The sequence below is a fragment of the Microbacterium sp. NPDC055455 genome, from assembly GCF_053619935.1.
In genome coordinates, this window is record NZ_JBSHLB010000001.1 from 737,023 (window position 1) to 792,316 (window position 55,294).

The following is a 55,294-nucleotide window of genomic DNA, read 5'->3' on the forward strand; positions in this document are numbered from 1 at the left end:
TGATCGTCGACAGGTTCCAGAAGGCCAGGCCCAGGGCGAGCGCGGCGAGGCCGCCGAGGGTGATGAGCAGGCCGAGGGTGAACGGGCTGTTGAGATTCGCCCAGAACGTCTTCCCGGCGGGGGCCTCGCCGGTGAACACGGGCTGCTGGTCCTCGGCGGACACGGGGGTGACGGGCCGCCGGGTCGCGTGGCCGTCCGTCTGCGCCGCGGCGGGCGCAGGGGAGGCAGCCGGGGCGTCTGTGGCGCCGAGAGAGGGCGAGGACTCGGTCATGGTCACACTCTAGGCCCGCGCCGACGGCGGGAACGAGCGATCGACGGTGACTTCACGCCGATCGCGTGACGTCATCGGCGGCGGGCGCGCCGGGTGCCCTCGGGTATCGTCGAGGGGCGAGGAGGACCCCTGATGACCGAAGATCCCGCGGCGACGCTGGCCCGGCTGCGCAGCAGCATCGACAACATCGACGCCGCCCTGATGTACATGCTCGCGGAGCGCTTCAAGGCGACGAAGCAGGTCGGTCACCTCAAGGCCGACCACGGCATGCCGGCATCCGACCCCGCGCGCGAGGAGCAGCAGGTGGCGCGCCTGCGCAGCCTCGCCGAACAGGCCGACCTCGACCCCGCCTTCGCCGAGAAGTGGTTCAACTTCGTGGTGGCCGAGGTGATCCGCCACCACACCGAGGTCGCCGACAGCCGCTGACCGCATCGCCGCGAACAACGGATGCCGCCACCCGGCGAGACCACGCCGGGTGGCGGCATCCGCTCTCCCTCCTGCTATGGGACGGTGCGACGCAGAGTGAGGTACGACAGCCCGCCCAGCACGACGGTGAGCAGGAGCCCCCACGCCGCCAGTCCCGTGGCACCGAGCTGCACGAGCGTCGAGACGACGTCTCCCCAGACCTCGAAGCGGGTGATCGCCCACACGGCGAGCAGCAGCACGAGGCCGACGCCGACCCAGATGACCGTCAGGATCAGCGGACCGAACCGCTTGTACACGGTCGCCGACCAGAAGCCCAGCATGAAGATGAGCATCGCCATCACGAAGTAGAAGAACGCCGCGCCCAGCGGGCCGTCCTCGACCACCCAGTCCAGGGCGAAGAAGTACCCGTTCAGGCCCCAGCCGTTCGTCGCCTCCTCGATCATGCCGCCCACGGCGAACACCGAGCCCAGCAGCGCGGCGCAGATCGCCGCGGCCAGCATCGTGCCGAGGAAGAACTCCCTCCTGGTGACGCTCATCGCCTGCGAGAACGGGAACGTCAGCGTCAGCGACGCGATCCCCACGAACAGCAGCACCCACAGCGGAGCCTGCGAGCCGCCGCCGTAGAACGGGCCCGGAAGGCCCGAGGAGCTGAGGATCGCGTAGATCGCGATCGACATCGCGAACGCCGCGCCGAGCACGATCAACGGGACCCAGACGAAGGTCTGCTTGTTGATCAGCTGCATGCGCACGACATTGACGGTGCGGTTCATCGCAGTGCTCCTTCCTCGGACGCCGCGGCGCCGGACGTCGCGTGCTGTGTGGTGCGGACGATCAGCTGCTGCAGCGACACCGGAGCCACGTCCAGACCCGTCGCGGCGAGCCGCTCGCGGTCGGCGAGCGTGAGTGCGCCGAGGACGGTGACGGATGCCACATTCCCGAGGCTCTCGCGGTGGATCACCTGGCGCCCGGCGACGAACGCGTCGACAGCGCTCGCGTCGCCCACGATGTTCGCGGCGCGGTTGCGGACGGCATCCGTCTCCTCGTCCATCACGATCCGGCCGCGGTCGATCACCAGCACGCGCTCGATGAGGTTCGAGACCTCGTCGATCAGGTGGCTCGAGAGGATCACCGTGCGCGGGTGCTCGGTGTAGTCCTCGAGGAGGCGGTCGTAGAAGATCTGGCGGGCGACGGCGTCCAGGCCCAGGTACGGCTCGTCGAAGAACGTGATCTCGGCCCGCGAGGCGAGGCCGATGATCACCCCGACCGCCGACAGCTGACCGCGCGAGAGCTTCTTGATCCGCGTCTTCACCGGCAGCTGGAAGTCGTCCACCAGCTGTTCCGCCAGCTCCTGGTCCCAGTTCGGGAAGAAGAGGCGTGCGGTCTCGAAGGCGTGCCGCGGCAGCGCGTCGTCGGGATACTTCTGGCTCTCGCGCACGAAGCACATGCGCGAGAGCACCTTGGCGTTCTCGTACGGCTGCATGCCGAACACGCGCACGTCGCCGGACGTCGCGAAGTTCTGCGCCGTGAGGATCGACATGACCGTCGTCTTGCCCGCGCCGTTGCGCCCGAGCAGGCCGTAGATGGTGTCCTTCTCGATCGTGAAGCTCACGTCGTCCACCGCGACGACGTCGCGATAGCGCTTGGTGAGATTCTTCACCTCGATGACGTGCGTCCCGGTCGTCATCGTGCTGTCCCTTCCGTGATGGTGGCGAGCTGCGCGGCGGCGCGCTCGCGGATCAGTCCTGCGAGGTCGTCCGGGCCGAGCCCGAGCCTGCCGGCCTCGGCCAGCAGCGGGTCGACGAACCGGTCGGCGAACGCCGCGCGGCGCTCCCGCAGGAGGAGCTCCCGCGCGCCCGGTGCCACGAACATGCCGATGCCGCGCCGTTTGTAGAGCACTCCCTTGTCGGCGAGCATCGCGATCCCCTTCGCTGCGGTGGCGGGGTTGATGCGGTAGAACGTGGCGAGCCCGTTCGTCGAGGGAGCCTGCGCCTCTTCGGCCAGGCTGCCGTCGATGATCGAGTCCTCCACGCTCTCGGCGATCTGGAGGAAGATCGCCCGTCCGTCTTCGATCACGCCTGCCTCGACTTCATTGGTTACTTACTTGACCAAGTAACCAGCATACAGGGCGGGATGTCAAGACCCGGATGCCGGTGCCCGTGGCGGTGATATCACGCGCGCGCGGCTAGCGAGCACCCGGCGACGATGTCCAATTTGAAGCGACCGGTGAGCCGTGAAACGGTGGATGAGGCCCTTCGCGGGCCGCTACCCGACCAGTCCGCGGTCTCCGGTGATGCCCCAGTGCGCGTCAGACCGGAGGGCGTACGGTCGGCGGCCGTGGGGCGGATCCGACATCCGCCCGCCCGAGCGGCCGCCACCCGGGCGCGACCGATGCAGCTTCCTGCACCGGAGCTGCCGAGGTGCACAGTGACACTTCCGCCTGCCATCGAGGCGAAGAACCTCTACAAGGTCTTCGGACGCAACCCCCGTGACGCGATGCGGCGGCTGCGCGCCGGGGCCACCCGCGCCGATGTGGCCGATGCCGGCTCCGCCGCGGTCATCGACGCGAGCTTCACCGTCCAGCCGGGCGAGATCTTCGTGATCATGGGCCTGTCCGGCTCGGGCAAGTCCACCATCATCCGCATGCTCAACGGCCTGCTGCCGCCCACCGCGGGCGACGTGCTGGTGCAGGGCCGGAGCGTCACGAAGGCCTCTGCGAAATCGCTGCGCTCCATCCGACAGCGTTCGGTGTCGATGGTGTTCCAGCACTTCGCACTGCTGCCGCACCTCTCCGTGCTGGACAACGCCGCGTATGCCCTCGAGATCCAGGGCGTCCCCCGCGACGAGCGCCGTGCACGGGCGCGCGAGATCCTCGAGAAGGTCGGGCTCCAGGACCGGGCCGAGGCGATGCCGGACGAGCTGTCGGGCGGCATGCGCCAGCGCGTCGGCCTCGCCCGCGCGCTCACCTCGGGCACCGACATCCTGCTGATGGACGAGGCGTTCTCTGCGCTGGACCCGCTCATCCGCCGCGAGATGCAGGAGCAGCTCGTCGAGCTGCAGCGCGAGCTGGGACGCACCATCGTCTTCATCACCCACGACCTCAACGAGGCCATGTTCCTCGGCGACCGCATCGCCGTCATGAGGGACGGCCGCATCGTCCAGAACGGCACGCCCGAGGAGATCCTCACCGATCCGGCCAACGACTACGTCGCGCAGTTCGTGCAGGACGTCGATCGCGCCCGCGTGCTGACGGCAGGCTCCGTCATGGCGCCGCCGGCCGCCACGATCCCCGTCACCGCCGGCGTCCGCGGCGCGCTGCGCGTCATGCGCGACCTGCAGGTGGGCGCCGTCGCGGTCGTCGAGAACCGGCGCTTCCTCGGCACCGTCACCGACCGCGCGGTCATCCGCGCGGTGAAGGACGGCCGCACCGATCTGCGCGCACTGGCGACGCGCACGCACCCCGTGGTGCACGTCGACGATGCGCTGACCGGCGTCGTCGAGCGTTCCGTCGAGAGCCCGGTCCCGGTGGCCGTCGTCGACGACGGCGGCAGGCTCGTCGGCACCATCCCGCGCGTGACGCTGCTGGCGGCGCTCGGCAACGTCCCCGCCGTCACGCGCGAGAACCCCGTGATCGAGGCCCCCGCCACCGTGCCGGTGGCCGAGATCACCCACACCCTCGAGGTCATCGACGCGGCATCCGGTGCGGGCGTCGCCGTCCCCGAGGCGATCACGACGGAGGGAGCCCGCTGATGCAGACTCTGCGACTGCCCCTCGGGGCCTGGATCGAGGCCTTCGTGGACTTCCTCGGCGACACGTTCGGCTGGTTCTTCGACGCCGTCGCGGTCGCTCTCGGCACCGTGTACGACGGCTTGGCGTGGCTTCTCGTCACGCCTCCGTTCTGGGTGATCATCGCGGTGTTCGCCGCGCTGGCGTTCTGGGTCAAGGGCGCGAAGCTCGCGATCGGCACCGCGCTGGGACTCCTCCTCATCGTGCTGGTGGATCAGTGGGACAACGCCATGGACACCCTCGCGCTCGTGCTCGTGGCATCCGCCATCGCGACCGCGATCAGCGTGCCGGTGGGCATCTGGGCCGCCGGAAACGAGCACGTCTCGCGCGCGGTGCGGCCGGTCCTGGACTTCCTCCAGACGATGCCGGCCTTCGTCTACCTCATCCCCGCCATCATCTTCTTCGGCGTCGGAGCGGTGCCGGGCATGATCGCGACGATCCTGTTCGCCCTGGCTCCCGGCGTCCGCCTGACGGAGCTGGGGATCCGCGGCGTCGACCAGGAGGTCGTCGAAGCCGGCCACGCCTTCGGCGCAAGCCCCGCGCGCATCCTGCGTCAGATCCAGCTCCCGCTCGCGCGCCCCAGCATCATGGCCGGCGTCAACCAGATCATCATGCTCAGCCTGTCGATGGTCGTCATCGCGGGCATCGTCGGAGCCGGCGGGCTGGGCGGCGAGATCACCCGGGCCATCGGCCGCATCAACGTCGGGCTGGGGTTCGAGGCGGGCATCTCGATCGTGATCATCGCGATGATCCTCGATCGGCTGACCTCCGCCTTCGCCACGCCGACCGGGCCCCGGACGCGCCGCCGTGGTGTCGCCGCGGCATCGCAGGACGGCGCCGGGTCGGACGACGGCGCGACGCGGAGCGCGACGGCGCCGGAGCCCGGCGTCCCCGTCGGCACCGCCTGACCCACCCGGACGGACGTCGTCCGTCCGCCCATCGACCGGGCGGGACCATCAGCCCGCCGGAGGCGCGCGAGATTCGCGCGCCAGACCAAGACCGACTCGTGACACAGCAACCACGAGTGGAGAGGAAGTCGACATGATGATGAAGAAGAAGCACCTCGCTGCCGGAGCAGGGCTTCTCGGCGCGAGCACGCTCGTGCTGGCCGGCTGCGCCGGAGACAGCGGAGCCGACGCCGCGGACGGGGGCGGCTCGGGTGAGGCCGCCGACCGCGCGATCGAGCTCGCCGTCTTCAACGGCTGGGACGAGGGCATCGCCGCGTCCTACCTGTGGGAGGCCATCCTCACCGAGAAGGGGTATGACGTCGAGCTCACCTACGCCGACGTCGCGCCGGTCTACGCCGGCCTGGCGCAGGGCGATTTCGACCTCGTGCTCGACACCTGGCTGCCCACCACCCACGCGGACTACATGGAGCAGTACGGCGACGACCTCGTCGACCTCGGCGTCTGGAACGACGAGGCCTCGCTCACCATCGCCGTGAACGAGGACGCGCCCATCGACTCGCTCGAGGAGCTCGCCGCGAACGCCGAGGAGTTCGGCAACGAGATCGTCGGCATCGAGCCGGGTTCCGGCCTGATGCGCATCACCGGCGACGAGGTCGTGCCGGGCTACGGCCTGGAGGACATGACGCTCATCGAGTCGTCGACGCCCGCGATGCTCGCGGAGCTCCAGTCGGTCACCGATGCCGGCGAGAACATCGTCGTGACGCTGTGGCGCCCGCACTGGGCGTACAGCGCGTTCCCCATCAAGGACCTCGAGGACCCGCAGGGCCTTCTCGGCGAGGCCGAGGGCATCCACTCGGTCTCCTCGACGCCCTTCGGCGAGGACTTCCCCGAGGTGAGCGAATGGATCTCGGACTTCGAGATGCCCAGCGACCTGCTGTACTCGCTCGAGGACGCGATGTTCAACGAGTACGACGGCGACGACTACGGTCCCATTGTCGAGCAGTGGATCGCCGACAACCAGGAGTGGGTCGACGGCCTGACCTCCTGACCGGCTGACGCCCGGAGGGCGAACGCCACCGCGCCCCGCACTAGGGTGTGGGCATGACGGTGGCGTTCGTCCTGGGCGGCGGCGGGGTCCGGGGTGCCGTGCAGATCGGCATGCTGCGGGCCCTGCTGGAGTCCGGCATCCGTCCCGACCTCATCGTCGGCACCTCCATCGGCGCGATCAACGGCGCGCTCGTGGCCAGCGACCCGCGGCCCGCCGTGATCGAGCGCCTGCTCGACGCGTGGACGTCGCCCGAGGCGAGCGCCGTGTACGGGGACTCGCTGTTCGCCCAGTTCACGCGCCTCGTGAGGACGAGGACGCATCTGAACTCGCCGACGCCGCTGCGGCGGCTGCTCGAGCGGGCGCTCGGGGCGGACACGAGGTTCGAGGACCTGCCGGTGCGCCTGCGCGTCGTCGCCGCGAGCATCGAGCGCGCCGCCGAGCACGTGTTCGACTCCGGGCCGCTCATCGACGCCGTGCTGGCCTCGGCATCCGTGCCCGGCCTGCTTCCGCCCACCCGCATCGGCGAGGAGCACTTCATCGACGGCGGCATCGTCAACTCCATCCCGATCTCCCACGCCGTGGAAGTGGGCGCCCGCACCGTCTTCGTGCTGCAGGTGGGCCGCGTCGAGGCGCCGCTCGAGGCGCCCCAGTCCGCCGTCGACACGGCCCGGGTGGCCTTCGAGGTCGCGCGCCGGCACCGGTATGCGCGCGACATGGCCACCATCCCCGAGGGCGTCACCCTCCACGTGCTGCCCAGCGGCGGGACGGACGGCGACGACACGCTCCTGTCGTACCGGCGCATGGACACCGTGCGGGGACGGATCGACCGCGCCTACGAGGCGAGCCGCGAGTTCCTCCGCGTGGGCGGCCTCATCCCCGGCGGTGCGTGATGCGGCTCCCGCCGACGTGGCTGCGACGCATCCTTCTCGCACCGCTGGTGATCGTGGCGGCGGTTCTCATGCTGGCGCTCACCCCGCTGTGGCTGCTCGTGGGGCTGGCGCTGACCTCACTGGTGCCCGGCCGGTTCCGGCTGCCCCGCATGCTGTGGCTGATCACGGTGTACCTGCTGTGGGACGCCGTGATGGTCGTGGCGCTGTTCGGCTTATGGGTCGGGTCGGGCTTCGGCTATGCGCTGCGACGGCCGGGGTTCGTGACCGCGCACTATCGCCTCGGCGCGTGGGGGCTGCGCGTCCTCTTCCGCATCTTCGGGAGCGTCCTTCGCCTGACCATCTCGACCACCGGCTCCGACGACGCGCTGCCGGATGCCGCCACCGGCGACCCGGCCGCGGGCCTCACCTCGGGGGCGGCCGCCGGCCCCGACGCCTTCGACGCCCTCTTCGCGCCGGGCACGCCGCTCATCGTCGCGAGCCGGCACGGGGGACCGGGCGACTCCTTCATCCTGATCCACACCCTCTTGAACGAGGCCGGCCGGCGCCCCCGGATCGTCCTGAAGTACACGCTGCAGTGGGATCCCGCGATCGACATCCTGCTGCACCGCGTGCCGTCGCGGTTCATCGTGCCCACCGGCTTCGACCGCGCGCCCCGCGGCGGCGGGATGGAGGTGGAGCGGGCGCTCGCCCAGCTGGCCGAGGATCTCGGGCCGGACGACACCTTCGTCATCTTCCCCGAGGGCGGCAACGTGACCCCGGGTCGCCGGCTGGCGCGCATCAAGCGGCTGCGCGATGCCGGGCGCGAGAGTCTGGCCGTGCGCGCCGAGGCGCTCCTCCACGTGATGGCGCCGCAGCCGGGCGGCATCCACGCGGCGCTGGACGCGGCGCCGACCGCGGACGTCGTCTTCATCGCCCACACCGGCCTCGACCGCCTGGCGACGCTCCGCGACATCTGGCGTGAGCTGCCGATGGACAAGGGCGTCACCATGTGCGCCTGGCGCGTCCCCCGCGCGGACGTGCCGGAGGGCATCGACGCGCGCGCCGTCTGGCTGTTCGACTGGTTCGCGCGGATCGACGCATGGATCGACGCGCACCCCGAGCTCGGCCGCTGAGCCTCAGCGGTGCGGCTTCGGGTGCACCACGCGTCCGGGGGCGTCGCCGTGGCCGCGCGAGGGCACCGGCCACGTGGCCGGCGGCGTGGTGCTGGGGCGCTGCGGGGTGGGCGCGGGAAGCGGCTCGGCGACCGGCGAGGCCGGGGCGGCCGGTGACGCCGCTGGCGACGCCGTCGGTGTCGTCGTCGGCGGCGAGGCCGGGGCATCGGATGCGGGAGCGGAGGTCGCGGGCGCAGGCGCCGCGGTCGTCGGGCCGAGCTCGAGCATGACCTTGTTCTCGAGCACCTCGATCGCCTCATCCGAGAGCGAGATGAGCCCGTCGAGCTCTTCACGCACACGGCGGTACGCCAGCTGGCGCTCCGCGGGAGTGGCGGCCTCGTCGATCGCCACGGTCAGCAGCTTCTTCGCCGTGTCGAGCCGCTTGCGCTCCATCTCGGTGAAGCTCGAGTCGCGCAGGCGCCGCGCGTCGCGTTCGGCGACGTCGAAGGCGACCTCGAAGTCGGCCACGGCGTTGCGGTACTCGGCGAGCTGGTCTCTCGTCAGCCGCGCCTTCGACGACGCGGGGCGCAGCCCGTCGGCGATGCGCTTGGCGCGCAGGAACGCGGCCGTCAGCGGTTGACGGCCGTCGCTCATCGCCGGGAAGGCGATGATCTTCGCGACGTCGAGCTCGTACTCCAGCCATCGCGAGGTGACCGAGTCGTGGGTCGCGAAGAGCCGCTCGAGCTGGGTCGCCTGGGTCTCGCGGCCGGCCGGGCCCGCTTCGGCGACGGCGGTGGGACCGGTGACGGAGGGGAGGGATGCCGCCGGCACCGCCTTGCCGCGGGCCGCCGCCTGTGCCGCCTTGAGCTCGGCCTTGGCGTGCATCATCTCGAGCCGCCGCTTATGCCGGCGTCTCGCGCTCTGCTCCCACGCGTTTCCGACGGCGGCAAGAAGGCCGAACGCTGGGAAGGCCAGCCACCAGAAGTCGCGCAGGAACTCGAAGAACGGCTCCACCCTGTCATGCTAACGGCCGCCGCCGACCGCCGCTCTCTCCTCAGGGCACCCTGCCAGCGGGCGGCTCGCCCTGCCGGGGCTGCGGGAGCTTCGCCAGCAGCGACGGCAGCCGGTCGGCCAGCTCGGCGATGGCGGTGGCCGCCGCGCTGATGCTCGCGGCCGTGGCCGCGGCGGGCGACGTCGCGCGCGCCGCGCCGGGCACGCCGGCCTGGCGCTCGGCCTCGTCGAACGCGGCCTCCAGGTCGCGCACCGCGACGCGGTACTCGGCGAACTGCTGCGGCGTCACGCGGTCGCGCAGCATCGGCCGCTTCGAGAGCGCCTCGCGCTGTGCGAGGAGGAAGGCGACGGTGGCCGGATGCCGCGTATCGGTCATCTGCGGATGAGCCAGCGCCTTGTCGACGTCGGTCTCGTACGCGAGCCAGCGCGCGTTGACCGCGTCGTGCACGGCGCACAGCCGCTCGATCGGCAGCGGGTCGTGCGCGGCGGCGGCCCGATACTGCGAGTAGCCCGCCTTCACGCGGGACCGGCTCGCCCGCAGCTCGAGCGACGCGTTTCTCTCCGCCTGCTTCGCGGCCTGCAGCGCGCGCCGGGCGTCGTACGCGCGCACCGGACCGGCGGACTTCGTCGTGAGCGCCTCGGCCTGAGCGGTCCGCACGCGCGCCTTCGCCGCGACGAGCGCCCGGTAGGCCTGCGACTCCTCGTGCCGCGCGGCGTCGAGTTCGAGACGACGCGCGCGACGGCTGCGCGTCGTCAGCCCGGCGTATGTCGCCGCTCCGGCGCCTGCGGCTGCCGGGGCGACCCACCACCAGGACGACATGACGAGGAGGATCGTCTCCACGGTGCCATGCTAGTCGCGATATAGCGCGGTCGTCGCCGGGAGTCTGCTGTGCGCTGTCGGGCGCTCCGTCAGCCGAAGAGCAGGGCGAAGACGGTGGCGCCGCCGCCGACGAGGATGAGGGCGACGATCGTCACCCACGCGATGATCTTGACGCGACGCTGCCGCGTGTCGTTGAAACCGCTGTACTCGTCGTCGTCCGCCGCCATGCGACTCATCCTACTTGTGGGTTCAGGGTGGGACGCGTCGCGTTCGGGGCGCATCCCGTCCGTTCGGGGCGCGTCCGGCGCGCCCCGAACGCACGCGGTGCGCCCCAAACCGGGGAGTTGGGGTGGAGTTCAGCCCGGTCAGGCCGTGTGCTCGGTGACGATCGGGCCGAAGGCGTCGGGGAGGGTCGAGGTCGACAGGCCCCGCAGCTCGGCCAGAGGCACCGTGAACAGGCCCTGCACCTCGAGCGCCGGCTCGTCGCCGTCGGCCGCGGAGTCGGTCACGCCGATGCGCAGCACCGGGTAGCCGCGGCCCTCGCAGAGCCCGCGGAACTTCACGTCGTCCTCGCGCGGCACGCTCACGATGACGCGGCCGGTCGACTCCGAGAAGAGCGCGGTCGCGGCATCCACCCCGTCGCGCTCCTGGATCTCGTTCAGCCACACGCGCGCGCCGACGCCGAAGCGCATGACGGCCTCGGCGAGGGCCTGCGCGAGGCCGCCCGACGACAGGTCGTGCGCCGACGAGACGAGCGACTGCTGCCCGGCCGCGTGGAGCAGGTCGGCGAGCTTCTTCTCCTGCGCGAGGTCGACGGCCGGCGGGCGACCGCCGAGGTGGCCGTGGATGGTCCCGGCCCATTGCGAGCCCGAGAGCTCGGTGGCGGTGACGCCGAGCAGGTAGATGTTCTCGCCGGCGTCCTGCCACCCCGACGGGATGCGGCGGGCGACGTCGTCGATGATCCCGAGCACGCCCACGACGGGGGTCGGGAAGATCGGCTGGTCGCCGGTCTGGTTGTAGAACGAGACGTTGCCGCCCGTGACGGGGACGCCGAGTTCGAGGCATCCGTCCGACAATCCCTCGACCGACTGCGAGAACTGCCACATGACCTCGGGGTTCTCGGGGCTTCCGAAGTTGAGGCAGTCGGTCACCGCGGTGGGCTGCGCGCCCGTGACGGCGACGTTGCGGTACGCCTCGGCGAGGGCGAGCTTCGCGCCCTGGTACGGGTCGAGCTGGCAGTAGCGCCCGTTGCAGTCGGTCGCGATCGCGAAGCCGAGGCCGGAGTGCTCGTCGACGCGGATCATGCCGGCGTCGTCGGGGAACGACAGCGCCGTGTTGCCCATGACGTAGTAGTCGTACTGGTTGGTCACCCACGACGTGTCGGCGAGGTTCGGGCTCGCGACGAGGGTCGTGAACTGCTCGCGCAGCGTGTCGGCGTCGCTCGAGCGCGGCAGTGCGGAGGCGGAGTCGTCGCGGAGCGCATCGATCCAGGTCGGATAGGCCACGGGACGCTCGTACACCGGGCCGTCCACCGCGACGGTCGACGGGTCGACGTCGACGATCTGCTCGCCGTGCCAGAAGATCTGCAGGCGTCCGTCGCCGGTCACCTCGCCGAGCACCGACGTCTCGACGTCCCACTTGGCCGTGACGGCGAGGAACGCGTCGAGCTTCTCCGGCGAGACGATCGCCATCATGCGCTCCTGGCTCTCGCTCATGAGGATCTCCTCGGGCGTGAGCGTGGGGTCGCGCAGCAGCACCTTCTCGAGGTCGACGCGCATGCCCGAGCCGCCGTTGGCGGCGAGCTCCGACGTCGCGCACGAGATGCCGGCCGCGCCGAGGTCCTGGATGGCCTCGACGAGCTCGCCCTGGTACAGCTCGAGGCAGCACTCGATGAGCACCTTCTCGGCGAACGGGTCGCCGACCTGCACCGCGGGGCGCTTGGTGGGACCGCCGTCGGCGAAGGTGTCGGAGGCGAGGATGGATGCCCCGCCGATGCCGTCGCCGCCGGTGCGGGCGCCGAAGAGCACGACCTTGTTGCCGGCGCCGGACGCGTTGGCGAGCTTGAGGTCCTCGTGGCGAAGCACGCCCACCGCGAGGGCGTTGACGAGCGGGTTGCCCTGGTAGACCGCGTCGAACACGGTCTCGCCGCCGATGTTGGGCAGGCCGAGGCAGTTGCCGTAGAACGAGATGCCGCTCACGACGCCGTGCACCACGCGCGCGGTGTCGGGGTTGTCGATGGCGCCGAAGCGCAGCTGGTCCATCACGGCGACCGGGCGCGCGCCCATCGAGATGATGTCGCGCACGATGCCGCCGACGCCGGTCGCGGCGCCCTGGAAGGGCTCGATGTAGCTCGGGTGGTTGTGCGACTCCACCTTGAAGGTGACCGCCCAGCCCTCGCCGATGTCGACGACGCCGGCGTTCTGGCCCATGCCGACCATGAGCCGTTCCTTCATCTCGTCCGAGACCTTCTGGCCGAACTGGCGCAGGTAGATCTTCGAGGACTTGTAGGAGCAGTGCTCCGACCACATCACGGAGTACATCGCCAGCTCGCCCGACGTGGGGCGGCGGCCGAGGATCTCGCGGATCTGCGCGTACTCGTCGTCCTTGAGGCCGAGCGCCGCGTACGGCTGCTCCTTCTCCGGAGTGGTGGCGGCGTTCTCGACGGTGTCGGCGACAGCGGCCTGGGAGGGGGTGGTCACGCGGCTCAACTCCAGGATTCGGGGGATGCCGGACCGGTCCAGTCTAGTTCGGCGCAACACGGGGTGACGGATGCCGGCCGATCGCGGGGGTCGCGCGCGAGAAAGGGGTTGACGGATGCCGCACCCCGCCGTAACCTACAACCAAATGGTTGTAGGAATTGAGCTCAGCGATGACGAGATCGACCGCGTGTTCCACGCGCTGGCCGCGGCCACGAGGCGCGACATCCTGCGTCGCACGATCGATGGCGAGCACTCCGTCTCGGCGCTGGCACGCGAGTACGACATGTCCTTCGCGGCCGTGCAGAAGCACGTCGGCGTGCTCGAGGCCGCGGGGCTCATCGTCAAGCGGGCCGAAGGGCGCGAGCGCCTCGTCCGGGCGGATCCCACGATGATCGCCCGCGCCCGCGCACTGCTGGCCCGCTACGAGGACCTGTGGCGCGCTCGCATCGACCGGCTCGACGCCCTGCTGGCAGAACCGGCGGGCCCCGCCGGCCCCGCCGGCCCCGCCGGCGCCCCGCGCACCACCGAAGAACGCACGAAGAAGAACGACCCCCGCAACGAAGGAGAATGACGATGCCCGTCACCGATGTCACCACCGACGCCGAAGCGCTCACCATGACGCTGACGGCCGACTTCGCGGCTCCCGTCGACCGGCTGTGGAGCGCCTTCACCGATCCGCGCCAGCTCGAGCGGTTCTGGGGCCCGCCCGGGTACCCCGCCACCTTCACCGAGTTCGACCTCACCGCCGGGGGCCGGGCGCGGTACCACATGACCAGCCCCAAGGGCGAGCAGTTCCACGGGGTGTGGGAGTTCCTCGAGATCGACGGGCCCCGCACGTTCTCGGCGCTCGACTCGTTCGCCGATGAGCAGGGCGAGGTGCTGGCCGAGATGCCGACCTCCCGCATGGTGTTCACGTTCGAGCAGACGCCCACCGGCTCCCGGCTGGTGAACACCACCCACTTCGACTCGGCGCAGGCGCTGGAGCAGGTGGTCGCGATGGGCGCGGTCGAGGGCTCGACGATGGCGATCAACCAGCTCGACAAGGTGCTCGCGGGCCTGCGCGAGTACGCTGCCGGCAAGGGCACGCAGACCGAGATCCTCGACGACACCCACGTGCGCATCACGCGTCTCATCGAGGGCCCGATCGACCTGGTGTGGCGCGCGCACCAGGAGCCCGAGCTGCTCCAGAAGTGGATGCTCGGCCCCGACGGGTGGCGCATGTCGGTGTGCGAGGTCGACCCTTCGGTCGGCGGACGCTACCGCTACGAGTGGGAGCCCGTCGAGGGCGCTCCGGGCGAGCGCTTCGGGTTCGACGGCGAGACCCTCCTGTCGGAGCCGCCGCGCCGCGCGGTCACGACCGAGCACATGACGGGGACGGACTATCCGTCGACGCTCAACGACCTGACCCTCGAGGAGGAGGACGGCGTGACCCTCATCACGGTCCTCATCGAGTATCCGGACTCGCAGACCCGCGACATGGTGCTCGCCACCGGCATGACCGACGGCATGGAGGCCAGCTACGCCCGTCTCGAGGGCGTGCTCGCCGGGGTCTGACCACCCCGCGGACGAGCGGGACGGATGCCGCGGCATCCGTCCCGCTCCCTCGTCCGGCCGAGTTCGGCCGGGATGTCGGTCACCGCCGCCTACGATCGTGACGTGGACTTCTCCTTCGCATTCACGCCCGATCTCATCGCCGTGTTCATCACGCTGTTCGTGCTCGAGATCGTCCTCGGCGTCGACAACGTCATCTTCATCTCGATCCTCGCGTCCAAGCTGCCCAAGGAGCAGCAGGCGAAGGCGCGCAACCTCGGCCTGACCCTGGCGATGGTGATGCGCGTGGTCCTGGTGCTGTTCGCCGGGTGGATCATCACGCTGAAGAACGACGTGTTCTTCGTCGGCGAGATGGGCTTCTCGTGGAAGGACCTCATCCTCATCGCCGGTGGCCTCTTCCTCGTCTACAAGGCGGTCACCGAGATCCACCACAAGCTGGAGGGCGCCGAGGAGGAGCACGGCGGCGTCGGACGCAAGACGATCACGTTCGGGTCGGTGCTGCTGCAGATCCTGCTGCTCGACCTCGTCTTCTCGCTGGACTCCGTGATCACCGCGGTCGGTATGACCGAGAACCTCGTCGTGATCATCACCGTCGTCGTGCTGTCGTTCGGCATCATGCTGTTCGCCTCGCGCTTCATCTTCGCGTTCGTCAACAAGCACCCCACGGTGAAGATGCTCGCGCTGTCGTTCCTGCTGCTCATCGGTGTCTTCCTCGTGGCGGAGGGCTTCGAGATCAAGATCGACAAGGCCTTCATCTACGGCCCGATGGCCTTCGCGATCTTCGTCGAGGCGCTCAACCTCGCCTACTCCGCACGCAAGGCCAAGCGCGACAAGCGGGAGCCGCACGCGGTGCAGCTGCGTCCGCAGTACCCCGACGTCGACGAGTCGGTCGCGGTCTCGGCCGCCCTTTCGGGTGGGGCGTCGGGAGGCTCCGTCGGCCTCTCGTCGAAGCCGGTGTCGGGGGATGCCGCGCCCGACGCCCGCGCCGAGCGCCAGGGCCTCGGCTGACCAGGCGCCCCGCCGCTTGACGCGAAGTCTCCGGGGTTTGGGGCGCCGCGCGACCGTTCGGGGCGCGCGCGGCACGCCCCGACCGTCCGCGGCGCGCCCCAAACCCGAATAAGCCGTCGGTCGTCGACGCGAGGGCTCAGGCCGGGTCGGCGAGCAGCCGGTAGCCCATGCCCGACTCGGTGAGCAGGTGCGCGGGGTGGCCGGGGTCGGCCTCGAGCTTCTTGCGCAGCTGCGACATGTACAGGCGCAGATAGCCGGTGTCGGCGACCTGCTCGGTGCCCCAGATGTCCTTGAGGAGCGTCTGCCGCGTCACGAGCGAACCGGGGTTGCGCACGAGGAACTCGAGGATGCGCCACTCCGTGGGGGTGAGGTGCACGCGCTCGCCGGAGCGGGTCACCGACTTGGTGGAGAGGTCGACCACGACGTCCCCGAACGTGACGACGGGGGCACCGGATGCCGCGCCCGCGCGGCGTGAGAGCGCCCGCAGTCGCGCCAGCAGCTCGTCGACCTGGAACGGCTTGGTGACGTAGTCGTCGGCTCCGGCATCGAGTGCGTCGACCTTGTCGCCGGAGCCGGTCCGGCCGGACACCACGATGATCGGGGCGGCGGTCCATCCCCGCAGCGCCTGGATCACCTGCACGCCGTCGAGGCGCGGCATCCCGAGGTCCACCATCACGATGTCGGGGTGCTCCTTCGCAGCCAGCGCGATCGCGGCAGCGCCGTCGGGCGCGGCGATGACCTCGTAGCCGTGCGCGGCGAGGGTGATCCGCAGCGCCCTCACCAGCTGGGGGTCGTCGTCGGCGATGAGGACCTTCACGCAGCGGCTCCTTCCGGGACGTGATCGTCGGCCAGGGGCAGCGAGATGACCATCGTGAGGCCGCCCCCGGGGGTGTCCTCCGGCGCGAGCGTACCGCCCATGCCCTCCGCGAATCCCTTCGACAGCGCCAGTCCGAGGCCGAGGCCGGCGGTGTTGTCAGTGTCGCCGAGGCGCTGGAACGGCGTGAACATGTCGTCGCGGCGCTCCGGAGGGATGCCGGCGCCGTGGTCGAGGACGCGGATCTCGGCGGTCCGGCCGAAGCGTCGCGACGACACGCGCACGAGCGAGCCGGCGGGCGCATGGCGGGCGGCGTTGGCGAGCACGTTCACCAGCACCCGCTGCAGCAGCACGGGATCGGCCTTCAGAGGCGGCAGGTCCGGGTCCAGGGCGAGGTCGAACCGCTCGGGCCCCCCGTTCAGCTCGTCGAGGGCGGCGAGCACGATCTCGGCGCTGTCCACCCGCTGCAGCGACACGGCGAGCACCCCCGCCTGCACCCGGCTCACGTCGAGGAGGTCGGTGACCAGGGCCGACAGCGTCGCGAGGGATTCGTCGGCCGTCGCGATCAGCTCGTCGCGGTCATCGGCCGACAGGTTCGCCCCCGCCGCGCGGAGTCCGCCGACGGCGGCGACCGCGGCGGAGAGGGGACGCCGCAGGTCGTGGCTCACGGCCGAGAGCAGCGCGCTGCGCACCTGGTCGGTCTCGGCCAGCGCATCGGCCTCCCGCGCCGTGCGGGTGAGGTCGGTGTGCTCGAGGGCGGCCGAGAGCTGCGCCCGGACCGCGTCGATGAGGCGTCGCTCCGAGGCGTCCAGGACGTGGCCGTGCAGCTCGAGCATCGCGGGCGGCCCGCCGTTGCGCCGGCCGACCGTGACCGCGTCGAAGCGGCCGTCGCGCACCGGCTCGCCGTCGGTGGCGAGCACGGTGCCGTCGGCGTCGACGAGGCGCACGCCGGCGAGGCCGAGGGACTCCCGGGTGCGACTGATGAGCGCGAGCACCCCGGAGTCGCCGCGCAGCACGCTGCCGGCGACGGTCGCGAGCAGCTCCGCCTCCGCTTCCGCGCGGTGCGCCGCACGCGCCGCGCGAGCGGCCCGGTCGACGACGAAGCTCACGAGCACCGCGATCACGACGTACAGCACGAGCGCCCAGACGTTCCGGGGGTCCGCGATCGAGGCGGTGTAGTACGGCTCGACGAAGAAGTAGTTGAGGGTCAGCGCCGACATCACGGCCGCGAACACCGCCGGCCAGATCCCGCCGACGAGCGAGACCAGCACGACCAGCAGCTGGTATGCCAGCACGTCGCTGGTGATGGTCTCGTCGCTGCGGATGCCCACCAGGAACCACGTCAGCAGCGGCCCGCCCACGAGCGCCAGGCCGAAGCCGAGCAGCCGGCGCCGCCGGCCCAGGACCCCGCCGCTCACGCGGGGCAGCGTGAACCGGTCGCCGCGGGCGTGCGGCTCGCCGACGTCGGGCTCCTCCCGGGACTGCACCCCGTCGCCGCCGCGCTCCATGCCGCCACCCTACGACCCGGCAGCCGTGCCACGACCGGTGTCCTCACGGAATCCGAACGCCACCGCGGAGACAGCGATGCCGCGTGGGTCGCAGGTCCCCAGGTCGCGGCGCGTGGGGCGGTGGCATCCGCCCCACGCCATCGGCAGCCCGGGAGCTACCCCAGCTGGCCGCGCACGGCGCCGGCGGGGAAGCTGGGCAGGCTGTGGACGTTGACGTAGTAGTCGTCGGGATCGCGCATGATGGCGAGGATCAGCTCGCGGTCGGCGGCCACGCAGCCGCTGACGCTGTCGGTGCCGGTGAACGCGCCGGAGAACAGCGAGACGACCACGGGTCCTGCCGCATCCGCCGTGCCCACGTGGATGTGCCCGGCGAAGACGGTGCCGTCGACGTCGGCCCAGTCGATGTCGAGGCAGACCTCTCCCTGCCCCGGGTTGAGCCGCAGCGACGCCGTTCCGCTCGCATCGGGATCACCCGGCCCCGGCACCTCGGCAGCACCCGACAGCGGAACCGTGAACGGCCTCCCGCCGTCCTCCGCCTGCGCGGCGCCCGCGAACACCAGCGTCGCGGCCAGACCCGTCACCAGTCCGATGAAAAGTGGCTTGCGCATGGACTTCCTCCCTCGTCCCGTCCCGCGCCCACCCCTCCGCAGACGCGGCTGTGCGAAGTCTTGCACCACGCGCGCGGCGCCACCAGGGGTCGGGTCAGGCGCGCGAGACGGCGTCCTCGAACGCGACCCACGCGAGCATCGCGCACTTGACGCGCGCCGTGAACTTCGAGACGCCCGACAGGGCGGCGGCGTCGCCGAAGACCTCCTCGTCGAGCGCGATCTCGCCGCGGGAGCGCAGCGCCTCGCGGAAGCCGTCGATGAGAGCGGATGCCTCGGCCCGCGGCATCCGTCCCTCCTCCTCGACCAGCGCGGCGAGCATCGACGCCGACGCCTGCGAGATGGAGCAGCCGGCGCCGTCCCACGTCACCTCGTCGACCGTGGTGCCGTCGTCGGACAGGCGGACCCGCAGCGTGATCTCATCGCCGCAGATGGGGTTGCGCTGGTACGACGAGGCGACCCGCCCGGTCTCGTCGCCCAGGCCCTTGCCGTGCGGTCGCTTGGAGTGGTCGAGGATCAGCTCCTGGTACAGCGACTCGAGCCCGCTCATGAGCCGGCTCCGAAGAACGAGCGCACGCCCGACAGCGCATCGAGGAACACGTCGACGTCGTCGGCGGTGTTGTAGACGGCGGTGGAGGCGCGCACCGAGGCGGTGAGGCCGAAGCGGCGGTGCAGCGGCTGCGCGCAGTGGTGGCCGACCCGCACGGCGACGCCGCGCGCGTCGAGGAACTGGCCCACGTCGTGCGCGTGCACGCCGTCGACGTCGAACGACCACAGTCCGACCCGCTCCGCGTCCGGTGCGTCGCCGAGGAGCCGCACGCCCGGGATCGAGCGGAGTCCCTCGGCCATGCGGGCCTCGAGGGCCTTCTCGTGCGCGTGGGCGGCGTCCATGCCGATGGCCTGCAGGTAGCGGACGGCGGCGGCGAGGCCGATCGCCTGCGACACCGGCTGCGTGCCGGCCTCGAACCGCTGCGGGGGCGGCAGGTAGTCCGCCTCGTCGAGGGTGACGGTGGTGATCATCGACCCGCCGGTGAGGAAGGGCGGCAGCGCCCCGAGCACCTCGGAGCGCCCGTACAGCCCGCCGACGCCGTAGGGTCCGAGCATCTTGTGGCCCGAGAAGACCGCGAGGTCGACGCCGAGCGCGACCAGGTCCAGCGGCAGGTGGGGTGCGGACTGGCATGCGTCGAGGACGGTGAGCGCGCCGACCTCCCGCGCGAGGGCGACGAGCTCGTCGACGGGGTTGACGATGCCGAGCACGTTGGAGACGTGCGTGAAGGCGACGACTCGCGTCCGCCCGCCGATGACGGCGGCCGCGGCATCCGTGTCGAGCGTCCCGTCGTCGCGCACGGGGATGTGGCGGAGCACGGCGCCGGTGCGCGCGGCGAGCTCCTGCCACGGGATCAGGTTGGCGTGGTGCTCGGCCTCGGTCACGACGATCTCATCGCCGGGGCGCAGCGCCAAGCCGGCGCTCTCGGGCGCCCCGCGGCCGAGCGAGGCGTTGCCGATGGCGTAGGCGGCGAGGTTGAGGCCGGCGGTGGCGCCGCTCGTCCAGACGAGCTCCTCCGGCCGCGCGCCGACGAAGCCGGCGACGGTGGCGCGGGCGTCCTCGAAGAGCTCGGTCGCCTCGGCGGCGAGGGTGTGGGCGCCGCGGTGCACGGCCGAGTTGGACCGCGTGAGGAAGCCGACCTCCGCATCGATGACCGCCTGCGGCTTCTGGCTCGTCGCACCCGAGTCGAGATACACCAGGCGCTGGCCGTTGACGCGCTCGCCGAGGATGGGGAAGTCCGCGCGGACGGCTTCGGCATCCAGGAGCGCAGCCGGCGAGGGTGCAGATGCGGGGATGGTCACCCTTCAAGGCTACGCGCTGCCCCGGCCCGCGCGGTCGTCGCCGGGAAGCGCGCGGGAGCGTCGGCCGTAGATCAGCTCGGACGAGTCCAGCAGCCACGGCACGAGCGTGATCGAGACGCCGTGGACCAGCATGAGCTGCTGGGCGATGCGACGGGCGCGGCGGTTGTGCAGCAGCGTCTCCCACCAGTGCCCGACGATGTACTGCGGCAGGTAGACCGTGACCACGGACGACCCGTGCTGCTCGCGGTACTTCTTGACGAACTCGGCGATCGGGCTCGCGTAGGTGCGATACGGCGACTCGATGATCTTCAGCGGGATCGGCATCCGATGCTCCTGCCACTCCTGCTCGAGTGCCGCCGCGTCCTCCTTCGTCACCGAGACGTGCACCGCGAAGGTCTTGTCGTGCTTGGCGGCCAGCGCGTAGTCGACGGCCTTCACGACCGGCTTCTGCAGCTTGTTGACGAGGATGAGCGCGACGTCGCCCGACGAGCCGAAGTGGATCCGGTCGTCCATGGCGATCTCGTGGTCGACATCGCGGTAGTAGCGGTGCACGCCGATCATGAGGAACGACAGCACCGGGATCGCGAGGAAGACCAGCCACGCCCCGTGGGTGAACTTCGTGATCGTCACGATGATGAGCACGGATGCCGTCATCACGGCGCCCGCCGAGTTGATGACGAGCCCCTTGCGATAGCTGAAGAGGTCGTCGCGGACCGTCCTGTCGTCGCGTCGCTCCGGCGGCAGCGCCCGGATCTCGCGCAGTCCCCGGCGCCAGTGCCGAATCATGCCGATCTGGCCGAGGGTGAACGAGGTGAAGACGCCGATGATGTACAGCTGGATCAGGTTCGTGAGGTTCGCCTGGTAGACGATCAGCACGCCGATCGCGATCAGCCCGAGGACGATCATGCCGTTGGAGTAGACCAGGCGGTCGCCGCGCGTGTTGAGGGCCTTGGGCGCGTAGCCGTCGCGCGCGAGCACCGAGCCCAGCAGCGGGAACCCGTTGAAGGCGGTGTTGGCGGCGAGCAGCAGGACGAGCGCGGTCGCCGCCTGGATGACGAAGAACGGGATCGAGTTCATTCCGAACACGGCCGACGACACCTGGGCCATGACGCTCGGCTGCGGGCCCGCCGTGCAGTCGAAGCCGATGAGGTCGCAGGGGTTCTCGGCGTAGTGGACGCCCGACACCAGGGCCAGGGCGGTGAGTCCCGAGAACAGCAGGATCGCGATCCCGCCCATCAGCGCGAGCGTCGTCTGGGCGTTGCGCACCTTCGGCTTGCGGAACGCCTGCACGCCGTTGGAGACGGCCTCCACGCCGGTCAGCGCCGAGCAGCCGCTCGAGAACGCCCGCAGCACGAGGAGGATGACCGCCGCCTGGGTGACGCTCTGCGTCTCGACGGCGTACTGCGCGCTGGCCGCCAGCGGCGCGTCGCCGGTCAGGGTCTGGAAGAGGCCGACGACGACCATGACGCCCACCGAGGCGATGAACACGTACGTCGGGATGGCGAACGCCGTGGAGGCCTCGCGGACGCCCCGGAGGTTCACGACGACGATGAGGATGACGAAGCCGACCGCCAGCTCCACGCGGAACGGGTCGAGCCCCGGCAGCGCCGAGATGATGTTGTCGACGCCCGACGCGACCGAGACGGACACGGTGAGGACGTAGTCGACCAGGAGCGCCGCGGCCACGACGACACCCGGCACCTCGCCCAGGTTCTTCCGCGCGACCTCGTAGTCGCCGCCGCCGGAGGGGTACGCCTTGATGAGCTGCCGGTAGCTGACGACGACGACGATCAGCAGCAGCACGACCGCGGCGGCGATCCAGGGGGCGAACGCGAGGAAGGCGAGGCCGCCGGTGAGGAGGATGAGCAGCAGCTCCTGCGGCGCGTACGCCACCGATGACAGCGCGTCGGAGGCGAAGATCGGCAGCGCCCGCTTCTTGGGGAGCAGGTGCTCCTCGGAGTCGCTGGAGGCCAGGGGACCGCCCAGGATGAGGCGCTTCGCCATCGGCGGCTCGTCGACCGCCGGCTCCCTGAGTTCGTTCGTCACAGCGGGAGAAGCTACTCGCGCGGGTGGGGCGGGCCGCCGATCCTCACGGAATCCATACGCCTGCCCGCGAGGCATCCGACGCGCTCTGCGACACTCGATGCGTGGACGAGCAGATCCGCCTCGGCGTGCTCGCGATCACGCTCGGTGTGGTCGTCGGCGTGCTGCTGTTCGTCCCGTTCGTGGCGCTGAGCTACCGGCGGCGCGGCGGGTTCGGCGTCGGCAGGTTCCTGCTGTGGGCGGCCGCTCTCGTCTACGTCATGGCGATCTGGACGTACACGCTGCTGCCGCTGCCCGACCCCGACGCGATCCGCTGCGGCGGCGTCGACCTCGACCCCACGACGCTCGCCGGCGAGCTGCGCGACGCGATCGCCCGGCGGGGCGGCGGCGCGGCCGCCGACCCGGCCGTGCGGCAGCTGCTGCTCAACGTCGTGCTCTTCGTGCCCCTCGGCGTCATCCTCCGGGTGTTCGGCGGGCGCGGAGTGGGCGCTGCCCTGGTCGCCGGCTTCGCGCTGTCCGCGTTCGTCGAGCTCACGCAGCTCACCGGTGTCTGGGGTCTGTACCCGTGCGCCTACCGCGTGTTCGACGTCGACGACCTGCTGATGAACACGCTCGGCGCAGTGATCGGCTCGCTGCTGGCCCTCGCCGTGCCCCGTCGGTGGCGCGGATCCGCGCGGCTCCCGGACGCCGACGAGCCCCAGCCGGTGACCCGGGGCCGGCGGCTCCTGGGCATGGTCTGCGACGCCGTCGCCGCCTGGGTGCTGAACCTCTCGACGGTGGTCGCCGTGCAGCTGGCGCTCGCGCTCCTCGGCGCGCAGTCGGCCGTGCGCGACGGCGCCGCCGCCGCCGTGGGCAACGCGGCGACGATCGCGGTGTGGCTGGTGGTGACTCTCGCCACCGGCCGCACCGTCGGCGATCACGCCGTGCAGCTGCGCTTCACGGGCGGTGAGCTGCCGGTGGGGCTCGCCCGCTTCCTGCGGTTCCTCGGCGGCATCGGCGGCTACCTCGTGCTCGCGGCGCTCCCGGGGGCGTGGGGGCTCGTCGAAGTGGTGTTCGTCATCGCGTCGGTGCTGCTCGTGTTCACGCGGCTCGGTCCGCGCGGGCTGCCGGGCGTCGTCTCGGGCCAGCGGCTGGTCGACGCCCGCGAGCTGCCGGGGTCTCTGGCCGCCGAGTAACCGCGTCCTCGTCGAGTGACCACGCTGTCGGCGCCGAGGACGTGGTCACTCGACGAGATCGCGGTTACTCGATCAGCGGGCGGGCGACTCCAGGAACTCGCGGGCGGCGACGACGAGCGCCTCCACGCCGCGGCTCAGCGTCGGCTGCAGCACGGGGGCGAAGAACGGCGAGTGGTTCGTCGGGATGTCGCGCTCGATCGTGCCGGCGGCCTGCGCCGCGGCGAACGCGGCCGGGTCGACGCCGCCCCAGAACCAGAACACCAGCGGCACGCCGGCCTCGCGCGCGAACCACGAGACGTCCTCGCTGCCGGTGAACATGCCCGGGTCGATGACCGTGCCCTCGCCGAACGCGGCGTCGAAGGCCAGCACGAGGCGGGCCGTGGCGTGCACGTCGTTGATCGTGGGGGGCAGCGAGTGGTCGACGACGATCGTGGGCGGCTGCTCCGCACCGGATGCCTGCGCCTCGGCGCGCACGACGCGCTCCACCTTCTCGAGCACGCGGGCGCGAGCCTCGTCGTCGGGGTAGCGCAGGCTCAGCTCGAGCTTCGCCTCGGCGGGGATGATGTTGTTCTTCAGGCCCGCGTGGATGGATCCCACCGTCACCACCGCGACGTCGCGCGGGTCGACCTCGCGCGACACGATCGTCTGCAGGCGCATCACCGTGGCCGCCGCCATGACGACGGGGTCGATCGTCGAGTGCGGTCGCGATCCGTGCCCGCCGCGGCCGAGGAGCGTCACGGTGAGCCCGTCGGATGCCGCCATCTGGGTGCCGCTGCGCACGCCGATCGTGCCCGCCGGGAGCGGGGTGACGTGCTGGCCGAGCACGATGTCGGGCTTCGGGAATCGGTCGAGCACGCCGTCGGCGATCATGGCCTGTGAGCCGGCGCCGTACTCCTCGGCCGGCTGGAAGACGGCGACGATCGTCCCCGACCACTCGTCCTTCGTGGCGACCAGGCGCTCCAGGGCGCCGAGGAGCGCGGTGACGTGCATGTCGTGGCCGCACGCGTGCATGACGGGAACGTCGTTGCCGGCGGGGTCGGTTCCGCGCGCGGTGCTGGCGTACTCGAGGCCGGTCTGCTCGGGGACGGGGAGGGCGTCCATGTCGGCGCGCAGCCACACGACGGGTCCGTCGCCGTTGACGATCGACGCGACCACGCCGGTCTTGCCGATCCCCTCTTCGAACTCGATGCCGAGGTCCGCGAGGTGCTGGGTGACGACACCGGCCGTCCGCGTCTCCTGGAACGACAGTTCCGGATGCCGGTGCAGGTCGATGTAGAGGGCCTCGAGGTCGATGGTCATGGCGTCGAGCCTATCCGCGCCGCCCGAGGACCGTCGCCCGCGTCAGCCGGGCAGGCGCGCGGTCGAGCCGCGGACGATGAGCTCGTACGGCAGCTCGCCAGGCCGGTGGGCCGGGGTTCCGGTCTCGGTCCGCTCCAGCGCGGCGAGGATCGCTTCGGCGGCGCGCTCACCCTGGCCGAGGGGGAACTGATCGACCGTGGTGAGGCGGAAGAACTCGCCGAGCTCGTGGCCGTCGATGCCGATGACCGACAGGTCCTCGGGCACGCGGTAGCCGAGGTCGCGCGCGGCCAGCAGCGCCCCGATGGCCATCTCGTCGGATGCCGCGAAGATCGCCGTCGGTCGCCCGCCGGGCTTGCCCAGCAGCTGCTTGGCGGCGCGGAAGCCGCCTTCGATCGTGAAGTCCGCGGGCTCGTACAGGGACGGCTTCACCGGGATGCCGGCATCCGCCAGCGCCTGCTCGAAGCCCTGCCGCCGCTGCGTCGGGATGTGGAAGTCGACGTCGAACTCGGGGCTGGCGCCGATGTGCGCGATCTCGCGGTGCCCGAGCGCCAGCAGGTGCTCGGTCGCCAGGCGCGCGACCGCGACGTCGTCGACGGTGAGCGTGGTCAGGAGCGGGTTCGGTCCGCCGATCGCGATGACCGGCAGGTCGAGCTCGACGAGGCGCTCGGTCTCCTCCTTGCCGAGCTCCAGTGAGATCGCGATCACGCCGTCGACGCGCTGGCGGCGCAGGAAGGTCTCGAAGATGTCGTGCCGCTCGTCGCGGTCCGCCGTGAGGCTGTACAGCGTGATGTCGTAGCCGCGTCGCATGAGGGCCGAGGCGATGCCGCTCAGCACCGTGGAGAAGAACCAGCGGTCCAGGAACGGCACCAGGACGCCGATGTTGCGCGTGCGGCCCGAGGCGAGGCTGGACGCCGACGCCGAGACGACGTAGCCGAGACTCTTCGCGGCCGCCTCGACCTTGGCCTTCGCGCCCGCCGAGACGTGGCCGCGCCCGCTGAGGGCGCGCGAGACCGTCGCCGTCGAGACGCCCGCCGCGCGGGCGACCTCGTCGATGCTGACCACGTCGTCCTCCTTGCTGCCGGTCGCGGGGCTCGTGCCGCGCCGGCTTCCGCTCCGCCCGGGCCGTCAGGCGGGGGCTGACCCCGCCCGACGCCCGGGTGCGCGGATCTCAGTCGCCTGTCACCCAGACGGTGGTGTCGGCGGGGATCCGGTCTCCCACGACGGGGCCGCTCGACGCGATCACGATACCCGGCGGCATCGCGATCGGCGTGGAGCCGGTGTTCGCGACGACGGTGACCCCGCCGTTGCGGAACGCCAGCACGTCGTCGCCGTAGCCGTCGATCCACTCGAGCGAGCCGGCGCCGAGCGAGCGCGCGCGGCGCTCGGCGAGGAGCGTCCGGTAGAGCTCGAGGGTCGAGCCCTCGACGCCGGACTGCCGGTCGCGGGCGAGATGTGCCCACTCGGCGGGCTGGGGCAGCCACGACGCGCCCGTGGCGTTGAAACCGTAGGCCGGGGCATCCGCGGTCCACGGGATCGGAACGCGACAGCCGTCACGGCCGTACCGCTCGCCGTTCGTGCGGAACCACGTCGGGTCCTGGCGCGCGTGCCCGGGGATGTCGATGACCTCGGGGAGGCCGAGCTCCTCGCCCTGGTACAGGTAGGCCGAGCCGGGCAGCGCGAGCATGAGCGTCGTCGCGGCGCGGGCGCGGGCGAGGCCGACCTCGGGGATCGGCTGGCCGGGGGACTCGGGGCCGATGCCGTGACCCTGCGGGTTCTCGGCGGTCAGCGCGAGGCGCGACGCGTGGCGCACGACGTCGTGGTTCGACAGCACCCACGTGCTCGGAGCGCCGACGCCCGGGAAGGCCCGCAGCGAGACGTCGATGACCTTGCGCAGGTCCGCGGCGTTCCACTCGGTCGAGAGGTAGGGGAAGTTGAAGGCCTGGTGCATCTCGTCGGGGCGCACCCACTGCGCGGTGCGCTCGGCGGTCGGCAGCCACGCCTCGGCGGCGAGGGCCCGGTCGCCCTGGTACTCCTCGAGGATCTTGCGCCAGTCGCGGTAGACCTCGTGCACGGCGTCCTGGCCCCAGTAGGGCACGTTCTCCTCTTCGCCGCCCATCGAGCCGGCCTCGGGGTCGGGGATGTAGTCCGGGAGACCCTCGGCCTTGACGAGTCCGTGGGCGACGTCCACACGGAAGCCGTCGACGCCGCGGTCGAGCCAGAAGCGCAGGATGCGGCGGAACTCCTCGCGCACCTCCTCGTTCGACCAGTCGAAGTCGGGCTGCGACGAGTCGAAGAGGTGGAGGTACCACTGGCCCGGCTTGCCGTCGGCCTCGATGACGCGCGTCCAGGCGGGGCCGCCGAAGACCGACTCCCAGTTGTTCGGCGGGAGCTCGCCGTTCTCGCCCTGGCCGTCGCGGAACATGTAGCGCGCGCGCTCGGCGCTGTGCGGCGCCGCGTGGAGCGCCTGCTGGAACCATTCGTGCTGGTCGGAGGAGTGATTGGGGACCAGATCGACGATGACACGGATGCCGCGGGCGTGCGCGCCGGCGAGCATGGCGTCGAAGTCCGCCAGCGTGCCGAACAGGGGGTCGACGTCGCAGTAGTCGCTGACGTCGTAGCCGGCGTCCTTCTGCGGAGAGCGCTGGAACGGGCTCAGCCAGATGGCGTCGACGCCGAGGTCCTGCAGATCGTCGAGGTGCGACGTGACACCCGGGAGGTCGCCGATGCCGTCGCCGGACGCGTCGGCGAAGGAGCGGGGGTAGATCTGGTAGATGACGGCGGTGCGCCACCACTCGCCGCCCACGGCGGCGAGGAACGCATCCGTTCGCTCTTCGGTATCTGCGGAAGTCATCGGGCCAGTGTACTGCAAGCGCTTACACAGCCGCCTCCCTCGGCACCCGGGCACGCGGCGTAGGGTGAACGGGTGCCGTCTGAAGCCCTCGTCCGCGCCGAGTCCCTGATCCGGAGCGTCCCCGACTACCCCGAGCCGGGGGTGCTGTTCCGCGACATCACGCCGCTGCTGGCGGATGCCTCGGCCCTGCGCACCGTCATCCACGCGATGATCGCGCCCTTCGAGGGGTCGTTCGACGTGGTCGCGGGCGTCGAGGCGCGAGGGTTCCTGCTGGCGGGTGCCGTCGCGATGGAGGCCGGCGTTGGTCTGGTGCCGATCCGCAAAGCGGGCAAGCTGCCGCTGCCGGCGGCATCCGTCTCCTATGACCTCGAGTACGGCAGCGCCACGATCGAGGCGCACGGCGACATCGCCGACCGTGCGCGCGTCCTGCTGGTGGACGACGTGCTGGCCACCGGAGGGACGCTGGTCGCCGCGCACGAACTCGTGGCCTCGCTCGGCGGCGTCGTCGTCGGCACCGCGGTGCTGATGGAGCTCACCGCGCTCGGCGGACGCGCCGTGGTCGGCGACGTCCACACGGTGTTCACCGCCTGACCTTCGGACGGGTCTTCGCCCGCGCGGTCAGCGGTCCTGGCCCGCGTCGGGGGCGGGCGGGCCGTGGTCGCCCCCCGGGCGCGGCCCGAAGTGCGGGATCGGCTCGGGCCGGTCGCCCCGCACCGATCGCTGGGCATCGGCAGCGGCCGGGAGGGAGGGGTCGCCCTCGAAGGCCAGCAGCCGTCCGCTGCGACCCGCGTGCACGGGGAAGCGCCGACCCGTCACGGCGTTCGCGGTGACCTTGACGACGAAGAACTTGGCGGTCGGGCTCCACGACACGAGCGTGCGCACCCCGCTGTCGCGGATCTGGTCGTCGCGGGTCACCCGCTCCGCGCGCCCCCGGATGACGACGCTCCAGTAGTGCTCGTCGGCCTCGCCGTCGACCTCGAAGGCGACGAGCGGGTGATGGGCGATGTGCAGCAGCTTGGAGTCCCGCGCCGTGCGGAAGTAGATCGCCCCCTCGTGGGCCAGATGGTTCACGGGGAAGATGTCCGGCGAGCCGTCGGCGTTCACGACGGCGAGCCGGCCGAGCTTGGCCCCCTGCACGTACGCCCAGCAGGTGGCGGCGTCCAGACGCTCCACCGTGGCCGCGCGCTTCGATCCCGAGTCGTTCTTCATCCGCCATCACCGTCCCTTCCCTCGGTCATACCCCAATGCCCCGACCGAGAGAAGGGACGTTCGACCCTCGCGTTGCTACTCATCGCGCGCGGCCGGTCCAACCTCGAGATCGGCGGCGAGCTCCACCTCAGCGAGGCGACCGTCAAGGCCCACGTCACGCGGCTCCTGGCCAAGCTCGGGGTGCGCGACCGCGTCCAGGCCGTCGTCGCCGCCTACGAGACGGGTTTGGTGCGCCCGGGCGCGTGAACGAAGACAGGCCGTCAGTCTCCCAGTACGACGTTGAGCGGGGGCTCGCCGGCGACGAGGCGCTCGATCTGCGTGCGCACCAGCTTCGCGACGCGGGGGCGCATGGCGCTGGATGCCCCGCCCACGTGGGGGCTGATGAGCACCCCGGGAAGGCCCCACAGCGGGTGATCCGCGGGGAGCGGCTCGGGATCGGTGACGTCCAGCGCGGCGCGGATCCTGCCGCGGCGCACATGGTCGACGAGGGCGTCGGTGTCGACGAGCGTGCCCCGGCCGACGTTGACGATGAGCGCGCCGTCGGGCAGCGCCGACAGGAACGCGTCGTCCACGAGGCCCTGCGTCGCCTCGCCGCCGGGCAGCGTGAGGACCACGATCTCGGCGCGGGGGAGCAGCGTCGGCAGCTCGTCGATGCCGTGCACCGCGACGCCGTCCTCCTCTCGCGCCCGTGACGCGACGGGGGTCAGCTCGACCTCGAACGGCTCGAGACGTGCCGCGACGGCCTTGCCGACGCCGCCATAGCCGAGCAGCAGCACGCGGCGGTCGGCGAGGCTGTCGGCGAACACCGGCTGCCAGCGCCCGGCGGCCGTGTCGACGGCGAACGCGTCGATGTGCCGCTGGGCGGCGAGGGCGAGGCCGACCGCCAGCTCCGCTGTCGAGGTCTCGTGCACCGAGGCGGCGTTGGCGAACGGCAGCCCGTCCGGAAGGATGTCCGCCACGCCGTCGTAGCCGATCGACTGGCCCTGCACCAGCCCGACGTCGACGCCCTCCAGCCGCTCCAGCACCCGCGCCATCGACATGTACGGGGGGACGACGATGTCGAAGCGGTCTCGCGGGGCGGCGGCGTCCATCGGCCACACGACCAGCTCGACCCCCTCGGGTAGGTCGCCGAGGTCTGCGGCGAGCTGCTCGGTGGGGACGCTGACGATGAGGTTCCGGATGCCACTGGTCACCCTGTCCACGCTACCGGCGAGGTGCGCGCCCGGCGCGGCACGCCGGCGATACGCTCGCGTCGAACAGGGGGAGGAGGCCGACATGGTTCCCGAGATCAACTACTGGGCGGTGCTGATCGCGACGGCGTCGAGCATGGTCGTCGGAACGATCTGGTACACGCCGAAGGTGTTCGGCACACGGTGGTCGAAGCTCGCAGACGTCGACATGGACCGGCCGGGCGCCAGCGCGGTGGTGCCGATCGTCGTGACGGTGATCGTGAGCTTCGTGACCGCGTGGGTGCTGGCGGGCGCGTCGTCGATCGCCTGGCACTTCTACGGCGGCAGCTATCTGTGGGCGGCGCTGGCGACGGGGGTGATCCTGTGGGCGGGATTCACCGCCGCCCGCTTCATCACGCACGACGCCTTCGAGGGGCGGCCGACCAGTCTCACGGTGCTGAACATCGCGCACGAGCTCGTGACGATCGTCGTCATGGCGCTCATCATCGGCGTCTGGCCGCCGGCCGGAACAGTCTGAGAACGGATGCCGCCGCTCAGGCGGCGGCGCCCACCACCGCGGCGATCGCCGAGGTGAAGAACGCCAGGCCGTCCACGCCGGAGCGCATGGCCGCCGAGGTGTCGGGGCCGAACCCCGGCTCGACGGCGTGCTCGGGGTGGGGCATGAGCCCCACGACGTTGCCGTGCTCGTTGGTGAGCCCGGCGATGTCGCGCAGCGACCCGTTCGGGTTCACGCCGAGGTAGCGGAACGCCACCAGGCCCTCGCCCTCGAGGCGGTCGAGCTCGGAGTCGGACGCGATGTAGCCGCCGTCGGCGTTCTTCAGCGGGATGACGATCTCCTGGCCGGTCGCGAAGTCGCTCGTCCAGGCGGTGTCGTTGTTCTCGACGCGCAGGCGCTGGTCCCGGCGGATGAACTGCTGGTGTGCGTTGCGGATCAGGCCGCCCGGCAGCAGGTGCGCCTCGACGAGCATCTGGAAGCCGTTGCAGATGCCGAGGATGGGCATTCCCTTGGCCGCGGCATCCTTCACCTCCGACATGATGGGGGCGAGGGCCGCGATGGCCCCGGCGCGCAGGTAGTCGCCGTAGCTGAAGCCGCCGGGGAGCACGAGCGCGTCGACGCCGTCGAGGTCGTGCGAGCCGTGCCACAGCGCGACCGGCTCGGCGCCGGCGACGCGGATGGCGCGCTGCGCGTCGCGGTCGTCGAGCGAGCCGGGGAAGGTGATGACCCCGACGCGGGCGGTCATTCGACCACCTCGACGCCGACGACGTCCTCGATCACCGAGTTCGAGAGGATCTCGTCCGCGACCCGCTTCGCCTCGGCGAGCACCTCGTCGGTGACCTCGCCGTCGACCGTGAGCTCGAAGCGCTTGCCGATGCGCACGGCGCTGAAATCGCTGATCCCGAGTCGCGAGAAGGCGCCCGAGACGGCCTTGCCCTGCGGGTCCAGCAGTTCGGCCTTGGGCATGACGTCGACGACGATCGTGGGCATCGGGATCCTCCTGGCGGCCGGGGGCCGCAGCTATCGGTCGTGGGCGACGAGCGCAGCGAGGAGTCGGAACGCCGGATGTCGCGGGCAGGGGTCGCCTCCAGTCTACGGGCCGCCGCATCGGTCGTTTCCCTGCATCTGGAATCCGCCGTGACCGAACCGTGATCCGTCCGTGGGAGCGCTCCCTTGACTTCGTGAGAGCGATCCCATAGCGTTTCCTCTCGATCGGTGGGAACGCTCCCATGACATCACCTCGGCCACGGGACCCGCCCTGGCCGGTCCTGCAACACACCACCTGACAACACAAAGGAGTGACAGTGAACGCACGCGCCTTCCGCAGAAGCGCTGTGGCAATCGCCGCATTCTCGGCCTCGGCCATCGTCCTCGCCGGCTGCGCCGGCGGCAGCAACGACGAGGCCGGCGGCGAGGACGGCGAGGTCACGCTGACCGTGGCCACCTTCAACGACTTCGGCTACACCGATGAACTCCTCCAGGAGTACATGGACGAGAACCCGAACGTGAAGATCGTCCACAACCGCGCCGCCGAGTCCGGCGACGCCCGCGCGAACTACTTCGCCAAGCTCGGCAAGGGCGGCCTGGCCGACATCGAGGCGGTCGAGATCGACTGGTTCGCCGAGGCGATGCAGTACTCCGACCTCCTCGCCGAGGCCCCCGACAGTGTCAAGGGCCGCTGGCTCGACTGGAAGGAGGCCGCCGCTACCGACGCCGACGGCCGTCTGGTCGGATTCGGCACCGACATCGGCCCGCAGGGCATCTGCTACCGCTCCGACCTGTTCGCCGCGGCGGGACTCCCCAGCGACCGCGAGGGCGTGGCCGGTCTCTTCGACGGCGACTGGGAGCACTTCCTCGACGTCGCCGACCAGTACAAGGCGGCCACCGGCAAGCCGATGATCGACTCGGCCAACTCGGTGCTCCAGGGCATCGTGAACCAGATCGAGTACACCTACACCGAAGAGGACGGCACGGTCATCGCGACCGAGAACCCCGAGGTGCAGGACGCGTACAACCTCGTCGTCGAGCGCGCCGTTCCCAACTCCGCGTACTCGGGCCAGTGGTCCGACGACTGGTTCGCCTCGATGGCCAACGGCGAGTTCGCCGCCATGCTGTGCCCGGGCTGGATGCTCGGCGTGATCGAGGGCAACGCGCCCGACGTCACCGGCTGGGACATCGCGGACGTCTTCCCCAACGGCGGCGGCAACTGGGGCGGGTCGTACCTGACCGTCCCCGCCGACGGCGAGAACGTCGAGGCGGCGCTCGCGCTGGCCGACTGGCTCACCGCTCCCGAGCAGCAGATGAAGGCATTCGCCAACGCGGGCACCTTCCCGAGCCAGCTCGACGCGCTCGAGAGCTCCGAGCTCGCCGACGCCACGAACGCCTTCTTCAACGAGGCGCCCACCGGCGAGATCCTCTCGGCCCGTGCCGAGGCGGTCACGGTCGCCCCGTTCAAGGACGCGGACTACTTCAAGTACCACGACGCGCTGCAGAACGCGGTCAACCGCGTCTTCGACGGCCTCGAGGACCAGGAGACCTCCTGGAACACGTGGGTCGCTGAGGTCGAGGCCTTCTGAGAAGGCCGGTGCGTGCGGGCGACCCCCCGGGCCCGCACGCACCGACCTCGCCCCCACACCGTCCGCAGAGCCCTGGAGCAACCCGTGACTGCAACCGACACGCGCCCGCACGCGCCGGAGGCGACGCCCCCGCAGCCTCCGAAGGAGAAGCGCGTGCGCCGGCTGACCTTCGGCCAGCGGCTGAGCCGCTGGGACCTGAAGGTCTCGCCCTACCTGTACATCTCGCCGTTCTTCATCCTGTTCGCGATCGTCGGCGCCTTCCCGATCGTCTACACCGCGGTCATCTCGTTCCAGGAGTGGGACCTCGTCCGCAACTCCGGTGAGTTCGTCGGATTCGACCAGTACGTCTGGATCCTCTCCAACCCGCAGTTCTGGACCGCGCTGCGCAACACGTTCAGCATCTTCCTGCTGTCCACGATCCCGCAGCTCGTCCTCGCGGTCTTCATCGCGGCGATGCTCGACCGCAACATCCGCGCCAAGACGTTCTGGCGCATGAGCGTGCTGCTGCCCTACGTCATGGCCCCCGTCGCCGTCGCGCTCATCTTCAGCAACATGTTCGGCGACAACCACGGCCTGGTGAACAACATCCTCACCGACCTCGGCCTCCAGCCGATCATGTGGCACAAGGACCCGTTCTGGAGCCACGTCGCCATCGCGACGATGGTGAACTTCCGCTGGACCGGCTACAACGCGCTGATCCTCCTCGCAGCGATGCAGGCGATCCCGCGCGACTACTACGAGGCCGCCACCGTCGACGGCGCCGGCGCGTTCCGCCAGTTCTGGAGCATCACCGTCCCGTCGCTGCGGGCGACCCTCATCTTCGTGATCATCACCTCGACGATCGGCGGCCTGCAGATCTTCGACGAGCCGCGCATGTACGACAACACCGGCGAGGGCGGCCCGGCGCAGCAGTGGCTGACGATCACGCTGTTCCTCTACAACATCGGCTGGCGCGAGTGGAACTTCGGCCGCGCCGCGGCCCTGGCGTGGATCCTGTTCCTCATCATCCTCGTCATCGGCCTCATCAACCTCCTGGTCACCCGTCGGCTGGTGGCCGACGAGGGCGGCCGCGGGGTCACGCGCAAGAACAAGAAGGGACTGGGCCGGTGAGCACCACTCCTCCCATCGCGCTGGCTGAGCAGCGCATCGCGAGCCCCGACGAGCCCCGCGGCGGCCGCCGCCAGCGCACCACGAAGATCCGCGGCTACCGGCCGGGCTTCTGGGTCTACGCCGGACTGGGCGTCGTCGTGCTCGCCGCCGTGTTCCCCTACTACTGGTCGTTCCTCATCGGATCGGGCGACGCCTCCACCATCAACGACCCGAACATGTCGTGGATCCCCGGCGGCAACTTCCTGGCCAACGCGGCATCCGTCGTCGGCGACCCGGCGGTGAACTTCTGGCCCGCGCTGTGGAACTCGATCTACAGCTCGACGCTGATCGCGGCATCCGTCGTCCTCACCTCGACGCTGGCGGGCTGGGCGTTCGCGAAGCTCCGCTTCCCCGGGAGCAAGGGCCTGCTCATCTTCGTGGTCGCGACGATGGCGGTGCCGATGCAGCTCGGCGTCGTGCCGCTGTACATCCTGTTCGCGGACCTCGGATGGACCGGCCAGATCGGCGCGATCATCATCCCCGCGGTCACGAGCGCCTTCGGCGTCTTCTGGATGACGCAGTACCTGCAGCAGGCGGTCCCCGACGAGCTCATCGAGGCGGCGCGCGTGGACGGCGCGTCGATGATCCGCACGTTCTGGACCGTCGGCGTCACCGCGGCGCGGCCGGCGGCGGCGATGCTGTTCCTGTTCACCTTCGTCGGCGCCTGGAACAACTTCTTCTGGCCGTTCATCGTGCTCGACCGGCAGAACCCCACCCTTCCGGTCGCCCTCTCGCTCCTGCAGTCGAACTACTTCGTCGACTACTCCATCGTGCTCGCCGGTGTGCTGCTGTCGACCATCCCGCTCCTGCTGCTGTTCGCCGTCGCCGGCAAGCAGCTGGTCAGCGGCATCATGGCCGGCGCCGTCAAGGGCTAGGGTTTCCGCCCGCCCACCCGCCCCGACATCCTGTTATCAACGCCCCCAGAGAGGACCTTCCCCTCATGACGACCCCGACCCCGCGCGCCTTCCCCCAGAACTTCCTGTTCGGCGCCGCGACCGCAGCCTTCCAGATCGAGGGCGCCGCCCACGAGGACGGCCGCCGCGACTCGATCTGGGACGCGTTCTGCCGGGTGCCGGGCGCGGTCATCAACGCCGACAACGGCGACGTGGCGTGCGACCACTATCACCGGTACCCCGATGACGTCGCACTGATGAAGCACCTCGGCCTGCAGACGTACCGCTTCTCGACGTCGTGGTCGCGCGTGCGGCCGGACGGCGGCGAAGTCAACGAGAAGGGCGTCGACTTCTACAAGCGCCTGGTGGACGAGCTGCTCGGGGCGGACATCCTCCCGTGGCTGACGCTGTACCACTGGGACCTGCCGCAGGCTCTGCAGGAGAAGGGCGGCTGGGCGAACCGCGACACCGCGGACCGGTTCACCGAGTATGCGCTGGACATGCACGACGCGCTCGGTGACCGGGTCGACGTGTGGACGACGCTCAACGAGCCGTGGTGCTCGTCGTTCCTCAGCTACACGGCGGGCCTGCACGCGCCCGGCCACTACAGCGTCGAGGAGGGTGTGCTCGCCGCGCACCACCTGCTGCTCGGCCACGGACAGGCCGTGCGCGAGCTCCGTGCGCGCGACGAGTCGCTGCAGCTCGGCATCACGCTGAACCTCACGGTGGCAGACCCCGTGGACGCCGGCGACCCCGCCGACCTCGACGCCGCGCGCCGCATCGACGGCCAGTTCAACCGCTGGTTCCTCGACCCGATCTTCCGGGCCCAGTACCCGGCCGACATCGTCGAGGACATCCGGACGGTGGATGCCGCGGCCGTCGCCGCCTGGGAGGCCGCCGTGCGTCCGGGAGACCTGGAGGCGATCGCGACGCCCCTCGACACGCTCGGCGTCAACTACTACCACGGCGAGTACGTGGGAGGTCGCGCGCCCGTGGACCCGCCGATCGGCGGAGACGCGCCGACCGACCGTCCCGGTCGCTCGCCGTTCCCGTCGCACGAGGGCATCTTCTGGCACGAGCGCGGGCTTCCCCGCACGCCGATGCAGTGGGAGGTCCAGCCCGACGGCCTGACCACCCTGCTTCGCCGCGTGTGGGACGAGTACGCCGAGCCGGCCGGCACGGTGCTCTACGTCACCGAGAACGGTGCGGCCTACGACGACGAGCTCGTCATCGAGGACGGCGAGAAGCGCGTCCACGACGCCGACCGGGTGGAGTTCCTCCGCGCGCACCTGGGTGCGACCCTCGATGCGGCCGAGGCCGGCGTCGATGTGCGGGGGTACTTCTACTGGTCGCTCCTGGACAACTTCGAGTGGGCGTGGGGGTACGAGAAGCGCTTCGGCATCGTGCGCGTGGACTACGACACGCAGGAGCGCACGCCGAAGGACAGCGCGCGGGAGTACCGCCGCATCATCGCCGCCCGCGCGCTCGCGCCGGAGTACGCCGAGGCCGCGCCCGTCGCGTCGTAACACTCGGGGGCGCGCGACGTCGCCGCGTCGCCGATGTCCACAGCGTGCCGTAGCATCCGGGAGGAGGGACACGATGGGTACCGAGACCATGCGATCGGCGGTCACGATCGAGGAGGTCGCCGCTGCGGCGGGGGTGTCGCGTTCGACCGTGTCGCGCGTCGTCAACGGCTCGACCGCCGTCAGCCCCGAGGCGCTGGAGTCCGTCCAGCGGGCGATCGCCGAGCTCAACTACGTCCCCAACCGCGCGGCACGCTCCCTCGCCAGCCAGAAGACGCACGCCGTCGCGCTCATCGTCCCCGAAGACACGACCCGCTTCTTCGGCGACCCGTTCTTCGCTGCCATCGTGTCGGGCATCAACTCGCGCCTGAGCCGCTCGGACTACGTGCTCAACCTCTTCATCGCGAGCGACGACCCCGGCGACAAGACGACGAGCTACGTGCGCAGCGGGGCGGTGGACGGCGCCATCGTGGTCTCGCACCACACCAGCGACACCTTCATCGACCGCATCGCCAGCGTCGTCCCGGTCGTCTACGGCGGCCGGCCCGTGCGCGAGCGGGAGCGCGACTACTACGTCGACGTCGACAACGTGCGCGGCGCCTACGACGCGACCGTCTACCTGATCGAGAGCGGGCGCCGTCGGATCGCGACGATCACCGGTCCCCGCGACATGCCGGCCGGCGTCGACCGGCTGCAGGGGTACCGCGAGGCGCTGGCGGCATGGAGTCTCGACGAGGTCGCGGTGGAGGACGGCAACTTCACGGCCGACGGCGGCGCCGATGCGATGCGACGCATCCTCGCCTCGGGCGCCCAGCCCGACGCCGTGTTCGTCGCGAGCGATCTCATGGCCCGAGGCGTCCTCACCGTCCTCGCGCAGGCGGGCATCCGGGTGCCCCAGGACATCGCGATCATGGGCTTCGACGACTCCCCGGTCGCGACATCGGTGAATCCGCAGCTGACCACGGTGCGCCAGCCGTCGTTCCAGCAGGGGGAGCGCATGGCCTCGGTGCTCATCGACCTCCTCGCGGGGAGGCATCCGCGTCACGTCACGATCCTCGAGACGGAGCTCGTCGTCCGGGAGTCCGTGTAGCGGCTCCGCGGTCCGCGGCGTCGCGGGCCGGCGTCGGCGGCGTCAGCCTCGGCCGGGCACCGTCGCGTGGAGCAGGTTGCGCCACGGGTCGTCGAACGACACGGTGCGTCCGTCGTCGCGCACGTCGAGGCCATGGTGCCGCAGGCGCTCGCCGAGCGCGCCGAGGGCGTCGGCGTCGGGCAGAGTCAGGTCCACGCGGCCGAGGCCGAGGGCCGGCATCCGCGGTCCGGCGCCGCGCGAGTTCCACACGTTCATCGCCATGTGATGGTGGTAGCCGCCCGCGCTGACGAACAGCGCCTGGTCGCCCAGACCCGCCGTCTCGTCGAAGCCGAGCGCGTCGACGTAGAACGCCCGGGCGGTCGCGACGTCGCCCACCGAGAGGTGCACATGACCGACGGATGCGGCCTCCTGTGCCGTCGCGCCGCTCGCAGCGCGCTCCGTGAGGTGCTCCTGGAGGAACGCGTTCGGGTCGAGGTACAGGGTCGCCATCTCGATCTGACCGTGGGTCCACGACCACTCGGTGCGGGCCCGGTCCCAGTACAGCTCGATTCCGTTGCCCTCCGGGTCGGTGAGATAGAACGCCTGGCTGACGAGGTGATCGGCCGAGCCGGTGAAGGTGTGCGGTGCGTGGCGGGCGACGCTGTAGAGCGCGGCGGCGAGGGCCTCCTGCGTCTCGAAGAGGATCGCGGTGTGGAACAGGCCCGCCGAGCCCGGGGTCGCGTGACGGAGGGCCGGCTCGTGCTTCAGCACCACCACCGCCCGGCCCGCGCGTCCGAGCACGACCTCGTCGCCGTCCGCGGCGAGCACCTGCAGGGTGATGACGTCGCGGTAGAACGCGGTCATGCCGTCGAGGTCGCCGACGAGCAGCGTGACGGGCCCCATGGCGGTGTCGGCGGCGAGACGTTCGGCCTGTGTATTCACACGAATGAGAACCCCCGGCATCCGGCGTTCATTCCCAGACGTCTCCACGGTTTGGGGCGTCGCGCGACCGCTCGGGGCGTGCGCGACACGCCCCAACCGTCCGCGGTGCGCCCCAAACCGGGACTTGGACGACGGATGCCGCCACCCGGCGCCCTCCCGGCTCCGGGGTGGCGGCAGGCAACGTCGGGCTACTGGGGGTCGCCGCCGAGCTGGCCGACCGCGGGGATCGGGCCGCCGTCGTCGGCACCGGTCCGGCGCCAGCGGGCGATGGCGTTGCCCACGTGGTAGATCAGCAGCGCTGCCGCCGCGCCGATGACGATGGCGCCGAGCTGGAACTCGCCCCACTGCATGGTGAAGCCGGCGATCGCGATCACGAGGGCCACGGCTCCGGTGTACTGGTTCACCGGGCGCGAGAAGTCCACGCGGTTGTCGACCCAGATCTTGATGCCGATGATGCCGATGAGACCGTAGAGCGCGGTCGTGACGCCGCCGAGCACACCCGCCGGGATCGAGTTGAACACCGCTCCGACGACGGGCGAGAGCGACAGCAGGACGGCGAAGATGCCGGCCACCCAGTACGCGGCCGTCGAGTACACGCGCGTCGCGGCCATGACTCCGATGTTCTCGCCGTAGGTCGTGGTGCCAGAGCCGCCGAAGGTGCCCGCGAGCACGGTGGCCGCGCCGTCGGCGATGAGCGCCCGGCCGGTGTACCGGTTGACGGAGGCGTCGGTCATCGTCGCGACGCCGCGCACGTGACCGACGTTCTCGGCGATGAGCACGAGGACGACCGGCAGGAACATCGCGATGACGCTCCAGGTGCCCGGCGAGCCGAACGTGGGGAAGTGGAAGACCGGGAGACCGACCCACTGTCCCTCGGCGACGAGGTCGTTCACGGCCGTGAAGTCGACCTCGCCGCGCACGAGCGCGACGAGATAGCCGACGATCACGCCGAGGAAGATCGAGATGCGACCGAGGAAGCCGCGGAACAGCACGCTGAACAGGATGACGGCGACGAGCGTGATGGTCGCCGTGACGGGGGCCTGCTGGTAGCTGTCCCACGCGACCGGCGCGAGGTTGAAGCCGATGAGGGCGACGATGGCACCGGCGACGACCGGCGGCATGAGCCTCTCGATCCATCGCAGACCCGCGAACTGCACGACGAAGCCGACGGCGGCGAGCAGGACGCCGACCGCGACGATGCCGGCGAGGGCCGATCCCATGCCCTGCGACGCGGTCGCGGCGGTCACCGGCGCGATGAACGCGAACGAGGACCCGAGGTAGCTGGGGAGCCGGTTCTTCGTGACGAGGAGGAACAGCAGCGTGCCGAGGCCCGAGAAGAGCAGCGTCGTCGAGACGGGGAAGCCCGTCAGCACCGGCACCAGGAACGTGGCGCCGAACATCGCGATGACGTGCTGCGCGCCGATCGCGACGGTGGCGGGCCAGTTCAGCCTCTCGTCGGGCTTCACGACCGTGCCGGGTTCGACGGTACGGCCGTTGCCGTGCAGGGTCCACAAAGGCATGCGCGCTCCTTGCGCTCGGGGGATGGTGCGAGGATCACGATAGCGGCGGGGATGACCCGCCTCGCGCACGAGCGGCCCGGCGCCGCGAGTTGCCCGGGGGCGTGGCATCCGAGAGGCTGGATCCTGCCCGGCGCGCACCGGCGCCCGCCCTGCCGAACGACGGAGACACGTGAGCGATCCCGCGAATCCCCCCGCGCCCGCGGGCCCGCCCGCCGACACCTCCGCACGCGCGTCCGAGACCCCCGCGGCCGACCGCGTCTCCACCCCGGGTGAGGACACCGCGGCCCTCGAGCTCGTCGGGCTCCACAAGCGCTTCGGGCAGAAGGTCGCGGTCGCCGACCTGAGCCTGCGAGTGCCGACGGGGTCGTTCTACGGGCTGGTCGGGCCCAACGGCGCGGGCAAGACGACGACCCTCTCGATGGCGACCGGCCTCCTCGCGCCCGACGCCGGCCGGGCGATCGTGCACGGCGTGGACGTGTGGCAGCAGCCGGTCGCGGCCAAGCGCATGCTCGGCAACCTCGCCGACGGCGTGAAGCTCTTCGACCGCCTGACCGGCGAGCAGCTCGTCACTTACAACGGGCTCCTGTTCGGCCTGCCGCACGACGAGATCGCGCAGCGCACCGCCGATCTGCTGGCGCTGATGGACATGACGGATGCCGCGGGCACGATGGTCGTCGACTACTCGGCGGGCATGACCAAGAAGATCGCGCTCGCCTGCGCCCTCGTCCACGCTCCGCGCCTCCTGGTCCTGGACGAGCCGTTCGAGTCCGTCGATCCCGTCTCGGCGGCCAACATCCAGGACATCCTCACCGGGTACGTCGCCGGTGGCGGAACGGTCATCATCTCGAGCCACTCCATGGACCTCGTGCAGCGCATGTGCGACCACGTGGCGATCGTCGCCGCCGGCCGCCTCCTCGTGGCCGGAAGCGTCGAGGACGTGCGGGCGGGGCAGTCGCTCCAGGACCGCTTCGTCGAGCTCGTCGGCGGGCGGCGCCACACGGAAGGGCCGGAATGGTTGCGACGCTCCTGAGGCTGCGCTTCCGCGTGCTGGGCAACCAGCTCGGGCGCAGCCCCTGGCAGCTCGTCGGCTTCGTCTTCGGCGCGTTGTACGGACTCGGACTGCTGGTGGCCATCGTCGTCGGACTGGTGCTGCTCGGGTTCGCGGGTCTCGCGCCGGCCTCCGCCGTCATCGTGGGCGCCGGATCGCTCGTGACCCTCGGGTGGGCGCTGATCCCCCTCCTCGCCTTCGGCGTCGACACGACGCTCGACCCCGACCGCCTGGTGGTGTTCCCCATGTCGCTGTCGCGCATGATGGTCGCGCTGGCGGTGGCGGCGGTCACCGGCATCCCGGGCATCATCACCTCGGTGGCAGCGGTTGCGACGGTCGCGACCTGGGCGCACTGGCCGGCGGCCGTCGCCGCGTGGATCGTGAGCACGCCGGTCGCGGTCCTCACGGCCGTGGTCGCGTCGCGCGCGGTCGCGACCCTCGCGGCCGGGCTCGGGAGCGGGCGGCGCTTCCGGGAGGTGTCGGGCACCGTCATCCTCATCCCGCTGATCCTCGCGGGACCCATCATCGCCGGTGTGGCGACCGGGTTCGCGGTGAACGCCGACACGCTCGCCGAGCTGGTGCCGATCCTCGGCTGGACGCCGCTCGGCGCGGCGTGGGCCGTGCCGGCCGCCGCCGCGGCGGGCGACCCCGCCGGCGCGGGCGCCCGGCTGCTGATCGCCCTCGCGACGCTCGGGCTGCTGTGGCTGCTGTGGCGCGCAGCTCTCGGCCGCTCGCTGGTCCGCCCGCGGCACACGTCGGCCGCCGCGGTGCGCGCGGGATCGATCGGATGGTTCGGCCGCGTGCCGACCGGCGCCGCGGGTGCCGTCTTCGCGCGGGCGCTGACGTACTGGACGCGCGACCCCCGCTACCTCCGCCAGCTGGTCGGGGCGCCCCTGGTGCCGGTGCTGCTGTGGTTCTACGCCCGTGACGGCGAGCCGCTCGTGGCGCTGTCGTTCTCGGGCCCGATCATCGCGATCGTGATCGGCATCGTCGTGTACGCCGACATCTCGTACGACGGCACCGCGTTCGGGACCGAGCTCGCCACCGGCGCGCCGGGCCGGGCGGACCGGCTGGGGCGCAGCCTCGCCGCTGCGGCGGTCGCCCTGCCGCTCGTGCTGCTCGCCGCGATCATCCCCTTCGTCTTCTCGGGCGAGTGGAGCCGGTTCCCGGGCATCCTGGGCATGTCGGTCGGCATCCTCTTCACCTGCTACGGCGTCTGTGCGCTCACGTCGGCGCAGCTCGTCGTGCCGGTCGCGGCATCCGGCGACAACCCGTTCAAGCGGGTGCCCGGCACCACGTTCCTGCAGGGCATGGCGTTCTTCGGCATCTGGCTGATCGCCGTCGCGCTGTCGGCGCCCGCCGGCATCCTCGGGATCATCGGGTTCTTCACCGACGACGCGGCGCTCAGCTGGATCGCATGCGCGGTCGGCCTCGTGCTGGGGACGGCGGTCCTGATCGGCGGCATCCTCATCGGCGGATCGATGCTCGATCGGACCGGTCCGACGCTGCTGGCGCGGCTGAAGGCGATGAAGAACGCGTGACGGGCGGATGCCGCGCCGGGCGTCAGGCGGCGGTGAGGCGCTCGAGAAGCTCGCGGTAGCGGTCGGCGGTGCGCTCGACGATGTCGGCCGGCAGAGCCGGCGGCTCACCGTCGCGCGGCGGCGCCCAGTTCGCGGCGAGCCAGTCGCGCACGATCTGCTTGTCGAAGCTCGCCATGCGCTCCGCGGGCGTGGTGCCCGCCGCCCAGGTCTCGGCATCCCAGTACCGCGACGAGTCGCTCGTGAGCACCTCGTCGGCGAGGGTCAGCACGCCGTTCTCGTCGAGGCCGAACTCGAACTTCGTGTCGGCGAGGATCACGCCGTGCGCCTCGGCGGTCGCGGCGGCGCGCGCGTAGATCTCGAGCGACAGGTCGCGCAGCTCGCTCGCGCGCTCGCCCCCGACGAGCTCGACGGTGCGCTCGAACGAGATGTTCTCGTCGTGCTCGCCCAAGGGGGCCTTGTAGGCGGGGGTGTAGATCGGCTCCGGCAGCCGGTCGCCGTTGGACAGCCCGTCCGGGAGCGCGATGCCGCACACCGTGCCGCTCTCGCGGTACTCGGCCCAGCCCGACCCGGTGAGGTAGCCCCGCACCACGCACTCGATGGGCAGCATGTCGAGGCTCTTCACGACCATGGCCCGGCCGATGACGGCATCCGGGATGAGGTTCTGCAGGTCGTCGCGCGTGTTCGCCTCGCCGTCGCCGCCGAGCGTGAGCGTGTGCGAGGCCGCGAGATGGTTCGGGATGCCGCGCCCGCCGTCCGCTCCCGCGAGGCGGTCGAACCACCACAGGCTGAGCGTGGTCAGCAGCGTCCCCTTGCCGGGGATGCCGGGCGAGAGCACATGGTCGAAGGCGCTGACGCGGTCGCTGGCGACGACGAGCATGCGCCCGGCGGGCGCGCCCTCGGCCGCGTCGCCGGGGACGTACAGGTCCCGCACTTTGCCCGAGTAGACGTGGCGCCAGCCGGGGAGTTCGAGCGGGGTGGGATTCGTGTCCGTCACCCGCCCATTATCGCGGAGCCCGACCCGGGCTAAACCCGCGAGGGCACGGTTGTCAAGAGGTTGGCCCGCGGGAGACGGCCGCGGAGGATGGCTTGCATGACCGGACTCGCAGTGACCCTGCTCATCGTCGGAATCGTCCTGCTGCTGCTGGGCGTGCTCGTCGAAGCGGTCCAGTTCCTGCTGTGGATCGGCCTCGTCATCATCGTCATCGCGGTGATCGCCTGGCTGATGCGCTTCATACGTCGTCAGACCTGAGTCCCCCAGCTCGGGTTTTCCGGACGCTCGGGCCCCATCGAAACAGAGCCCAGCGTCATCCGGACGCCGGCGTCGCTCGTCTCCCCAGCCAGCGACGCCGGCGTCCGTCCTTTCGTCCGCCGGTGTACTCGGCATCGTGCCTGTGAAGTGCCCGCACGCGGCCCCCGCGGGCGGCGCAATGGGCGTAGCCTGTGGCCAGGACGTCCTGGACCCCGACGTCGCCGCCGCATCGGTGCGGCTCGAGGATCGGGGTCGACGACATGACCGGACAACCCACCACCGGCATCCGGGCGACTGCTGCCCGGACCGACCGGCCGCCCAACGACTTCACCGGGCTGGCGAAGGTCGTGGCCGCGAGCGGGCTGATGCACCGCCGCTACGGCTACTACTGGACGAAGCTCATCGGCGCCGTGGTGGTGCTGGCGGCGGCGGTCGCCGGCTTCGTCCTCATCGGCGACACCTGGTGGCAGCTGTTCACCGCCGCGGCGCTCGCGATCCTGTTCACGCAGATCGCGATGCTCGGCCACGACGCGGCGCACCGGCAGATCTTCGTCTCGGGCCGCTGGAACGACTGGACGTCGCTCATCCTCGGCAACCTCCTCGTCGGGATGAGCTACGGGTGGTGGCAGCACAAGCACACCCGCCACCACGCCAACCCCAACAAGATCGGCTCCGATCCCGACATCGAGCTGCCGGTCGTGTCGGTCACCCCCGACCAGGTCGACCGCCGCGCTCGCCGGTACGGCCCGGTGCTCGGCTGGGTGATGGCGCACCAGGGCGTCTTCTTCTACCCGATCCTCCTGCTCGAAGGGCTGTCGCTGCACGCGTCGAGCGTGCGGCGGGTGCTCTCGCGTGAGCCGTTGCGCCACCGGGCGGTGGAGGGCTCTTTCCTGGCGATGCGGATCGGGGGATACCTCGCCCTCGTCTTCATCGTGCTCTCGCCGGGCATCGCGGCGGTGTTCCTCGCCGTCCAGCTGGGGATCTTCGGCGTCTACATGGGGCTATCGTTCGCGCCGAACCACAAGGGCATGCCGTTGGTGCCGGCATCCGTCAAGCTCGACTTCCTGCGCCGGCAGGTGCTGATGAGCCGCAACATCCGCGGGAACCGCCTGCTCGACGTCGCCATGGGCGGGCTCAACTACCAGATCGAGCACCACCTCTTCCCCTCGATGCCCCGGCCGCACCTGCGGAGGGCGTCGGGCATGATCAAGGACTACTGCCAGGCCCACGGCGTGCACTACACCGAGACCGGCCTGCTCGAGTCGTACCGCATCGTCACGCGGTACATCAACCGTGTCGGACTGGGGGAGCGCGATCCCTTCCAGTGCCCGCTGCTGCAGCAGCGGGCGGCGGTGTGATCAGCGGGCGCGGCGGCGCGGCCGGCGCGGGACTGACGCTGGGGCTCAGTCGCGCGACCGGCCGCGTTCGTGCGCCCAGATCGCGAGCTCGACGCGGTTGCGCGCGCCCAGCTTGGCCATGATGCTTCCCAGGTGGGTCTTCACGGTGCTGAGGGAGACGTGCAGCTCGTCGCCGATCTCGCTGTTGCCGAGCCCGCGGGCGACACCGGCGAGCACCGCCTCCTCGCGGTCGGTGAGGGGGCTGGACGGCGGAGGCGGAGGCGTCGGCGCCGCGCCGGCGAACGTCTCGATGAGGCGGACGGTGACGTTCGGATCGATGAGCGCGTCGCCGCGCGCGGCCGCGCGCACGGCCTCGGCGAGCAGGACCGGACCGGCGTCCTTCAGCAGGAAGCCGCGGGCGCCCGCGCGGAGGGCGGCGTAGACGTACTCGTCGAGGTCGAAGGTCGTGATCACGACGACGGGCGTCGGGTCGGCGACGTCCGGACCCGCCACCGTGCGCGTCGCCTCCAGGCCGTCCATCACCGGCATGCGGATGTCGAACAGGCACACGTCGGGGCGCAGGCTCCGCGTGAGCGCGACGGCCTCGCGGCCGTCGGCGGCCTCGCCCACCACCTCGATGCCGGGCTGCACGTCGAGGATCATGCGCAGTCCGGTGCGCACGAGGTCCTGATCGTCGGCGACGAGCACGCGCACGGTCATGATCCCCACCCCCTGCGCGGGAGCGTCGCCGTGACGGCCCACCCGCCGCCCGGCGCCGGGCCGGCCTCGCACGTGCCGCCGAGGAGCGCTGCCCGCTCGCGCATGCCGGTGATCCCGAATCCGGGAGGCGCGGATGCCGCGCTCCCGCCGTCGTCACGGACCGACAGCCGCACCCCCGCCGCGTCGACGTCGACGCCGACCTCGACGCGGGTCGCGTCGCGGGCGTGGCGCCGCGCGTTCGTCACCGCTTCCTGGGCCAGGCGGAACACCGCGGCGCCCACCGCCGGGGGCACCGTGTCGAGGTCGCCGTCGAGGTGCACGGCGACGGCCGGGCCGGCGGCATCCGTCTGCGCCAGGTCCGCGATCCCGGCGAGGCCGGGTGCGGGCGCCACCGGCGCGTCCGCGCGGAGCACGCCCACCATGGCGCGCATCTCGCGCAGCGTCTGCGAGGCCTCGGCCTCGATCGCCTGGAGCACCTGCGCGGTCGCGCCCGGATCGGTCGCGGCCACGGCGGTGCCGGCCTGCGCCTGGATCGCGATCGCCGAGACATGGTGCGCGACGGTGTCGTGCAGATCGCGCGCGAGCTGCTCGCGCTCGAGCAGCCGCACCTGTTCGAGTTCGCGGCTGCGTGCCCGCCGACGCCAGCGCATTGCGAGTCCGAGCGTCGCCGTGGTGACCGCGACGGCGGCGCCGCCCACCGCGTCGGGCAACGATGGGGCCGACCCGGCGGCGGTGAGCGCCATGCCGGCGGCCACGAGCGCACCGCCCGCGAGCATCGCCCGCCCGGAGCCCCAGCGGAACACCGCGTACAGCAGGATCAGGAAGTAGGCGGTCGTGTACAGCTGCGGATCGCCGCCGACGATGAAGCCGACCGCGGTGCCGACGGCGAAGGCGATCGCGAGCATCGTGAACGGGCGCGTGCGCCGCCACAGCAGCGTGGGCGCGAGGGCGGCGAGCACGACGGCCCACACCCAGCGCGACGGCACGTCGGGGCGCACGGATGCCTCCACCACGGCGAGCACGGGGATCACCGCGACGAGCACCCCGTCGCGCCACACGCGCCGGGGCGGTGCCGGAGTCGCCGCGGGCGCGTCCCAGAGCGCGCGGACCGGGCTCGTCATGCCCTCATGATAGGCGGGCGTCGGTCGGCGCCGCCGTGGCCCGAGCCCCCGTCCGCCGCGCGCCGGTGCGGGCCCGCCGGCGGATGACGATCTCGGCGACCACGAGGTTGATCACCCACCCCGCGGTCATGAGAAGCGTGTAGCCGACAGGCGTGGGCGCCCCGATCAGCAGCGTGAACGGGAGGAACACGACGACCTGCGTGCCGGCGCCGAGGCCGATCGCGTACGCGCGCGTCATCCACGCGCTGTGCGTGCCGACGTCGCCGCGGTGGATCGCGACGAAGGCGGCCACGATCGCCGCCGCCATCGTGACGCCGAGCACCATGCGCACGGCGGCGAGCCCCGGCCCCGTCACCGCGGCCGGCATCTGGTACGACACCGTCATCCACAGCGCCGACAGCGCCGACACCAGCCCGGCCGGCGCGACGATGCGCCCGGCCACGCGGTGCCAGCGCCGGCGCCGCAGCGACGGCGCGAACTGCAGCGCGCCCAGCACCAGGAACACGGTCGAGCCGACGATGTGCGCGACGATCGGCACCGGCGCGTCGAAGAACCGGACGTTGTCGGCGGTCACGCCGGCGGAGGTCGCGAGCTGCGTGAGGCGCGCCGAGCCGGCCGCGACCGGCACGAGGCTCAGGGCGATGAGGCCCGCGGGCACGAGCCACTCGGGCGCGCGCCGCTGGGTGCGTGGGAGGGAGGTGGAGGTCGTCATGCCGCCATGGTGGCGGTGACGGATGCCACGCCACATCGGCCGTCGGGACCGACCGGCCTCGTCCTTTCGGCCGATGCGGGGCCGCGGCCGGGTCAGAGCCCTTCGGCGACCCGGGCGGCGATGTCGGTGCGGTGCTGCCCGCCCTCGAGCTCGATCTGGCCGAGCGCACGGTAGACGCGCTCGCGCGCCTCCATGAACGTCGTCCCGATCCCGACCACGTTGAGCACGCGGCCGCCGGTGGCCACGAGCCCGCCGTCGGTCTCGGCCGTGGCGGCGTGTGCGAGGTGGACGCCCGGCACGGCCGACGCCTCGCGCAGCCCCGTGAGCTCGCGCCCGGTCACCGGCGCGGCGGGATAGCCCTCGCTGGCCACCACCACGGTGACGGCCACGTCGGTGGCGAACGCCGGACGGGGGGAGTCCTCGAGGGTGCCGGATGCCGCAGCCAGCAGCAGCTCCGACAGCGGGTCGACGAGCCGGGGGAGCACCACCTGCGTCTCGGGGTCGCCGAACCGGGCGTTGAACTCGATGACCTTCACGCCGCCGTCGGTGAGGATGAGGCCGGCGTAGAGCAGCCCGATGAACGGTGTGCCCTCGGCATCCAGCTGGCGGATGACCGGTTCGGCGACGTCGTGGGTCACGAGGTCGACGAACTCCCGCTCGCTTCCGAACCTGCCGTCGAGCCACGGCAGCGGCGAGTACGCGCCCATGCCGCCGGTGTTCGGTCCCTCGTCGCCGTCGAGCAGGCGCTTGTAATCCTGCGCGGGGCTCAGCGGGAGCACGTGGTCGCCGTCGCTGAGGAAGAAGAGCGACACCTCGGGACCGTCCAGGTACTCCTCGACGAGCACCGGGCCCGAGGGGAGGTACTGGTCGGCGTGGGCGAGCGCCTCGTCGCGGTCGGACGTGACGATGACCCCCTTGCCGGCGGCCAGTCCGTCCGCCTTGACCACGTGCGGAGCGCCGAGCTCGTCCAACGCGGCCTCGATCTCGGCGCGCGAGTACGCCCGCACCGCGCGGCCGGTCGGCACGCCCGCCGCCTCCATGATGCGCTTGGCGAAGGCCTTCGAGCCCTCCAGCTGTGCGGCCGCCTTGCCGGGCCCGAACGTCGGGATGCCGCGTTCGCGCACCGCATCGGCCACCCCGGCGACCAGCGGAGCCTCCGGGCCGATCACGACGAGCGCGATGTCGTTCTCGATCGCGAAGTCGGTGACGGCGACCGGGTCGTTCGCGTCGAGCGATACGAGCTGGGCGTCCTGCGCGATGCCGGCGTTGCCGGGGGCGGCGAAGATCTCGTGCTCGGCCTCCTCGGACCGCAGCGCGAGGATGATGGCGTGCTCCCGCGCGCCCGAGCCGAGAACCAGGATCTTCACGCCGTCCAGCCTACCGAGGGCGCTCCGCCGCGTTTCGGGTCGTCGAGGATTGCGCCCGCACGCGACACGCGTAGCGTGGGGTCGTGGCCCGCAAGATCTCCACCGACGACGGCCGCGCGGCCCTGCAGGCCGTCGCGGCGGCGGGCGCGGCATCCGTCCCCGCCTCCCGCACCGACCGCGCCACGGCCGTGCGCTACCTGCTGCAGCTGCTCGCCGAGAAGGCGCCGGGCAACTCGGTCGAGGTGCGCGTGCCTCCGTTCGGCGCGGTGCAGGTGGTCGAGGGGCCACGGCACACCCGCGGAACCCCACCGAACGTCGTCGAGACCGATCCCGGGACCTGGATCGCAGTGGCGACGGGGGCGGAGCACTGGGCGGATGCCTCCTCCGCCGGCCGCATCGTCGCCTCGGGCACCCGCGCCGACATCTCCCACCTGCTGCCGCTGCGCCCCTGAGCCGGGGCGAGGACCCCGAGACGCGCCCGTCCCGCGGTGGGACAATGGCACCATGATCCGCGCGCGCACCGGCGCAGCCGGCGACGACGACCCCGACGAGCACGTCATCCACGAGGAGTGGGAGTCCGTCGGGGTCCGTCGCGCCCCGCGCATCGGGCGGATCATGATCTCGGGCATCGTCCTCGGCCTGGTGACGGCGGGCGTCCTCACCGCGGCGGCCGCCGTGTCCGAGGAGCCGGGCGGCCCGCTCTCCACGGGCGCCTCGGGCTACCTGCGCGTGTTCGGCGTCTTCGCCGTCATCTGCGTCGGGTTCGGGCTCCTCGTCGCGGGCCTCGTCGTCATCGTGCTCGACCGCGTGGTGGGCAGCCGCGGTCGCTCGGTCATCGCGGAGCACGCCACGAGCCTCAGCGACGACCTCGTCTCTCCGGTCACCGACGACGTGCCGCAGTGGGTGCGGGACGCCGAGGACATCGAGACCGACCGGCCCGACGGCCCGAGCGGCCGCCGGCCGAAGGGATAATGGAGACATGCCCGAGCACAGCCAGGACCGCGTCGAGACGCTGCGCGTGCGGCGGGCCCCGAAGATCTCGGTCTTCCTCATCGCCGGCGCCGCGCTGGGCCTGCTGGTCGCGATGATCCTCACCTTCGCCTTCGACGGCACGTCGCAGGTGAGCCCGAACACCGGTGTGGAGTACTCGCAGACCCAGGTCTTCGGCTTCCTGGCGCTCATCTGCGCGCCCGTCGGCATCGTGCTCGGCGCCCTGGTCGCGCTGCTCCTCGACCGCCGGTCCCGCCGTCACACGCACGAGGTCTCGGTCGACCACGCGTCGGTGCAGGTCGACCCGCAGTCCGGCGCAGACGACGATCGCCGCTGAGCTCGGGCTCTTCAGGCCAGCTCGGCGATGATCGGGTGGATCGCCGCGTCGAAGGCGGCGACGTCGCCGCGCAGGCCGTCGGTGACGGCGATCGTGAGGGAGCCGATCCACCACACGCCCCGCTGATTCAGCGGCAGCACCTGGACATTGAGTTCGAACGAGTGCGCCCGGCGGCCCACCTGCCGCTCGTGCTCGGCGATGGCGCCCGCATACGCCCGGTAGGCGGTGCCGGTGCTGTGCGACGCCTCTTTGCGGTAGCGCTCGTGGGCGGCCTTCGCGAAGGCCATGGCGTCGGCGGCATGGGGCGTGAACGCGTGCCGCAGGTCGTCGCAGCCCTCGACCGGCAGGGCGAGCGCCATGTCGAACCCGTCGACGAGCTGGAGCGGAACCGGCGACGGGTGCGCCTGCGGTTCGACGGTCATCGCCCAGAACTCTCGCCACTGGCGTTCGAGCGTCGCCTGCGCCTCGTCGGACCGGTCGTTGGCGCGCAGGGGGATTCCGCGCAGATGGGGCAGCTCCTCGGGAGAGCGAATGCCGAGCACCTGGCGCAGATAGAGGGCGAGAAGAACCGGCTGACCTGCGTCTTCGCGGATCAGCCACTCCGGTGCACCGGTGCCGCCCATGCGGACATCATAGATCCGCCCGGCGACGTCGGGACCGGGGCGCGGGCAACGATCAGGGTGCCGATCGGCGCCGGGGGAGCGACCCGTAACCCCGGCATCCGCCCAGCCACGCCGCCGGTAGGCTGGTAGCCGTGGCCTCCTCCGAACGCGACGCCCCTTCACGCCCCGAACAGCCGGTGAACCCGTACGTCGCTGCGGGCGTCGACACCGCCGCCGGCGACCTCGCCGTGGAGCTGATGAAGTCGGCCGTCCGCCGCACGCACGGACCCGAGGTGCTCGGAGGCGTCGGCGGCTTCGCCGGGCTCTTCGACGCCAGCGCGTTCAAGGCGTACGACAAGCCGCTGCTGGCCACCAGCACCGACGGCGTCGGCACCAAGGTCGCCATCGCGCAGGCGATCGACAAGCACGACACGATCGGCCAGGACCTCGTCGGCATGGTCGTCGACGACATCGTCGTCGTCGGGGCCAAGCCGCTGTTCATGACCGACTACATCGCCTGCGGCAAGGTGTTCCCCGAGCGCATCGCCGACATCGTCCGCGGCATCGCCGCCGGCTGCGCCGAGACGGGCACCGCCCTGGTCGGCGGCGAGACGGCGGAGCACCCCGGGCTGCTCGGCGTCAACGACTACGACGTCGCGGGCGCCGCGACCGGTGTTGTCGAGGCCGACCGCGTGCTCGGCGCCGAGCGGGTGCGCGAAGGCGACGTGGTGCTGGCGCTCGCGAGCTCGGGCCTGCACTCCAACGGCTACTCGCTGGTGCGCCACATCGTCACCGGCGCCGGCGTGCAGTACGGCGACAACGCCGCCGACTTCGGCGCGACGTGGGGCGAGGCCCTCCTCGAGCCGACGCGCCTGTACACCAAGCCGCTCCTGCGGCTCATCGCCGATCACGGCGACCGCGTGCACGCGCTCAGCCATGTCACCGGCGGCGGCATCGCGGCGAACCTCGCCCGCGTGCTGCCGCAGGGCACGTGGGTCGAGGTCGACCGCTCGACGTGGTCGCCCTCCCCTGTCTTCCGCGTCCTCGCCGACCTGGGCGACCTCGACCTCGAGTCGACCGAGGGCACCTGGAACCTCGGCATCGGCTTCCTCGCCGTCGTGGCGGCCGACAAGGCCGAGGCGGCGGCATCCGCTCTCTCCCTCGGCGGCATCGCGACCTGGCAGGTCGGCGTCGTCCGCGGCGGCGCCCGGCCGGACGGCGAGTGGGAGCAGGGCGCAAAGGGAGTCGACGGCGGCGCGGTGCGTCTCGTCGGCGCCTATTCAGACCACCAGGCGCACGCGAGCCACACGGCCCGCTGAGTCGCACGACCTTACGGAGCAGGCAACACCCATGTGCGGAATCGTCGGGATGGTGGGCCGCGGGTCCGTCAATCAGGAGATCTACGACTCCCTCCTCCTCCTGCAGCACCGCGGTCAGGACTCCACCGGCATCGCCACGGCCGAGCGTCATGGGGTCGTGCACATGCACAAGACGCGGGGCCAGGTGCGCGAGTCGTTCCGCACCCGCGACATGCGCGCGCTCCTCGGTGAGATCGGCCTCGGCCATGTGCGCTACGCGACCAAGGGCACCGCGTCGAATGAGGAGGAGGCGCAGCCCTTCTACGTCAACGCGCCGTACGGCATCGTCATGGTGCACAACGGCAACCTCACCAACACGCGCGAGCTGACCGAGGAGCTGTTCCACAAGGACCGCCGCCACCTCAACACCAGCTCCGACACCGAGCTGCTGGTGAACGTGCTGGCCAACGAGCTGCAGTCCTCGATCTCGGGACTCGAGCTCGACCCCGAGCAGGTGTTCCAGGCGGTCACGCGCGTGCACGAGCGCGTCGAGGGATCGTACGCGGCGATCGCGCTGATCGCGGGGTACGGTCTGCTGGCGTTCCGCGATCCGTTCGGCATCCGTCCCCTCATCCTCGGCACGCGCAAGAACGCGGACGGCCACTACGAGTGGGTCGTCACGAGCGAGTCGCTCGTGCTGGAGAACGGCGAGTTCGAGGTCGTGCGCGACGTCGACCCGGGCGAAGCGGTCTTCATCGACCTCGAAGGCAACCTTCACACCCGCCAGTGCGCGAGCGACCCGCAGCTGGTGCCGTGCTCGTTCGAGTACGTGTACCTCGCGCGTCCGGACTCGGTCATGAACGGCATCTCGGTGTACGAGGCGCGCCTGCGCATGGGAGACCGCCTCGCCGACACCATCGCGAAGTACACGCCGCGCGAGGCGATCGACGTGGTCATGCCCATTCCCGACTCCTCGCGGCCGGCGGCGATGCAGGTCGCGCGCAAGCTGGGCGTGGAGTACCGCGAGGGCTTCTACAAGAACCGGTACATCGGGCGGACGTTCATCATGCCGGGGCAGGCGGTGCGGAAGAAGAGCGTGCGGCAGAAGCTCAATGCCATGTCGACCGAGTTCAAGGGCAAGAACGTGCTCCTCATCGACGACTCCATCGTGCGCGGCACGACGTCGAAGGAGATCATCCAGATGGCGCGGGATGCCGGTGCCAAGAGCGTCACGTTCGCCTCGGCGGCGCCGCCGGTGCGCTACCCGCACGTCTACGGCATCAACATGCCCTCCCGGCACGAGCTGGTCGCGCACGGCCGGACGATCCCCGAGATCGCGCAGGAGCTGGGCGCGGACTTCGTGGTCTACCAGGAGGTCGACGACCTGAAGGCCGCGATCCTCGAGGGGTCCGACGTCGAGGATCTCGACATGAGCTGCTTCGACGGCCGGTACATCACCGGCACCGTCACCGACGAGTATCTCGCGTGGGTGGAGGGCTCCCAGGAGAGCTGAGCCCGTCGGCCGGCGCGCCGAGGGCATCGGCGCCGGCTCTAGGGTTGTACGAGTGACATCGTCCCCTGCCCGCCCGCTCTGGCAGGGGCGAACCCTCGCCCTCGTCGGCATCGTGCTGTTCGCGTTCTCGCTGCGGTCGGCCGTGGCCTCGCTGTCGCCGCTCTTCGACCACATCTCGGCGGACTTCGCGCTGCCGGCCGCGGTGATCGGCCTGATCGGCACCGCCCCGCCGGTGTGCTTCGCCGTGTTCGGCCTGCTCACCCCGGCGCTCGAGCGCCGGTTCGGGCTCGAGCGGCTCGCCGTGGTGGCGATGGCGGTCGTGGCGGTCGGCCTCGTCGCGCGCAGCCTCGCGCCCAGCTCGGGGCTGCTGCTGGCCGGCACGGCGTTCGTCTTCGCGGCCGTCGGGACGGGCAACATCCTGCTGCCGCCGCTCGTGAAGCGCTACTTCCCCGACCGCATCGGGCTCATGACGACGGTGTTCTCCACGACGATGGCCGTGTCGACGTTCCTGCCCGCCCTCGTCGCGGTGCCGGTGGCGGATGCCACGGACTGGCACGTCTCGCTGGGACTGTGGGCGGTCTTCGCCCTCATCGCGACGATCCCGTGGATCGCACTTGCGCTGCGCCGCCATGCCGACGAGGCCGACGACGACATCGAGCAGGCGAGTCCTCGCGTGTTCGGGCGGATGTGGCGCATTCCGCTGGCGTGGGCGCTGCTGGTCGCGTTCGCCGTCTCGAGCACGATCGCCTATACCTCGTTCGCGTGGATGCCGAAGATGCTCGTCGACATCGCGGGCGTCACCCCCGCCACGGCGGGCGCGCTGCTCTCGCTCTTCGGGTTCATGGGGCTGCCGGCATCCCTCGTCGTGCCGCTGCTGGTGACACGTCTGAACGCGACCCGCGCGCTCTTCGGCGTCGCCGTCGTCACCGGCTTCGCTGGCATCGCGGGCCTGCTGTTCGCGCCGGCGGCGGCACCATGGCTGTGGGTCGTGCTGATCGGGCTCGCGCCGCTGCTGTTCCCGGTGGTCCTCGTGCTGGTGGGGCTGCGCACGCGCACGCACGAGGGCGCGGTCGCTCTCAGCGGGTTCGTGCAGAGCGGCGGCTACGCGATCGCCGCGCTGTTCCCGGTGGGCATCGGCCTGCTGCACGACGCGACCGGTTCGTGGACCGGCCCCCTCATCGTGCTCGCGTGCGTCGTCGCCGCCGCCATCCCGGCGGGCGCGGTGGCGGCGCGGCGGCACACC

The 55,294-nt window shown here is 71.5% G+C and carries 55 protein-coding genes and 2 pseudogenes (2 of these 57 running past the window's edge); 28 read left to right on the plus strand and 29 right to left on the minus strand.

All coding sequences use genetic code 11. The annotated features are described in order from the left end of the window. A protein-coding gene (locus ACWGUG_RS03260; protein WP_452323817.1) for an AI-2E family transporter crosses the window boundary here: on the minus strand, window positions 1-271 show its 5' portion. It extends 944 nt beyond the left edge of the window; only the first 271 of its 1,215 coding nucleotides appear in the window; its start codon is at window positions 269-271; its stop codon lies off the left edge, out of view. Window positions 272-403: 132 nt separating this feature from the next. On the opposite strand from ACWGUG_RS03260, the gene ACWGUG_RS03265 reads away from it, so the two are divergent. Beyond that, on the plus strand, window positions 404-697 hold the full coding sequence (locus tag ACWGUG_RS03265) for a chorismate mutase (protein ID WP_336393955.1): 294 nt from the start codon (window positions 404-406) through the stop codon (window positions 695-697). Window positions 698-771: 74 nt separating this feature from the next. On the opposite strand, the gene ACWGUG_RS03270 is transcribed toward ACWGUG_RS03265, so the two are convergent. From ACWGUG_RS03270 to ACWGUG_RS03280, 3 genes are read right to left on the minus strand one after another with little or no spacing between them, the layout of a single operon-like run. Then, window positions 772-1,467, minus strand: a complete 696-nt coding sequence (locus tag ACWGUG_RS03270; RefSeq protein WP_336393954.1) for a hypothetical protein — start codon at window positions 1,465-1,467, stop codon at window positions 772-774. Continuing rightward, window positions 1,464-2,381: an ABC transporter ATP-binding protein gene (locus ACWGUG_RS03275; protein WP_336393953.1), complete on the minus strand. Its 918-nt coding sequence runs from the start codon at window positions 2,379-2,381 to the stop codon at window positions 1,464-1,466. Before ACWGUG_RS03275 ends, ACWGUG_RS03270 begins: the two co-directional genes overlap by 4 nt. Next, entirely contained in the window at window positions 2,378-2,770 is a 393-nt protein-coding gene (locus ACWGUG_RS03280) for a GntR family transcriptional regulator (protein ID WP_336393952.1), read from the minus strand. Before ACWGUG_RS03280 ends, ACWGUG_RS03275 begins: the two co-directional genes overlap by 4 nt. A gap of 315 nt (window positions 2,771-3,085) precedes the next feature. Between ACWGUG_RS03280 and ACWGUG_RS03285 the strand changes: the two genes are divergently transcribed. From ACWGUG_RS03285 to ACWGUG_RS03305, 5 genes are all read left to right on the plus strand, one after another. Beyond that, the gene (locus tag ACWGUG_RS03285; RefSeq protein WP_452323818.1) at window positions 3,086-4,444 is read left to right on the plus strand and encodes a quaternary amine ABC transporter ATP-binding protein; all 1,359 of its coding nucleotides are present in this window, start codon (window positions 3,086-3,088) and stop codon (window positions 4,442-4,444) included. Continuing rightward, window positions 4,444-5,388: an ABC transporter permease gene (locus tag ACWGUG_RS03290; RefSeq protein WP_378879400.1), complete on the plus strand. Its 945-nt coding sequence runs from the start codon at window positions 4,444-4,446 to the stop codon at window positions 5,386-5,388. The genes ACWGUG_RS03285 and ACWGUG_RS03290 overlap by 1 nt, the downstream gene beginning before the upstream one ends. 133 nt (window positions 5,389-5,521) lie before the next feature. Further along, window positions 5,522-6,436, plus strand: coding sequence for a glycine betaine ABC transporter substrate-binding protein (locus ACWGUG_RS03295; protein WP_452323819.1), 915 nt, complete (start codon window positions 5,522-5,524; stop codon window positions 6,434-6,436). A 53-nt stretch (window positions 6,437-6,489) separates the two neighbouring features. Next, the gene (locus ACWGUG_RS03300; protein WP_452323820.1) at window positions 6,490-7,326 is read left to right on the plus strand and encodes a patatin-like phospholipase family protein; all 837 of its coding nucleotides are present in this window, start codon (window positions 6,490-6,492) and stop codon (window positions 7,324-7,326) included. Further along, window positions 7,326-8,438: a 1-acyl-sn-glycerol-3-phosphate acyltransferase gene (locus tag ACWGUG_RS03305; protein WP_452324188.1), complete on the plus strand. Its 1,113-nt coding sequence runs from the start codon at window positions 7,326-7,328 to the stop codon at window positions 8,436-8,438. The genes ACWGUG_RS03300 and ACWGUG_RS03305 overlap by 1 nt, the downstream gene beginning before the upstream one ends. Window positions 8,439-8,441: 3 nt before the next feature. Here the strand turns inward: ACWGUG_RS03305 and ACWGUG_RS03310 are convergent, their stop codons facing one another. The 4 genes from ACWGUG_RS03310 to purL form a co-directional block, all read right to left on the minus strand. Continuing rightward, a complete protein-coding gene (locus tag ACWGUG_RS03310; RefSeq protein ID WP_452323821.1) occupies window positions 8,442-9,431 on the minus strand; it encodes a hypothetical protein in 990 nt (329 codons plus the stop codon). Window positions 9,432-9,471: 40 nt separating this feature from the next. After that, window positions 9,472-10,269, minus strand: coding sequence for a hypothetical protein (locus ACWGUG_RS03315; RefSeq protein ID WP_452323822.1), 798 nt, complete (start codon window positions 10,267-10,269; stop codon window positions 9,472-9,474). Between the two features lie 68 nt (window positions 10,270-10,337). Beyond that, window positions 10,338-10,475 (minus strand): hypothetical protein, encoded by a 138-nt coding sequence (locus ACWGUG_RS03320; RefSeq protein ID WP_192633022.1) that lies wholly within the window; start codon window positions 10,473-10,475, stop codon window positions 10,338-10,340. A 138-nt stretch (window positions 10,476-10,613) separates the two neighbouring features. Beyond that, on the minus strand, window positions 10,614-12,947 hold the full coding sequence (gene purL, locus ACWGUG_RS03325; RefSeq protein ID WP_336393945.1) for a phosphoribosylformylglycinamidine synthase subunit PurL: 2,334 nt from the start codon (window positions 12,945-12,947) through the stop codon (window positions 10,614-10,616). A gap of 145 nt (window positions 12,948-13,092) precedes the next feature. Here purL and ACWGUG_RS03330 point away from each other — a divergent pair, with 145 nt between their 5' ends. From ACWGUG_RS03330 to ACWGUG_RS03340, 3 genes are all read left to right on the plus strand, one after another. After that, window positions 13,093-13,518: an ArsR/SmtB family transcription factor gene (locus ACWGUG_RS03330; RefSeq protein ID WP_452323823.1), complete on the plus strand. Its 426-nt coding sequence runs from the start codon at window positions 13,093-13,095 to the stop codon at window positions 13,516-13,518. Window positions 13,519-13,520: 2 nt separating this feature from the next. Next, entirely contained in the window at window positions 13,521-14,501 is a 981-nt protein-coding gene (locus ACWGUG_RS03335) for an SRPBCC family protein (protein WP_336393943.1), read from the plus strand. A gap of 102 nt (window positions 14,502-14,603) precedes the next feature. Next, window positions 14,604-15,506: a TerC family protein gene (locus ACWGUG_RS03340; protein WP_336393942.1), complete on the plus strand. Its 903-nt coding sequence runs from the start codon at window positions 14,604-14,606 to the stop codon at window positions 15,504-15,506. Between the two features lie 136 nt (window positions 15,507-15,642). Here the strand turns inward: ACWGUG_RS03340 and ACWGUG_RS03345 are convergent, their stop codons facing one another. From ACWGUG_RS03345 to ACWGUG_RS03370, 6 genes and pseudogenes are all read right to left on the minus strand, one after another. Then, a complete protein-coding gene (locus tag ACWGUG_RS03345) occupies window positions 15,643-16,323 on the minus strand; it encodes a response regulator (RefSeq protein ID WP_336393941.1) in 681 nt (226 codons plus the stop codon). Beyond that, window positions 16,320-17,768: pseudogene (locus ACWGUG_RS03350) on the minus strand (sensor histidine kinase); the annotation flags it as partial. The pseudogene ACWGUG_RS03350 and the gene ACWGUG_RS03345, both read right to left, overlap by 4 nt. A 215-nt stretch (window positions 17,769-17,983) precedes the next feature. After that, entirely contained in the window at window positions 17,984-18,436 is a 453-nt protein-coding gene (locus ACWGUG_RS03355; protein ID WP_452323824.1) for a CHRD domain-containing protein, read from the minus strand. Window positions 18,437-18,530: 94 nt separating this feature from the next. After that, complete coding sequence (gene sufU / locus ACWGUG_RS03360) at window positions 18,531-18,983, minus strand: Fe-S cluster assembly sulfur transfer protein SufU (RefSeq protein ID WP_336393938.1); 453 nt, start codon at window positions 18,981-18,983, stop codon at window positions 18,531-18,533. After that, a complete protein-coding gene (locus ACWGUG_RS03365) occupies window positions 18,980-20,281 on the minus strand; it encodes a SufS family cysteine desulfurase (RefSeq protein WP_452323825.1) in 1,302 nt (433 codons plus the stop codon). The genes sufU and ACWGUG_RS03365 overlap by 4 nt, the downstream gene beginning before the upstream one ends. Before the next feature lie 9 nt (window positions 20,282-20,290). Next, entirely contained in the window at window positions 20,291-22,285 is a 1,995-nt protein-coding gene (locus ACWGUG_RS03370; protein ID WP_452324189.1) for an APC family permease, read from the minus strand. A 143-nt stretch (window positions 22,286-22,428) separates the two neighbouring features. Here ACWGUG_RS03370 and ACWGUG_RS03375 point away from each other — a divergent pair, with 143 nt between their 5' ends. Next, on the plus strand, window positions 22,429-23,499 hold the full coding sequence (locus ACWGUG_RS03375) for a VanZ family protein (protein ID WP_452323826.1): 1,071 nt from the start codon (window positions 22,429-22,431) through the stop codon (window positions 23,497-23,499). 72 nt (window positions 23,500-23,571) lie between these two features. Here ACWGUG_RS03375 and ACWGUG_RS03380 read toward each other — a convergent pair whose 3' ends face one another. The 3 genes from ACWGUG_RS03380 to ACWGUG_RS03390 all read right to left on the minus strand — a co-directional run bounded on the left by ACWGUG_RS03380 (window position 23,572) and on the right by ACWGUG_RS03390 (window position 27,649). Further along, complete coding sequence (locus ACWGUG_RS03380) at window positions 23,572-24,798, minus strand: amidohydrolase (protein WP_336393935.1); 1,227 nt, start codon at window positions 24,796-24,798, stop codon at window positions 23,572-23,574. Window positions 24,799-24,840: 42 nt separating this feature from the next. Beyond that, on the minus strand, window positions 24,841-25,860 hold the full coding sequence (locus tag ACWGUG_RS03385; RefSeq protein WP_452323827.1) for a LacI family DNA-binding transcriptional regulator: 1,020 nt from the start codon (window positions 25,858-25,860) through the stop codon (window positions 24,841-24,843). A 106-nt stretch (window positions 25,861-25,966) separates the two neighbouring features. After that, complete coding sequence (locus ACWGUG_RS03390; RefSeq protein ID WP_452323828.1) at window positions 25,967-27,649, minus strand: glycoside hydrolase family 13 protein; 1,683 nt, start codon at window positions 27,647-27,649, stop codon at window positions 25,967-25,969. 72 nt (window positions 27,650-27,721) lie between these two features. Between ACWGUG_RS03390 and ACWGUG_RS03395 the strand changes: the two genes are divergently transcribed. Beyond that, the gene (locus tag ACWGUG_RS03395) at window positions 27,722-28,240 is read left to right on the plus strand and encodes an adenine phosphoribosyltransferase (protein WP_336393932.1); all 519 of its coding nucleotides are present in this window, start codon (window positions 27,722-27,724) and stop codon (window positions 28,238-28,240) included. Between the two features lie 27 nt (window positions 28,241-28,267). Here ACWGUG_RS03395 and ACWGUG_RS03400 read toward each other — a convergent pair whose 3' ends face one another. Next, window positions 28,268-28,858 (minus strand): pyridoxamine 5'-phosphate oxidase family protein, encoded by a 591-nt coding sequence (locus ACWGUG_RS03400; RefSeq protein ID WP_336393931.1) that lies wholly within the window; start codon window positions 28,856-28,858, stop codon window positions 28,268-28,270. Between the two features lie 72 nt (window positions 28,859-28,930). On the opposite strand from ACWGUG_RS03400, the pseudogene ACWGUG_RS03405 reads away from it, so the two are divergent. Then, window positions 28,931-29,104: pseudogene (locus tag ACWGUG_RS03405) on the plus strand (response regulator transcription factor); the annotation flags it as partial. A gap of 14 nt (window positions 29,105-29,118) precedes the next feature. Here the strand turns inward: ACWGUG_RS03405 and ACWGUG_RS03410 are convergent. Beyond that, complete coding sequence (locus ACWGUG_RS03410; RefSeq protein ID WP_452323829.1) at window positions 29,119-30,051, minus strand: 2-hydroxyacid dehydrogenase; 933 nt, start codon at window positions 30,049-30,051, stop codon at window positions 29,119-29,121. 82 nt (window positions 30,052-30,133) lie between these two features. On the opposite strand from ACWGUG_RS03410, the gene ACWGUG_RS03415 reads away from it, so the two are divergent. Then, window positions 30,134-30,565 (plus strand): DUF1761 domain-containing protein, encoded by a 432-nt coding sequence (locus ACWGUG_RS03415; RefSeq protein ID WP_378879443.1) that lies wholly within the window; start codon window positions 30,134-30,136, stop codon window positions 30,563-30,565. A 16-nt stretch (window positions 30,566-30,581) separates the two neighbouring features. Here ACWGUG_RS03415 and purQ read toward each other — a convergent pair whose 3' ends face one another. Then, on the minus strand, window positions 30,582-31,289 hold the full coding sequence (purQ, locus tag ACWGUG_RS03420; RefSeq protein ID WP_336393925.1) for a phosphoribosylformylglycinamidine synthase subunit PurQ: 708 nt from the start codon (window positions 31,287-31,289) through the stop codon (window positions 30,582-30,584). After that, window positions 31,286-31,534, minus strand: a complete 249-nt coding sequence (purS, locus tag ACWGUG_RS03425) for a phosphoribosylformylglycinamidine synthase subunit PurS (protein ID WP_336393924.1) — start codon at window positions 31,532-31,534, stop codon at window positions 31,286-31,288. Before purS ends, purQ begins: the two co-directional genes overlap by 4 nt. Before the next feature lie 314 nt (window positions 31,535-31,848). Between purS and ACWGUG_RS03430 the strand changes: the two genes are divergently transcribed. From ACWGUG_RS03430 to ACWGUG_RS03450, 5 genes are all read left to right on the plus strand, one after another. Continuing rightward, entirely contained in the window at window positions 31,849-33,120 is a 1,272-nt protein-coding gene (locus ACWGUG_RS03430; RefSeq protein ID WP_336393923.1) for an ABC transporter substrate-binding protein, read from the plus strand. A gap of 84 nt (window positions 33,121-33,204) precedes the next feature. Further along, complete coding sequence (locus ACWGUG_RS03435; RefSeq protein ID WP_378879448.1) at window positions 33,205-34,230, plus strand: carbohydrate ABC transporter permease; 1,026 nt, start codon at window positions 33,205-33,207, stop codon at window positions 34,228-34,230. Then, window positions 34,227-35,144: a carbohydrate ABC transporter permease gene (locus ACWGUG_RS03440; protein ID WP_378879451.1), complete on the plus strand. Its 918-nt coding sequence runs from the start codon at window positions 34,227-34,229 to the stop codon at window positions 35,142-35,144. Before ACWGUG_RS03435 ends, ACWGUG_RS03440 begins: the two co-directional genes overlap by 4 nt. Before the next feature lie 65 nt (window positions 35,145-35,209). Further along, window positions 35,210-36,688, plus strand: coding sequence for a glycoside hydrolase family 1 protein (locus tag ACWGUG_RS03445; protein ID WP_452323830.1), 1,479 nt, complete (start codon window positions 35,210-35,212; stop codon window positions 36,686-36,688). A 73-nt stretch (window positions 36,689-36,761) separates the two neighbouring features. Then, entirely contained in the window at window positions 36,762-37,775 is a 1,014-nt protein-coding gene (locus tag ACWGUG_RS03450; protein WP_378879457.1) for a LacI family DNA-binding transcriptional regulator, read from the plus strand. 42 nt (window positions 37,776-37,817) lie between these two features. Here the strand turns inward: ACWGUG_RS03450 and ACWGUG_RS03455 are convergent, their stop codons facing one another. Then, on the minus strand, window positions 37,818-38,717 hold the full coding sequence (locus ACWGUG_RS03455; protein WP_452323831.1) for a VOC family protein: 900 nt from the start codon (window positions 38,715-38,717) through the stop codon (window positions 37,818-37,820). Window positions 38,718-38,884: 167 nt separating this feature from the next. Then, window positions 38,885-40,216, minus strand: coding sequence for a uracil-xanthine permease family protein (locus ACWGUG_RS03460; RefSeq protein WP_378879463.1), 1,332 nt, complete (start codon window positions 40,214-40,216; stop codon window positions 38,885-38,887). Window positions 40,217-40,385: 169 nt separating this feature from the next. Between ACWGUG_RS03460 and ACWGUG_RS03465 the strand changes: the two genes are divergently transcribed. Together ACWGUG_RS03465 and ACWGUG_RS03470 are read left to right on the plus strand one after the other, a co-directional pair. Further along, window positions 40,386-41,246 carry an ABC transporter ATP-binding protein gene (locus tag ACWGUG_RS03465; protein ID WP_378879466.1) on the plus strand — a complete coding sequence of 287 codons (861 nt, stop codon included), beginning with the start codon at window positions 40,386-40,388 and terminating at the stop codon, window positions 41,244-41,246. After that, the gene (locus ACWGUG_RS03470; protein ID WP_378879469.1) at window positions 41,228-42,805 is read left to right on the plus strand and encodes a hypothetical protein; all 1,578 of its coding nucleotides are present in this window, start codon (window positions 41,228-41,230) and stop codon (window positions 42,803-42,805) included. The genes ACWGUG_RS03465 and ACWGUG_RS03470 overlap by 19 nt, the downstream gene beginning before the upstream one ends. Window positions 42,806-42,827: 22 nt before the next feature. Here the strand turns inward: ACWGUG_RS03470 and ACWGUG_RS03475 are convergent, their stop codons facing one another. Beyond that, entirely contained in the window at window positions 42,828-43,799 is a 972-nt protein-coding gene (locus tag ACWGUG_RS03475; protein ID WP_378879471.1) for a phosphoribosylaminoimidazolesuccinocarboxamide synthase, read from the minus strand. A gap of 96 nt (window positions 43,800-43,895) precedes the next feature. On the opposite strand from ACWGUG_RS03475, the gene ACWGUG_RS03480 reads away from it, so the two are divergent. Beyond that, window positions 43,896-44,054 carry a hypothetical protein gene (locus ACWGUG_RS03480; RefSeq protein ID WP_336393916.1) on the plus strand — a complete coding sequence of 53 codons (159 nt, stop codon included), beginning with the start codon at window positions 43,896-43,898 and terminating at the stop codon, window positions 44,052-44,054. 260 nt (window positions 44,055-44,314) lie between these two features. Continuing rightward, window positions 44,315-45,412 (plus strand): fatty acid desaturase family protein, encoded by a 1,098-nt coding sequence (locus ACWGUG_RS03485; RefSeq protein ID WP_378879476.1) that lies wholly within the window; start codon window positions 44,315-44,317, stop codon window positions 45,410-45,412. Window positions 45,413-45,457: 45 nt separating this feature from the next. On the opposite strand, the gene ACWGUG_RS03490 is transcribed toward ACWGUG_RS03485, so the two are convergent. From ACWGUG_RS03490 to purD, 4 genes are all read right to left on the minus strand, one after another. Further along, window positions 45,458-46,111: a response regulator transcription factor gene (locus ACWGUG_RS03490; RefSeq protein ID WP_378879479.1), complete on the minus strand. Its 654-nt coding sequence runs from the start codon at window positions 46,109-46,111 to the stop codon at window positions 45,458-45,460. Then, a complete protein-coding gene (locus tag ACWGUG_RS03495) occupies window positions 46,108-47,232 on the minus strand; it encodes a sensor histidine kinase (protein WP_452323832.1) in 1,125 nt (374 codons plus the stop codon). Before ACWGUG_RS03495 ends, ACWGUG_RS03490 begins: the two co-directional genes overlap by 4 nt. Before the next feature lie 4 nt (window positions 47,233-47,236). After that, a complete protein-coding gene (locus ACWGUG_RS03500) occupies window positions 47,237-47,944 on the minus strand; it encodes a DUF2306 domain-containing protein (protein ID WP_452323833.1) in 708 nt (235 codons plus the stop codon). Between the two features lie 92 nt (window positions 47,945-48,036). Continuing rightward, window positions 48,037-49,311 carry a phosphoribosylamine--glycine ligase gene (purD, locus tag ACWGUG_RS03505; RefSeq protein WP_452323834.1) on the minus strand — a complete coding sequence of 425 codons (1,275 nt, stop codon included), beginning with the start codon at window positions 49,309-49,311 and terminating at the stop codon, window positions 48,037-48,039. Window positions 49,312-49,394: 83 nt separating this feature from the next. Between purD and ACWGUG_RS03510 the strand changes: the two genes are divergently transcribed. Genes ACWGUG_RS03510 through ACWGUG_RS03520 form a run of 3 tightly spaced genes read left to right on the plus strand, consistent with a single transcriptional unit; the run spans window position 49,395 to window position 50,638 of the window. Next, the gene (locus tag ACWGUG_RS03510; RefSeq protein WP_378879488.1) at window positions 49,395-49,763 is read left to right on the plus strand and encodes a sterol carrier family protein; all 369 of its coding nucleotides are present in this window, start codon (window positions 49,395-49,397) and stop codon (window positions 49,761-49,763) included. Between the two features lie 52 nt (window positions 49,764-49,815). Beyond that, complete coding sequence (locus ACWGUG_RS03515) at window positions 49,816-50,283, plus strand: hypothetical protein (protein ID WP_336393909.1); 468 nt, start codon at window positions 49,816-49,818, stop codon at window positions 50,281-50,283. Window positions 50,284-50,290: 7 nt separating this feature from the next. Then, window positions 50,291-50,638, plus strand: a complete 348-nt coding sequence (locus ACWGUG_RS03520; protein WP_336393908.1) for a DUF6232 family protein — start codon at window positions 50,291-50,293, stop codon at window positions 50,636-50,638. A gap of 11 nt (window positions 50,639-50,649) precedes the next feature. Here ACWGUG_RS03520 and ACWGUG_RS03525 read toward each other — a convergent pair whose 3' ends face one another. Further along, window positions 50,650-51,261 (minus strand): zinc-binding alcohol dehydrogenase, encoded by a 612-nt coding sequence (locus ACWGUG_RS03525; RefSeq protein WP_336393907.1) that lies wholly within the window; start codon window positions 51,259-51,261, stop codon window positions 50,650-50,652. Window positions 51,262-51,392: 131 nt separating this feature from the next. On the opposite strand from ACWGUG_RS03525, the gene purM reads away from it, so the two are divergent. The 3 genes in view from purM to ACWGUG_RS03540 are tightly spaced (at most 52 nt apart) and all read left to right on the plus strand, a layout consistent with a single transcriptional unit that may run on beyond the window. Beyond that, a complete protein-coding gene (gene purM, locus ACWGUG_RS03530; RefSeq protein WP_336393906.1) occupies window positions 51,393-52,559 on the plus strand; it encodes a phosphoribosylformylglycinamidine cyclo-ligase in 1,167 nt (388 codons plus the stop codon). 31 nt (window positions 52,560-52,590) lie between these two features. After that, complete coding sequence (gene purF / locus ACWGUG_RS03535; protein ID WP_336393905.1) at window positions 52,591-54,051, plus strand: amidophosphoribosyltransferase; 1,461 nt, start codon at window positions 52,591-52,593, stop codon at window positions 54,049-54,051. A 52-nt stretch (window positions 54,052-54,103) separates the two neighbouring features. Continuing rightward, a protein-coding gene (locus ACWGUG_RS03540; RefSeq protein WP_452323835.1) for an MFS transporter crosses the window boundary here: on the plus strand, window positions 54,104-55,294 show its 5' portion. It continues 39 nt past the right edge of the window; 1,191 of the gene's 1,230 nt are visible here — the first part of the coding sequence; the start codon lies at window positions 54,104-54,106; its stop codon lies beyond the right edge, outside the window.

What these genes read in the sequence shown, in the direction of transcription:
- ACWGUG_RS03265 (WP_336393955.1), top strand. Translation starts at nt 404, where the DNA reads ATGACCGAAGATCCCGCGGCGACGCTGGCCCGGCTGCGCAGCAGCATC.
- ACWGUG_RS03270 (WP_336393954.1), bottom strand. Translation starts at nt 1,467, where the DNA reads ATGAACCGCACCGTCAATGTCGTGCGCATGCAGCTGATCAACAAGCAG.
- ACWGUG_RS03275 (WP_336393953.1), bottom strand. Translation starts at nt 2,381, where the DNA reads ATGACGACCGGGACGCACGTCATCGAGGTGAAGAATCTCACCAAGCGC.
- ACWGUG_RS03285 (WP_452323818.1), top strand. Translation starts at nt 3,086, where the DNA reads ATGCAGCTTCCTGCACCGGAGCTGCCGAGGTGCACAGTGACACTTCCG.
- ACWGUG_RS03290 (WP_378879400.1), top strand. Translation starts at nt 4,444, where the DNA reads ATGCAGACTCTGCGACTGCCCCTCGGGGCCTGGATCGAGGCCTTCGTG.
- ACWGUG_RS03295 (WP_452323819.1), top strand. Translation starts at nt 5,522, where the DNA reads ATGATGATGAAGAAGAAGCACCTCGCTGCCGGAGCAGGGCTTCTCGGC.
- ACWGUG_RS03300 (WP_452323820.1), top strand. Translation starts at nt 6,490, where the DNA reads ATGACGGTGGCGTTCGTCCTGGGCGGCGGCGGGGTCCGGGGTGCCGTG.
- ACWGUG_RS03305 (WP_452324188.1), top strand. Translation starts at nt 7,326, where the DNA reads ATGCGGCTCCCGCCGACGTGGCTGCGACGCATCCTTCTCGCACCGCTG.
- ACWGUG_RS03320 (WP_192633022.1), bottom strand. Translation starts at nt 10,475, where the DNA reads ATGGCGGCGGACGACGACGAGTACAGCGGTTTCAACGACACGCGGCAG.
- ACWGUG_RS03330 (WP_452323823.1), top strand. Translation starts at nt 13,093, where the DNA reads ATGGTTGTAGGAATTGAGCTCAGCGATGACGAGATCGACCGCGTGTTC.
- ACWGUG_RS03335 (WP_336393943.1), top strand. Translation starts at nt 13,521, where the DNA reads ATGCCCGTCACCGATGTCACCACCGACGCCGAAGCGCTCACCATGACG.
- ACWGUG_RS03355 (WP_452323824.1), bottom strand. Translation starts at nt 18,436, where the DNA reads ATGCGCAAGCCACTTTTCATCGGACTGGTGACGGGTCTGGCCGCGACG.
- sufU (WP_336393938.1), bottom strand. Translation starts at nt 18,983, where the DNA reads ATGAGCGGGCTCGAGTCGCTGTACCAGGAGCTGATCCTCGACCACTCC.
- ACWGUG_RS03370 (WP_452324189.1), bottom strand. Translation starts at nt 22,285, where the DNA reads ATGGCGAAGCGCCTCATCCTGGGCGGTCCCCTGGCCTCCAGCGACTCC.
- ACWGUG_RS03380 (WP_336393935.1), bottom strand. Translation starts at nt 24,798, where the DNA reads ATGACCATCGACCTCGAGGCCCTCTACATCGACCTGCACCGGCATCCG.
- ACWGUG_RS03390 (WP_452323828.1), bottom strand. Translation starts at nt 27,649, where the DNA reads ATGACTTCCGCAGATACCGAAGAGCGAACGGATGCGTTCCTCGCCGCC.
- ACWGUG_RS03400 (WP_336393931.1), bottom strand. Translation starts at nt 28,858, where the DNA reads ATGAAGAACGACTCGGGATCGAAGCGCGCGGCCACGGTGGAGCGTCTG.
- ACWGUG_RS03415 (WP_378879443.1), top strand. Translation starts at nt 30,134, where the DNA reads ATGGTTCCCGAGATCAACTACTGGGCGGTGCTGATCGCGACGGCGTCG.
- purQ (WP_336393925.1), bottom strand. Translation starts at nt 31,289, where the DNA reads ATGACCGCCCGCGTCGGGGTCATCACCTTCCCCGGCTCGCTCGACGAC.
- purS (WP_336393924.1), bottom strand. Translation starts at nt 31,534, where the DNA reads ATGCCCACGATCGTCGTCGACGTCATGCCCAAGGCCGAACTGCTGGAC.
- ACWGUG_RS03445 (WP_452323830.1), top strand. Translation starts at nt 35,210, where the DNA reads ATGACGACCCCGACCCCGCGCGCCTTCCCCCAGAACTTCCTGTTCGGC.
- ACWGUG_RS03450 (WP_378879457.1), top strand. Translation starts at nt 36,762, where the DNA reads ATGGGTACCGAGACCATGCGATCGGCGGTCACGATCGAGGAGGTCGCC.
- ACWGUG_RS03455 (WP_452323831.1), bottom strand. Translation starts at nt 38,717, where the DNA reads ATGCCGGGGGTTCTCATTCGTGTGAATACACAGGCCGAACGTCTCGCC.
- ACWGUG_RS03460 (WP_378879463.1), bottom strand. Translation starts at nt 40,216, where the DNA reads ATGCCTTTGTGGACCCTGCACGGCAACGGCCGTACCGTCGAACCCGGC.
- ACWGUG_RS03470 (WP_378879469.1), top strand. Translation starts at nt 41,228, where the DNA reads ATGGTTGCGACGCTCCTGAGGCTGCGCTTCCGCGTGCTGGGCAACCAG.
- ACWGUG_RS03480 (WP_336393916.1), top strand. Translation starts at nt 43,896, where the DNA reads ATGACCGGACTCGCAGTGACCCTGCTCATCGTCGGAATCGTCCTGCTG.
- ACWGUG_RS03485 (WP_378879476.1), top strand. Translation starts at nt 44,315, where the DNA reads ATGACCGGACAACCCACCACCGGCATCCGGGCGACTGCTGCCCGGACC.
- ACWGUG_RS03490 (WP_378879479.1), bottom strand. Translation starts at nt 46,111, where the DNA reads ATGACCGTGCGCGTGCTCGTCGCCGACGATCAGGACCTCGTGCGCACC.
- ACWGUG_RS03495 (WP_452323832.1), bottom strand. Translation starts at nt 47,232, where the DNA reads ATGACGAGCCCGGTCCGCGCGCTCTGGGACGCGCCCGCGGCGACTCCG.
- ACWGUG_RS03500 (WP_452323833.1), bottom strand. Translation starts at nt 47,944, where the DNA reads ATGACGACCTCCACCTCCCTCCCACGCACCCAGCGGCGCGCGCCCGAG.
- ACWGUG_RS03515 (WP_336393909.1), top strand. Translation starts at nt 49,816, where the DNA reads ATGATCCGCGCGCGCACCGGCGCAGCCGGCGACGACGACCCCGACGAG.
- ACWGUG_RS03520 (WP_336393908.1), top strand. Translation starts at nt 50,291, where the DNA reads ATGCCCGAGCACAGCCAGGACCGCGTCGAGACGCTGCGCGTGCGGCGG.
- ACWGUG_RS03525 (WP_336393907.1), bottom strand. Translation starts at nt 51,261, where the DNA reads ATGGGCGGCACCGGTGCACCGGAGTGGCTGATCCGCGAAGACGCAGGT.
- purF (WP_336393905.1), top strand. Translation starts at nt 52,591, where the DNA reads ATGTGCGGAATCGTCGGGATGGTGGGCCGCGGGTCCGTCAATCAGGAG.